At 39.4% G+C, this 57,671-nt stretch carries 52 protein-coding genes, 1 tRNA gene and 2 pseudogenes (2 of these 55 cut by a window edge); 39 read left to right on the top strand and 16 right to left on the bottom strand.

The window, feature by feature from the left end; all coding sequences use genetic code 11:
* A protein-coding gene (locus V4P57_RS08255; RefSeq protein ID WP_455466046.1) for a shikimate kinase crosses the window boundary here: on the bottom strand, positions 1-405 show its 5' portion. Its footprint begins 228 nt before the window's first position; 405 of the gene's 633 nt are visible here — the first part of the coding sequence; its start codon is at positions 403-405; its stop codon lies beyond the left edge, outside the window.
* 260 nt (positions 406-665) lie between these two features.
* On the opposite strand from V4P57_RS08255, the gene V4P57_RS08250 reads away from it, so the two are divergent.
* The 3 genes from V4P57_RS08250 (at position 666) to V4P57_RS08240 (ending at position 3,428) form a co-directional block, all read left to right on the top strand.
* On the top strand, positions 666-1,604 hold the full coding sequence (locus tag V4P57_RS08250; RefSeq protein ID WP_455466045.1) for a site-specific tyrosine recombinase XerD: 939 nt from the start codon (positions 666-668) through the stop codon (positions 1,602-1,604).
* A gap of 79 nt (positions 1,605-1,683) precedes the next feature.
* Positions 1,684-2,640, top strand: a complete 957-nt coding sequence (locus tag V4P57_RS08245) for an acetyl-CoA carboxylase carboxyltransferase subunit alpha (RefSeq protein WP_455466991.1) — start codon at positions 1,684-1,686, stop codon at positions 2,638-2,640.
* A 38-nt stretch (positions 2,641-2,678) separates the two neighbouring features.
* Positions 2,679-3,428 carry a L,D-transpeptidase family protein gene (locus V4P57_RS08240; protein ID WP_455466044.1) on the top strand — a complete coding sequence of 250 codons (750 nt, stop codon included), beginning with the start codon at positions 2,679-2,681 and terminating at the stop codon, positions 3,426-3,428.
* Positions 3,429-3,852: 424 nt separating this feature from the next.
* On the opposite strand, the gene V4P57_RS08235 is transcribed toward V4P57_RS08240, so the two are convergent.
* The 3 genes and pseudogenes from V4P57_RS08235 to V4P57_RS08225 form a co-directional block, all read right to left on the bottom strand.
* A complete protein-coding gene (locus V4P57_RS08235; protein ID WP_455466043.1) occupies positions 3,853-4,914 on the bottom strand; it encodes a CobW family GTP-binding protein in 1,062 nt (353 codons plus the stop codon).
* Between the two features lie 2 nt (positions 4,915-4,916).
* Positions 4,917-6,025, bottom strand: a pseudogene (locus V4P57_RS08230) (D-alanyl-D-alanine carboxypeptidase family protein).
* A 652-nt stretch (positions 6,026-6,677) separates the two neighbouring features.
* Entirely contained in the window at positions 6,678-7,472 is a 795-nt protein-coding gene (locus V4P57_RS08225) for a lysophospholipid acyltransferase family protein (protein ID WP_455466042.1), read from the bottom strand.
* 129 nt (positions 7,473-7,601) lie between these two features.
* Between V4P57_RS08225 and thiD the strand changes: the two genes are divergently transcribed.
* The 3 genes and pseudogenes from thiD to V4P57_RS08210 form a co-directional block, all read left to right on the top strand.
* Complete coding sequence (gene thiD, locus V4P57_RS08220; protein ID WP_455466040.1) at positions 7,602-8,465, top strand: bifunctional hydroxymethylpyrimidine kinase/phosphomethylpyrimidine kinase; 864 nt, start codon at positions 7,602-7,604, stop codon at positions 8,463-8,465.
* On the top strand, positions 8,462-8,587 hold the full coding sequence (locus tag V4P57_RS08215) for a hypothetical protein (RefSeq protein ID WP_455466039.1): 126 nt from the start codon (positions 8,462-8,464) through the stop codon (positions 8,585-8,587). Before thiD ends, V4P57_RS08215 begins: the two co-directional genes overlap by 4 nt.
* Positions 8,588-8,795: 208 nt before the next feature.
* Positions 8,796-8,908: pseudogene (locus tag V4P57_RS08210) on the top strand (DNA adenine methylase); the annotation flags it as partial.
* A 398-nt stretch (positions 8,909-9,306) separates the two neighbouring features.
* Here V4P57_RS08210 and V4P57_RS08205 read toward each other — a convergent pair.
* Positions 9,307-9,381: transfer RNA gene (locus V4P57_RS08205), tRNA-Gly, on the bottom strand.
* A 190-nt stretch (positions 9,382-9,571) separates the two neighbouring features.
* Between V4P57_RS08205 and V4P57_RS08200 the strand changes: the two genes are divergently transcribed.
* From V4P57_RS08200 to V4P57_RS08170, 7 genes are all read left to right on the top strand, one after another.
* Positions 9,572-10,552 (top strand): ABC transporter substrate-binding protein, encoded by a 981-nt coding sequence (locus tag V4P57_RS08200; protein WP_455466990.1) that lies wholly within the window; start codon positions 9,572-9,574, stop codon positions 10,550-10,552.
* A gap of 63 nt (positions 10,553-10,615) precedes the next feature.
* Complete coding sequence (locus tag V4P57_RS08195; RefSeq protein ID WP_455466038.1) at positions 10,616-11,512, top strand: ABC transporter permease; 897 nt, start codon at positions 10,616-10,618, stop codon at positions 11,510-11,512.
* Positions 11,505-12,299, top strand: a complete 795-nt coding sequence (locus V4P57_RS08190) for an ABC transporter ATP-binding protein (protein WP_455466037.1) — start codon at positions 11,505-11,507, stop codon at positions 12,297-12,299. The genes V4P57_RS08195 and V4P57_RS08190 overlap by 8 nt, the downstream gene beginning before the upstream one ends.
* Positions 12,300-12,303: 4 nt before the next feature.
* On the top strand, positions 12,304-13,347 hold the full coding sequence (holA, locus tag V4P57_RS08185; protein ID WP_455466036.1) for a DNA polymerase III subunit delta: 1,044 nt from the start codon (positions 12,304-12,306) through the stop codon (positions 13,345-13,347).
* Between the two features lie 739 nt (positions 13,348-14,086).
* On the top strand, positions 14,087-15,019 hold the full coding sequence (locus V4P57_RS08180) for a prephenate/arogenate dehydrogenase family protein (protein ID WP_455466035.1): 933 nt from the start codon (positions 14,087-14,089) through the stop codon (positions 15,017-15,019).
* 658 nt (positions 15,020-15,677) lie between these two features.
* Positions 15,678-16,532, top strand: a complete 855-nt coding sequence (locus V4P57_RS08175) for a YihY/virulence factor BrkB family protein (RefSeq protein WP_455466034.1) — start codon at positions 15,678-15,680, stop codon at positions 16,530-16,532.
* Between the two features lie 60 nt (positions 16,533-16,592).
* Positions 16,593-17,033: a YaiI/YqxD family protein gene (locus V4P57_RS08170; protein WP_455466033.1), complete on the top strand. Its 441-nt coding sequence runs from the start codon at positions 16,593-16,595 to the stop codon at positions 17,031-17,033.
* Between the two features lies 1 nt (position 17,034).
* Here the strand turns inward: V4P57_RS08170 and V4P57_RS08165 are convergent, their stop codons facing one another.
* On the bottom strand, positions 17,035-17,733 hold the full coding sequence (locus V4P57_RS08165; protein WP_455466032.1) for a TlpA disulfide reductase family protein: 699 nt from the start codon (positions 17,731-17,733) through the stop codon (positions 17,035-17,037).
* A 33-nt stretch (positions 17,734-17,766) separates the two neighbouring features.
* Between V4P57_RS08165 and argH the strand changes: the two genes are divergently transcribed.
* From argH to V4P57_RS08140, 5 genes are all read left to right on the top strand, one after another.
* Positions 17,767-19,167, top strand: coding sequence for an argininosuccinate lyase (gene argH / locus V4P57_RS08160; RefSeq protein ID WP_455466031.1), 1,401 nt, complete (start codon positions 17,767-17,769; stop codon positions 19,165-19,167).
* Positions 19,168-19,226: 59 nt separating this feature from the next.
* On the top strand, positions 19,227-19,406 hold the full coding sequence (locus tag V4P57_RS08155) for a hypothetical protein (RefSeq protein ID WP_455466030.1): 180 nt from the start codon (positions 19,227-19,229) through the stop codon (positions 19,404-19,406).
* A gap of 8 nt (positions 19,407-19,414) precedes the next feature.
* The gene (gene lysA / locus V4P57_RS08150) at positions 19,415-20,689 is read left to right on the top strand and encodes a diaminopimelate decarboxylase (protein ID WP_455466029.1); all 1,275 of its coding nucleotides are present in this window, start codon (positions 19,415-19,417) and stop codon (positions 20,687-20,689) included.
* Between the two features lie 415 nt (positions 20,690-21,104).
* Entirely contained in the window at positions 21,105-23,540 is a 2,436-nt protein-coding gene (locus V4P57_RS08145) for a TIGR02302 family protein (protein WP_455466989.1), read from the top strand.
* A gap of 211 nt (positions 23,541-23,751) precedes the next feature.
* On the top strand, positions 23,752-24,561 hold the full coding sequence (locus tag V4P57_RS08140) for a class I SAM-dependent methyltransferase (RefSeq protein WP_455466028.1): 810 nt from the start codon (positions 23,752-23,754) through the stop codon (positions 24,559-24,561).
* A 380-nt stretch (positions 24,562-24,941) separates the two neighbouring features.
* Here the strand turns inward: V4P57_RS08140 and V4P57_RS08135 are convergent, their stop codons facing one another.
* Both V4P57_RS08135 and V4P57_RS08130 read right to left on the bottom strand, forming a co-directional pair.
* Positions 24,942-25,625 (bottom strand): response regulator transcription factor, encoded by a 684-nt coding sequence (locus tag V4P57_RS08135; protein WP_455466027.1) that lies wholly within the window; start codon positions 25,623-25,625, stop codon positions 24,942-24,944.
* Positions 25,626-26,608: 983 nt separating this feature from the next.
* The gene (locus tag V4P57_RS08130) at positions 26,609-27,034 is read right to left on the bottom strand and encodes an EVE domain-containing protein (protein ID WP_455466026.1); all 426 of its coding nucleotides are present in this window, start codon (positions 27,032-27,034) and stop codon (positions 26,609-26,611) included.
* Between the two features lie 301 nt (positions 27,035-27,335).
* On the opposite strand from V4P57_RS08130, the gene V4P57_RS08125 reads away from it, so the two are divergent.
* Positions 27,336-27,458, top strand: coding sequence for a hypothetical protein (locus tag V4P57_RS08125; protein WP_455466025.1), 123 nt, complete (start codon positions 27,336-27,338; stop codon positions 27,456-27,458).
* A gap of 19 nt (positions 27,459-27,477) precedes the next feature.
* On the opposite strand, the gene tsaD is transcribed toward V4P57_RS08125, so the two are convergent.
* Positions 27,478-28,572, bottom strand: a complete 1,095-nt coding sequence (gene tsaD, locus V4P57_RS08120; RefSeq protein WP_455466024.1) for a tRNA (adenosine(37)-N6)-threonylcarbamoyltransferase complex transferase subunit TsaD — start codon at positions 28,570-28,572, stop codon at positions 27,478-27,480.
* A gap of 389 nt (positions 28,573-28,961) precedes the next feature.
* Between tsaD and V4P57_RS08115 the strand changes: the two genes are divergently transcribed.
* The 4 genes from V4P57_RS08115 to V4P57_RS08100 all read left to right on the top strand — a co-directional run bounded on the left by V4P57_RS08115 (position 28,962) and on the right by V4P57_RS08100 (position 33,777).
* Positions 28,962-30,149: a COG4223 family protein gene (locus V4P57_RS08115; RefSeq protein ID WP_455466023.1), complete on the top strand. Its 1,188-nt coding sequence runs from the start codon at positions 28,962-28,964 to the stop codon at positions 30,147-30,149.
* A gap of 11 nt (positions 30,150-30,160) precedes the next feature.
* The gene (locus V4P57_RS08110; RefSeq protein ID WP_455466022.1) at positions 30,161-31,732 is read left to right on the top strand and encodes a heme biosynthesis HemY N-terminal domain-containing protein; all 1,572 of its coding nucleotides are present in this window, start codon (positions 30,161-30,163) and stop codon (positions 31,730-31,732) included.
* 91 nt (positions 31,733-31,823) lie between these two features.
* Positions 31,824-32,570: a glutamine amidotransferase gene (locus V4P57_RS08105; RefSeq protein WP_455466021.1), complete on the top strand. Its 747-nt coding sequence runs from the start codon at positions 31,824-31,826 to the stop codon at positions 32,568-32,570.
* 220 nt (positions 32,571-32,790) lie between these two features.
* On the top strand, positions 32,791-33,777 hold the full coding sequence (locus tag V4P57_RS08100) for a DUF2125 domain-containing protein (protein ID WP_455466020.1): 987 nt from the start codon (positions 32,791-32,793) through the stop codon (positions 33,775-33,777).
* Positions 33,778-33,965: 188 nt separating this feature from the next.
* Here the strand turns inward: V4P57_RS08100 and V4P57_RS08095 are convergent, their stop codons facing one another.
* The gene (locus V4P57_RS08095; protein ID WP_455466019.1) at positions 33,966-38,645 is read right to left on the bottom strand and encodes an NAD-glutamate dehydrogenase; all 4,680 of its coding nucleotides are present in this window, start codon (positions 38,643-38,645) and stop codon (positions 33,966-33,968) included.
* Between the two features lie 844 nt (positions 38,646-39,489).
* On the opposite strand from V4P57_RS08095, the gene V4P57_RS08090 reads away from it, so the two are divergent.
* The 4 genes from V4P57_RS08090 (at position 39,490) to rpsP (ending at position 42,676) form a co-directional block, all read left to right on the top strand.
* Positions 39,490-40,146 (top strand): carbonic anhydrase, encoded by a 657-nt coding sequence (locus V4P57_RS08090; protein ID WP_455466017.1) that lies wholly within the window; start codon positions 39,490-39,492, stop codon positions 40,144-40,146.
* A 228-nt stretch (positions 40,147-40,374) separates the two neighbouring features.
* A complete protein-coding gene (gene ffh, locus V4P57_RS08085) occupies positions 40,375-41,943 on the top strand; it encodes a signal recognition particle protein (protein WP_455466016.1) in 1,569 nt (522 codons plus the stop codon).
* Positions 41,944-41,967: 24 nt separating this feature from the next.
* On the top strand, positions 41,968-42,297 hold the full coding sequence (locus V4P57_RS08080) for a chorismate mutase (RefSeq protein WP_455466015.1): 330 nt from the start codon (positions 41,968-41,970) through the stop codon (positions 42,295-42,297).
* Between the two features lie 16 nt (positions 42,298-42,313).
* Positions 42,314-42,676, top strand: a complete 363-nt coding sequence (rpsP, locus tag V4P57_RS08075; RefSeq protein ID WP_455466014.1) for a 30S ribosomal protein S16 — start codon at positions 42,314-42,316, stop codon at positions 42,674-42,676.
* Between the two features lie 129 nt (positions 42,677-42,805).
* Here the strand turns inward: rpsP and V4P57_RS08070 are convergent, their stop codons facing one another.
* A complete protein-coding gene (locus tag V4P57_RS08070; RefSeq protein WP_455466013.1) occupies positions 42,806-43,021 on the bottom strand; it encodes a DUF1674 domain-containing protein in 216 nt (71 codons plus the stop codon).
* An 83-nt stretch (positions 43,022-43,104) separates the two neighbouring features.
* On the opposite strand from V4P57_RS08070, the gene htpX reads away from it, so the two are divergent.
* The 9 genes from htpX (at position 43,105) to V4P57_RS08025 (ending at position 50,030) form a co-directional block, all read left to right on the top strand.
* Positions 43,105-44,154 (top strand): zinc metalloprotease HtpX, encoded by a 1,050-nt coding sequence (htpX, locus tag V4P57_RS08065; protein ID WP_455466012.1) that lies wholly within the window; start codon positions 43,105-43,107, stop codon positions 44,152-44,154.
* 35 nt (positions 44,155-44,189) lie between these two features.
* Positions 44,190-45,557 carry an RsmB/NOP family class I SAM-dependent RNA methyltransferase gene (locus V4P57_RS08060; RefSeq protein ID WP_455466011.1) on the top strand — a complete coding sequence of 456 codons (1,368 nt, stop codon included), beginning with the start codon at positions 44,190-44,192 and terminating at the stop codon, positions 45,555-45,557.
* 64 nt (positions 45,558-45,621) lie between these two features.
* On the top strand, positions 45,622-47,331 hold the full coding sequence (locus V4P57_RS08055; RefSeq protein ID WP_455466010.1) for a heparinase II/III family protein: 1,710 nt from the start codon (positions 45,622-45,624) through the stop codon (positions 47,329-47,331).
* Between the two features lie 146 nt (positions 47,332-47,477).
* Complete coding sequence (gene purH / locus V4P57_RS08050; RefSeq protein WP_455466009.1) at positions 47,478-49,094, top strand: bifunctional phosphoribosylaminoimidazolecarboxamide formyltransferase/IMP cyclohydrolase; 1,617 nt, start codon at positions 47,478-47,480, stop codon at positions 49,092-49,094.
* A complete protein-coding gene (locus tag V4P57_RS08045) occupies positions 49,072-49,221 on the top strand; it encodes a hypothetical protein (protein WP_455466008.1) in 150 nt (49 codons plus the stop codon). Before purH ends, V4P57_RS08045 begins: the two co-directional genes overlap by 23 nt.
* Positions 49,199-49,348, top strand: coding sequence for a hypothetical protein (locus V4P57_RS08040; RefSeq protein WP_455466007.1), 150 nt, complete (start codon positions 49,199-49,201; stop codon positions 49,346-49,348). The genes V4P57_RS08045 and V4P57_RS08040 overlap by 23 nt, the downstream gene beginning before the upstream one ends.
* Entirely contained in the window at positions 49,326-49,475 is a 150-nt protein-coding gene (locus tag V4P57_RS08035) for a hypothetical protein (RefSeq protein WP_455466007.1), read from the top strand. Before V4P57_RS08040 ends, V4P57_RS08035 begins: the two co-directional genes overlap by 23 nt.
* A gap of 50 nt (positions 49,476-49,525) precedes the next feature.
* Positions 49,526-49,729 carry a hypothetical protein gene (locus V4P57_RS08030; protein WP_455467009.1) on the top strand — a complete coding sequence of 68 codons (204 nt, stop codon included), beginning with the start codon at positions 49,526-49,528 and terminating at the stop codon, positions 49,727-49,729.
* 148 nt (positions 49,730-49,877) lie between these two features.
* The gene (locus tag V4P57_RS08025; protein ID WP_455466006.1) at positions 49,878-50,030 is read left to right on the top strand and encodes a DUF1127 domain-containing protein; all 153 of its coding nucleotides are present in this window, start codon (positions 49,878-49,880) and stop codon (positions 50,028-50,030) included.
* 288 nt (positions 50,031-50,318) lie between these two features.
* Here the strand turns inward: V4P57_RS08025 and V4P57_RS08020 are convergent, their stop codons facing one another.
* Positions 50,319-51,104 carry an SURF1 family protein gene (locus tag V4P57_RS08020; RefSeq protein ID WP_455466005.1) on the bottom strand — a complete coding sequence of 262 codons (786 nt, stop codon included), beginning with the start codon at positions 51,102-51,104 and terminating at the stop codon, positions 50,319-50,321.
* A gap of 276 nt (positions 51,105-51,380) precedes the next feature.
* On the opposite strand from V4P57_RS08020, the gene rpmB reads away from it, so the two are divergent.
* Complete coding sequence (rpmB, locus tag V4P57_RS08015; RefSeq protein ID WP_455466004.1) at positions 51,381-51,686, top strand: 50S ribosomal protein L28; 306 nt, start codon at positions 51,381-51,383, stop codon at positions 51,684-51,686.
* A gap of 114 nt (positions 51,687-51,800) precedes the next feature.
* Positions 51,801-52,487 carry a VUT family protein gene (locus tag V4P57_RS08010; RefSeq protein ID WP_455466003.1) on the top strand — a complete coding sequence of 229 codons (687 nt, stop codon included), beginning with the start codon at positions 51,801-51,803 and terminating at the stop codon, positions 52,485-52,487.
* Positions 52,488-52,895: 408 nt separating this feature from the next.
* Here the strand turns inward: V4P57_RS08010 and cobT are convergent, their stop codons facing one another.
* The 3 genes from cobT to V4P57_RS07995 form a co-directional block, all read right to left on the bottom strand.
* Positions 52,896-54,797 carry a cobaltochelatase subunit CobT gene (gene cobT, locus V4P57_RS08005; protein WP_455466002.1) on the bottom strand — a complete coding sequence of 634 codons (1,902 nt, stop codon included), beginning with the start codon at positions 54,795-54,797 and terminating at the stop codon, positions 52,896-52,898.
* A gap of 15 nt (positions 54,798-54,812) precedes the next feature.
* Complete coding sequence (gene cobS, locus V4P57_RS08000) at positions 54,813-55,799, bottom strand: cobaltochelatase subunit CobS (protein WP_455466001.1); 987 nt, start codon at positions 55,797-55,799, stop codon at positions 54,813-54,815.
* A gap of 192 nt (positions 55,800-55,991) precedes the next feature.
* Positions 55,992-56,612: a J domain-containing protein gene (locus tag V4P57_RS07995; RefSeq protein WP_455466988.1), complete on the bottom strand. Its 621-nt coding sequence runs from the start codon at positions 56,610-56,612 to the stop codon at positions 55,992-55,994.
* A 122-nt stretch (positions 56,613-56,734) separates the two neighbouring features.
* On the opposite strand from V4P57_RS07995, the gene V4P57_RS07990 reads away from it, so the two are divergent.
* Complete coding sequence (locus V4P57_RS07990) at positions 56,735-57,013, top strand: BolA family protein (RefSeq protein ID WP_455466000.1); 279 nt, start codon at positions 56,735-56,737, stop codon at positions 57,011-57,013.
* A gap of 22 nt (positions 57,014-57,035) precedes the next feature.
* Here the strand turns inward: V4P57_RS07990 and V4P57_RS07985 are convergent, their stop codons facing one another.
* Positions 57,036-57,671, bottom strand: the 3' portion of a protein-coding gene (locus tag V4P57_RS07985) for a tyrosine recombinase XerC (protein ID WP_455465999.1). It continues 333 nt past the right edge of the window; 636 of the gene's 969 nt are visible here — the last part of the coding sequence; the start codon falls outside the window, past its right edge — the gene reads right to left on this strand; its stop codon occupies positions 57,036-57,038.

Below are 57,671 nucleotides of genomic sequence, written 5' to 3'. Positions count from 1 at the left end.
CGAAACACGTTTCATGAGGATATCAAGGTCAACTTTTAGCCATATGGATATACCATTTTGATGAATGGATTTACGAATATTTTCGTTTATATAGGCACCACCACCTGTTGCTAAAACAAGAGGACTTTTTTTCATGAGGTTTAAAATAACACGTTGTTCAAGAGCGCGGAATTCTGATTCACCATAAATTTTAAAAAGTTCTATGATTGTCATTTGTGCAGCTTTTTCAATCTCTTGATCGGAATCATAAAAGGGTAAACGGAGCATGGTGGCGACGCGTTTTCCGATCACTGATTTGCCTGCTCCCATAAGACCTACAAGGACAAGTGCTCGTTTATCAAGAGCTGATAAGAGTTGCTTCTTTACTTGTATGATCGGAATTTGTTTAGATCGATTGATTTTCATAACTTTATTTCGGCATTTATCTGCCTTAAAGTCAATTCCTGTTAATCTTTGTAAGGTATGACAAGAGGTGAAGTACTTTGGGAATAGTTTATTATCTTATGCCAACATTGACCAGATTTTTGATGACTCTTTTTATTTTTCTTGCTGTTCTTTTCAGTATAGCGATCGCTCTCGTGGTTTGGGTTGAACCAGTAACTGTAGACATGTATATCGATGTTCCTTTAGATTCATCGAATCTTTCTTCGAAAGCGAATCAATAAATGAAAGATAGCGATGTGATAGATCATTTTCTTGAGATGATGAGTGCTGAAAGAGGAGCTTCTACACACACGCTTGCGGCTTATCAGCATGATTTGCAGTGGGCACAAGATGAATTGTCTTCACACTCTGTTTCGCTTTTTTCAGCACAAAAAGAAGATTTAATTGGTCTTTTGTCCCTTATGCATACTCTCGGTTTTACAGCGTCTTCACAAGCGCGTCGTTTATCGACTTTGCGTCAGTTTTATCAATTTCTTTACGCAGAGGGGTTGAGAGCAGATGACCCCTCTCATGATATTGATGCACCTCGTCAGGGGCGCCCTTTGCCCAAGATTATCAGTGAGGATGCGGTAACAAAATTGCTTGATTTGGCAGAGTTTGAAGTGAAACGAGCAAATTATGGGTCAAATAATCATTTTCGTGCATTGCGTCTTCAGTTGGTGATTGAAATGCTGTATGCAACAGGGGTGCGTATTAGTGAGTTGGTGAGTCTTCCAGTGCAGGCTGTACGGGGGAAGGGTTGCAGTATTTTGATTCGCGGTAAGGGCAAAAAAGAACGAATGGTGCTTTTATCAAAAAAAGCATGCCAAGTTCTTTCGCAGTGGTTAAATTTGCGTGATAAAGGAAAAGATGCAGAGAGTCTTTATCTTTTTCCTGCGCATTCGAAGACAGGGTATATTGCTCGACAAGTCATTGCACGGGAGTTGAAAAATCTCGCAAGTAGATCAGGAATAAAAAGTAGTAACTTTTCTCCCCATGTATTACGCCATGCTTTTGCTAGTCATCTTTTGCAAAATGGTGCCGATTTACGTACAGTTCAGCATTTGTTAGGTCATTCTGACATTTCTACCACTCAAATTTACACACATGTATTGGAAGAAAATCTTTATCGTTTAGTTAATGAGCATCATCCACTTGCCGATGAGCAGAAGGCTCAGTAAAGAAAAAGGAGATGTTTTTGAAAAATACTTTATAAAACAGTTTATAAGTGTATAAATGGCACCAAATAAGTTAGGTACAATGTATAATTATCTTGATTTTGAAAAACCAGTTGCTGATCTCGATGGAAAAATTCTTGAATTAAAGCAGATTTCTCAAGAAGAAGGCAGTCTTGATATGAGCGACGAGATTGCGCGTCTTGAAAAACGTTCTCAAACAGCATTGCGCGATATTTATAAAAAGTTATCGCCATGGCAGAAAACACAAGTGGCTCGACATCCTGATCGTCCCCATTTTATGGACTATGCTGCGCGTTTGCTCAATGATGTTACACCTTTGGCAGGAGATCGCAAGTTTGCTGAAGATGAAGCTATTCAAGCTGGATTTGCACGCTTTAAAGGAGAAGCAATTGCATACGTAGGTCAAGAAAAAGGCCACGATACGCAAACACGTTTGCGCTATAATTTTGGTTCTGCACGTCCAGAAGGGTATCGCAAAGCTGTACGTATTATGGAAATGGCTGATCGTTTCGGTTTGCCGCTCCTCACTTTTGTCGATACAGCAGGTGCTTATCCTGGTGTGAGTGCTGAAGAACGCGGTCAAGCAGAAGCAATTGCTCAATCAACAGCAGCAACTTTGCGCTTAAAAGTTCCTGTTGTTTCGGTTGTTATTGGAGAAGGCGGTTCAGGGGGAGCAATAGCAATCGCAGCGGCTAACAAAGTTTATATGTTAGAACATGCAATTTATTCTGTTATTTCCCCTGAAGGAGCAGCTTCTATTTTATGGCGTGATTCAACCCGTGCAAAGGATGCTGCGACAAATATGCGTATTACCGCTCAAGATTTGTACCGGTTAAAGATTATTGATGGCATTATTCCTGAGCCTTTAGGAGGAGCACATCGCGGTAAAGAGGCCGTGATTGATGCAACGGGTGATGTTATATCTGCTGCTTTAGAGTCTATGGCTGGCAAAGGTGGCGAAGTTCTTAAACAAGACCGTTGGGAAAAATATCTTCAAATTGGTAGATCTCTGGCATAAGTTATTCTTTGTAAGGGGATAAATTGGAGTTTTATTCGATGATATTAAACAGATTCCTCGCAGTGTGTGTTTTGTTTGTAATTGGAATATTGACCGCATGTGAGGGAAGGTTGCCAGCTTCTATTCGCGCTAAAGTTGAACAGCCGCTACCGAAAGAAATCCAAAATAGAATGGTTCTTTATGATATTGATCCATATGCGCCAATAATGATGCGATTTTTTAAGGAGGAAAATGTTGCTGAAATTTGGAAGCAGTCTCGTTCAGGGCCTTTTGTGCTTGTAGCTCGCTATGGCATTTGCAAATGGTCAGGGCAGCTTGGACCTAAATATAAAGAAGGAGATCTACAAACGCCGGAAGGTTTTTATACCATTACTGCAAACCAAATGAATCCTTACTCAAAATATTACCTTTCCTTTAATATAGGTTTTCCAAACCTTTATGATCAGGCGCATGGTCGTACAGGAAGCAATCTTATGGTGCATGGTTCTTGCTTTTCCGCTGGTTGTTATTCTATGAGTGATAAAAATATGGCACAGATTTATGCTTTTGCACGAGATGCTTTTAGAGGTGGGCAGAGAGAATTTCAGTTGCAGGCTTTTCCATTCCGTATGACTGATTCCAATATGGAGCGTCATCGCGCTGACCCTCATTATCAATTTTGGGTTATGCTTAAAGAAGGTTATGATTTCTTTGAGGAAAATCGTAAACCTCCAACGGTTGATGTTTATGAAAAACGTTACGTTTTCAATCATGGCGTTTATAGGGTTTCAGGTGCTCTAACGCCATGAATACCATTTTATCGTAAAATGGAGCTTCTTTAGACTTGTTTTTTGCCTTTTATCTGTGATGTTTTTAAATAAGGTGATATATGGTGTGTTTACGCATATTAAAAATATAGCATATCGTTTTTGTCGGATGTTTGTTTTTTGCATCAACAAAGTATAAAAATGTATAGCTGAATGAAATATTCAGGGGGCAATACTTGCTCAGTGAACCTGTGAAATGAATCATACAAATAATGAAAAAGTAGAATCTATTCAAGTAAAAATTAGCCTGACTAAAGATCGATGATGGATAAGAATTTTCGTCATTTATGGTGAGGAGGAGATTAAATGATAGGCTAGTGTTTATAGCGCAATGCAGTAAAGTCTGTTCGAAAAGCGCTGGTATTGTTCATAAAAGATTTTTCTTTCTTGAAAATTACAGGAAAAATTAGAATTTGATTCCTGGAATAATCAGGGGATTTTCCAATATGGCGGTTTTGTCTGCAGTATCTATTGCTGGCTTGTTTAAAAAAGCATTGAAGAGTTTTTGTATCGCTTCTTTTTCAACACCATCGGCAATGATAACAAAACGCGTTTGTATGATTCCTTTTGGCCATGCTGGAAGTCTTTTGGGGGGATGGAAAAATGTCTGCACACCGTGTAATATAAGAGGGCGGTTTGGATCATCACGCAATGCAATAATTGCTTTAATCCGTAATAACTTTGCACCATAAAGATTTTTTAGAAGATCTAAAAAAGCATCAAGGGTAGCATAATCCATAAGCTCTTCACAGTCTAGTGAAAAAGCGCGTATGGTCCAGTTGTGAGCATGATGATGGGGAGTAGAAGCGCTCCATTGTTTAAGTTGTGCATTTTCTTCTTTTCCATCCCAAAATGTTTTACCTATTAATGAATTTGCACAGCAATGGTCAGAGTGGACATCTATAATTTGCGCTGTAGGATTAATTGTTTTGAGTGTATTAGAGAGCGTGTTTGAAAGTGTTTTTGAGGCAGCCATGTCTGTTTTTGTGAGGATAATTTTATCAGCAAGTGCTAACTGTTTTTGTATTTCCGGATAGTGTTCAAGTATGGAAAGTGTGTTTAATGTATCAAATGTTGCAAGGACAGTGCTGATAGACAATGTTTGAGTTAGGAGTGGGTGGCTTAGAAGAGCTTGTAAAATAGGGGCTGGATCAGCCATCCCTGTTGTTTCAATGATAATGTGATTGAGTTGTTTGAGGTGTCCTGTCTGAATGCGATTAATTAAATCTGTTAATGTATCGATGAGATCACTGCGCAAATTGCAGCATAAGCAACCATTTGCGAGTTCGATAATCCCTTCTGTCGTTTTTTCAACCAGAAGGTGGTCAATACTTACTTCGCCGAATTCATTGATGATAACAGCACTATCAGCCAAGAGAGGATTGCGTAGCATATGGTTGAGCAAAGTTGTTTTGCCAGAGCCTAAAAATCCGGTAATAAGCGTGAGTGGAATGCGCTTTATTTTCATGCTTATCCCCGACCGTGATTTATTGCCTTTTTTACAGAGAGATTTGTTAGTTTTTTACGCGGAATGTAAAGTTTTTTAGCGGTTTTACTGTGATTTTAGGTTCCTTTGGTGCACTAATGAGCTGTACTTGTAAAGGAATTACAGAAGAAGGTGAAGCAGTGATAAAAGGTGAGGTGAGGATAACTTTTCCTTGATCATCATAAGAGTTCGCATGCATTTTTATGGCTTCAGGAGTACATATTTGTTGTTTCATATCGCTTACTTTTGTTCTCTTGGTACCATAGGGTTTTAGAGTTGCAAGTGTTAATTGAGACGTACCTTCATGTAAAAATCCTGTCTCAAGCAATTGTGCGGCTTTTTCTTCTCTTTCACTTACGTTGTTAGATCCTAAAACAACAGCAATAATTGTGCGTTTGTTGCGGGTTGCTGAGGCAACAAGATTGAAACCAGAGGCACAAATAAAGCCTGTTTTCATGCCGTCTATTCCATCAAAACGGCCAATGAGGTTGTTTGAATTGGGCTGGATTTTTCGTTTGTTACCAAAATCAATGGCTGGAATAGAAAAATAATGGGCATATTGAGGAAATTCACGACGAATCTGAATCGCTAAAAGAGCAATATCGCGTGCTGTGGAGTAATTGGATGGGTCTGGTAACCCACTTGCATTAGCAAAATGCGTTCCAAACATTCTTAAGCGTTGAGCTTCAGCATTCATTTTTTTTACAAAAGCTTCTTGTGAACCAGCAACTGCTTCACTCATGGCAATCGCTAAATCGTTAGTGGAAGTCACTAAAGTAATACTTAAGGCTGTATCAAGTGTAAGAACGGAACCTGCTCTATAACCTGATCGATGTGCAGGAGCTTTTGCTGCATATTCACTGATGGTGATGTGCTTGTTGGCTGAAATTTCCCCTCGGCTCATGGCACGGAAAATGACATAAGCAGTCATTAATTTTGTTAAGGAGGCTGGATACCAACGCTCAAAAGCTTGATTATGCTCTAAGATACGTTTAGTTGTGACATCAACAGATATAAAAGGTTGTGCCAAAGCAAGAGAGTTGGTCAAACTCAAAATAAAAAATGAAAATAGATGAGTGAAAAGTCGTGGCATTAAGTTTAAATCCAATTCCTTCTTATTAGTGATTTAGAACTGTTTTCATGTAGTACACAAAGCTTTTAAGTCTATTATATAGAGAGCAAATGGTTAATACTGTTGATACTGTCTTCGTTTTTCTTCTGAGATAAAATTAGTATTTGTCTTTACTTTTCCCCCTTGTGTTCAATTTTGCAGTTTGCAAAAATATCTGCAGCAACATTTTTTTTACAATGGATATTGCGCAACGCTTTCCCTTTTGTTTATCATGTTCTTCTTAAAGAACAATATGCCATTATGTTGCTTATCTATGCGTTTTCTTCGAAGAAATATTTTACTTCGTCTTAGTTCCATTTTTTAGCGCTGCTCGCAAATAGTACAACATAAAGTCTATGGGGCACGTCATTTCTTTGTGCTTATAAAAGTACAAGCTAGCATTGCGCTCTGTTTGCTAACTTCCAATATTTTGATTGCTTTTGCACTTGAGAGTGTACATAAGAGGTATATTCATTTTTTTCAAATGTTTTTTGTTTACATGCTGTTTTCTTTTGTAAGCTGTAAGCAAATTTTTATGCTTCATTCCTAAAATAGGAAAATAAATATCTCCTGTTCTATACTCTCAATTCAATATGAAAAGTAATAAACTATCACTATAAATCACAGTATTGATTCATAACGATTTAAGTTCTTGAAGCCTTTTAATAGCACAGGGTGGCATAGGTGGAGAGCTAGGATCTTGGGCTGCTAACAAAAGCAATTCATCACAGGCTTGTTCTGTTTTTTGGACGAGTTGGTCTAGGAAATCACGTTTGCTTAAACCAGACTCTATAGGGGGAAGAATGCGGACACGGATTGTTCCAGGGTAGCGGCGAAAATTGTTGCGTGGCCAATATAAACCAGCATTGTGCGCAATAGGAACAACTTGAAGTCCCAATTCACTGTAGAGAGCAACAATCCCTGATTTATAATCTGGTTCTTTACCTGGCTGTCGGCGTGTCCCTTCGGGAAAGATCAAAATTTGACGCCCTTGTTTCGCTTTTTCTTTAGATTTTTGTATGATGGTTTTTAAGGCTTTAATGGGCGTCGTTCGGTTAATTGGGATAATTTGTGTTTTTGCCATGTACCAGCCAAAGAATGGAATCCATGTCAGTTCACGTTTTAGAATGAGAGCGGGATCATCAAAATAGGGGATAAGGCCGAAGGTCTCCCATGCAGATTGATGCTTTGGAGCAATGATATAGGCTCCTTTAGGGAGATTTTCTAATCCTTCAATTTTATAGTTTGTGCCTGCAATGTATTTTTGCAAAAGGAGTGTGATGCGCGCCCATGTTTTGGGGACAATCCACGCTTTTTTGCGTGGCATTAAAAAATAGATGGGAGCATAAAGAATCATTTGTATAAAAGTAGTTATATAAAAAGCAAACGTAAAAAGAAGAGAACGAAAGATGAGCACTACATTTTCCATTTTATATCTACAAGAAAACTGCATATATAACGTATTTTATGTGAGAAAACATCTCTCTTTATGCTTTTTCAAACATCTATTTTTTGAGAATTTAGTTTTCGACATTTAAAAACATAAGGAAAGAGGCTGATGAAATTACAGGTTGAACAAGGTAATCTTTTTATTCCACGGATTTTATCTATTGCCGGAACTGATCCTTCTGGTGGCGCTGGAATGCAAGCGGATCTGAAAGTTTTTTCAGCTATGAAAGCCTATGGCATGAGTGTGGTTACAGCTGTTGTTGCACAAAATACACAAGGCGTACGTGCTTTTCAGGCGTTGGACGCTTCTTTTGTTGCTGATCAAATTGATTCTGTTTTTGAAGATATTCATGTTGATGCCGTTAAAATTGGTATGGTGGCAAATGCTCAGATTGCGCAGATTATAGCAGAGCGTCTTGCTTATCATAAAGCGCGTGTCATTGTTTTTGATCCCGTTATGGTTGCAAAAAGTGGCGATGTCCTTTTAAAGCCTGACACGATTGAAATTATGCGTAATGTTCTTGTGCCGATGTCAACTTTGATCACGCCAAATTTGCCTGAAGCAGCTATGTTGTTGGGATGTGAAGTGCAGTGGTCGTTAAATGCTATGTATCAATATGGTCCACAGCTTTTGGCTCTAGGTTGTAATGCAGTTCTGTTGAAGGGTGGACATTTGAGCACTCTTGCCAGAAAAAGTACAGTGAATCATGATTATTCTAGTCCGGATCTTTACTGTGATTGTGAAGGTTTTGTTATGCTTGAAGCCTCTCGTTTTGCAACTACTCATGATCACGGTACAGGTTGTACTATTTCAGCTGCGATTGCAGCTTTGTTGCCTACGCAGCCTTTGGTTTGTGCAGTTAAACAAGCAAAAGATTATTTGAATGGAGCTTTATCTGCTTCAAGTGCTTTGCAAGTAGGGAAAGGTCGAGGACCACTTCACCATTTTTATGAGTTATGGAAGAATGTATGAAGCAATTGATTATCAAAAAAGAATCTTCACTTTGCGATTTGTTTTGCAGCTATATTCCGTTTGACGAAAATGGAACATCAAAGGTGCACCTTGCACCTTTGATCTGTCGTGATGCCTCCTGAAATCAAAATGCAATGTTTGCATTTTGGGTGGGAGAGAAGAATAGGGACAGCTTGATCCAATTGCATGAGTACAGCAATGGGGTAATGTTTATCCAATTCCTAAAAGAGCAATAGTGCAAACATTGCACAATTGCATACTGAAGAGCAATTCGGTCAACTTGACCCAATTGCTTAAACATTTGTCTCTTTAGTAATGTGCTTATGATACAGAAAAATTATCAGTCAATTTGACTAAAAGAGGTCACTACATCTTATAAATGCTGCTTCTCAAATAATCCGACTTGGGCTCAAGAACTCATCATTTCAAATTGTGATTTTTAGAAGAAAAGAAAAAAGACTCATGAAATGCTCTTTAAATACCCTTTGAAAGGCCTTTGAAGACCCTTTGAGAACCCTTTGAAAAAATGAAAATTCTTTGAAAAAGAGGTATTTTTTACAAAATACGATACAAATTATACAAAATTTTATGGTGCTCATGCACTCATGATCTTACAAATTGTAGGTATCAAATCATGTGATTGTGGCAAGAAGAACTGATCATATCAAATCGTGATTTTTAACAGAAAATAAAGACTCATAAAAAGGGTCTTTAAATGACCTTTTAGAACCCCTTAAAAAACCCTGTGAAAAAAAATAAATTGGTACAAAACCTGGTGTCAAAATATACAAAACCTGCTGGCAATCCACAACAGTGGCAAGCTACACAAGCTAGACCCACATGGAGCGGGCGATGGGATTCGAACCCACGACCCCAACCTTGGCAAGGTTGTGCTCTACCCCTGAGCTACACCCGCTCACCGATTCGAAACGTATCTTGCTTCGGATGCTGCTTGTATGGCGTAGGCTTCTGAGAATTGCAACAAAAAAATAACATTTCAACGTGAATTATTTTTCAATATTAAAAAATGGAAATAAAGATTGATTTTGAAGGTGCTTTTCAATAAATTGTTGTGCGCGATTATTGCAAATTTAGGTGGAGCAACAATGTTTAGAATGATGGGGTTTAAAGTAATAGGTGTGTGTTTTGCTATTGTAGCTACTTTTACCATGAATAGCTTTGCAAAAACAACAGAAAAAGTTAAGGTGGCAATTACACAAATCATGTTGCATCCTGCTGCAGATCAAGTCCGCAAAGGGGTGGAGGATGCGCTGGCGAAAAGCGGTTATAAAGAGAGTGAAAATTTAGAACTCACTTTTTTATCAGCGCAGGGTAATATTTCTACAGCAACACAGATTGCACGTAAATTTGTTGGTGATAAGCCTGATGTGATTGTTGCAATTAGCACGCCTTCAGCACAAACAGTGCTTGCAGCGACAAAAACAATTCCTATTGTTTTTGCTGCAATTTCTGATCCTATCAGAGCAAAAATAGTTTCTTCTCTTACCAAACCTGGTAGCAATGTGACAGGAACTTCTGATCGTATAGATATTGCACAAAGTCTTAGACTTTTAAAGGAAGTGAAACCAAATTTAAAAAAACTTGGTTATCTTTATAATGCCTCTGAAGCCAATTCTGTTTCAACATTGAAAATATTAAAAGATGTAGCAAACGAAGTTGGAATTGAAGTCATTCCTTCATCGGCACCTAAGCCTTCTGATGTTCAGGCGGCAACGCGGGCTTTAATTGGTAAAGTGGATGTCATTTTTGTTCCCGCTGATAATACGGTTCTTTCTGTTTTAGAGGGAGCAGCAAAAGTTACACAGGAAGTAAATATTCCTTTATTTACTGTCGATTCTAATTCTATGGGAAGAGGTCCTTTTATGACGCAGGGCGTAAATTTCTATGATGTAGGGGTTGAAGCTGGGAAATTGGTTGTGCGTATTCTAAAAGGTGAAAAACCTGGCGATATTGATGTTGTACAGGCGGCAAATAATGATGTCCGTATTGATATGACAGCAGCTAAAAAAGCTGGTATTGTTATTCCGCAGACAGTTATTGAACGCGCGACAAAGATTATTCAATAAGCTTCCATAAACATGATGTTGATATGGTAAAAGTACTTAAGTTTTCATGGGGGTGTTCTTTGGATGAATATATTTGCGTTTTCTGGTGCTGTAGAATTAGGTCTTATTTACGCGTTTGTTGCAATTGGAGTTTATCTCTCCTTTCGCGTTTTAGATTTTCCTGATTTAACTGTTGATGGTTCGTTTCTTCTTGGATCATGTGTTTGTGGTGTTTTTATTCTTTTAGGTTTCAATGCATGGGCGGCTATGGCATCCGCTTTTTGCGCAGGTATGATGGCTGGTTTAGTAACGGCTTTGCTGAATTTGCATTTTGGTATTTTAAATCTTTTGGCTTCAATTTTAACAATGTCAGTGCTTTATACAATTAATCTTCGTATTATGGGGATTATGGGGGGATCTAATATTAATTTAGCACTTGCTGATACTGCTTTAACCCCTTTTTATGATATATTCGGCTTGCCTGATATTTTTGTGCGTCCTATTTTTGTTGGTTTTGTATTACTGGTTGTAGCATTTTTGATTTGGCGCTTTTTAGAAAGTGAGATGGGGCTTGCTATGCGCGCAATGGGAGCAAATCCGCGTATGGCTACAGCACAAGGGGTTCATACGTCGGCGTTAATTTATTTTGGCATGGGGCTTTCAAATGCGTGTGTTGCACTTGGAGGTTCTCTTTATATTCAAACCGCGATTGCTACTGATATTACCGGTGGAGCTGGTACGATTGTTTTCGGTTTGGCTGCTGTTATTATTGGTGAAACATTATTTCGTACACGCAATATCTTTTGGATTATTGTCAGCTGTATTGTTGGATCTGTTCTTTACCGTGTGGCAGTGCAGTTCGCATTTGAGGCACAAGGGATTGGTATTGATACATCAACGGATCTTCAGTTGATCACCGCGCTTTTAGTGATTTTAACCCTTGCTGTGTCACGCTATTGGGGGAGGCGTAAACATGATTGAATTCTCTCATGTTGGAGTTACTTTTAAACCACAAACGCCTTTGGAAAAACAGGCCTTAATTGATATTAATCTTAAAATTGATCGGGGTAGTTTTGTTACGATTATTGGTTCAAATGGTGCTGGTAAGTCAACTTTGCTTAGTGTTTTGGCGGGTGCGATTTTTCCTATGACAGGAAAAGTGGTGATTAATGGGCAAAATGTTTCTAGGCAATCGGTAAGTGAACGCGCTGGAAAAGTTGCCTGTGTTTTTCAAGATTCGTTAGTGGGAAGTTGTGGTTCTTTAACAATTGAAGAAAATTTGGCTCTTGCAGCTCTTCGGGGGAGTCGACGTGGTTTGCGTGCTGCTTTAAATTATGAAAAGCGGCAATTTTTTCGTGAGGAAATTGCCAAATTAGGCATTGGTCTTGAGGCGTATATTCACAATCCTATGGACAGTTTATCAGGAGGACAACGTCAAGCGGTTTGTCTTGTTATGGCTACTTTAGCACATGCGGATGTTTTATTGCTTGATGAGCATACTTCAGCATTAGATCCAGGAATGGCTGATTTTATCATGCAATTGACAGAAAAAATTGTTGAAGAGAAAAAATTAACAACTATTATGGTGACGCATTCTATGCGTCAAGCTCTTGATCATGGAGACCGCACACTGATGTTGCATGGGGGGAAAGTGATTTTTGATGTGTGTCAAGAAGAACGTAAAGGGTTGGATGTAAGTGATCTAATAGGTATGTTCCAAAAGGTTCGTGGTGAAGTTCTTGATGATGATGAACTCTTAATGGATTAATGTTTTGGCTCAGAAAAAAGCGCATGAAGTTGATCATTTTTTAACGCACTTTTCGCGTGCTTTTCCTATTGTTCTCATTTATGGGCCTGATCGTGGTCTTGTTTGCGAGCGTGTACAGCGTTTTATTAAGTGCACGAAGATAGATGTAGAAGATCCTTTTTCCACTGTTCGTATTGATGCGGCTGAGATTGATAAAGATCCTGCACGATTGGGGGATGAAGCGCGAACTTTGTCGCTTTTTGGTGGTGATCGTTTGATATGGGTGTCTAACGGCGCCAATCAAAAAAACTTCCTTACAGCTTTGAAGCTTTTAATTAAAGAACCACCAGAAAAAAGCTTTATTCTCATTGAGGCAGGAGATTTGAAAAAAGGAACAGGGTTGCGCAATATTATTGAGCCGGCATTGATAGCGATGGCTTTACCCTGTTTTGCGGACGATATCCGTGCTCTTGATACATTAATTGATGAAGTCTTAGGCCATTTTAAAATGACTCTTTCTTTGGATGCGCGCAAGTGGTTGCTCCACCATTTGGGAGGAGATCATCTTGTTTCACGTAGTGAATTGGAAAAACTCTGTCTTTACGCCTTGGAGAAAACACATATTGCTCTTGAAGACGTGAAAGCTGTGGTAAGTGATGTGAGTGCACTTTCTCAAGATGAGGTGATTGACGCTATTTTACTGGGAGATGTGCGAAGCTTTGAAGCGCATTTTAACCGATATACAAGTATGCCAAGTGCACTTTTTTTTATTTTGAGTACTGCACAAAGGCATTTTCAGCAATTACAGCTTTTGCGTTATCAAGTAGATGTTGAAGGTAAAAGCGCTTTTACAGTGATTTCTCAAGCACAGCCGCCAATTTTTTTTCAGCGGAAAAAAAACGTTGAACGTGCCTTGAGTTATTGGGGAGGAAAACAAATTTCTTATGCGATGGAACGAATCCAGCATGCTGTTTTAGACAGCCGTAAAAATCCGCTTTTGAGCGAGGCTATCATTCGTCAGACCTTGTTAGGGCTGGCAATTTTTGCACGACGTCGAATGGCGGCTTAAAATATTAAGTTGTACTTGTGTAGGCTTATTTGAAGATCTTAAAAGTTTTATGAAATAAATTTTCCTCCTATGATTGTTTGTTTTTCGTGTTCCGCGCATTTGATAAAAGACTAACATCATTTTTATCAATCACTCTGTATAATAAAAAGAATTTTAAAGGTGTTATTATTATCAAACTTTCTTTTTTGATGGAGCGAGTTTGCATCATATTTGCTTGATTTATGATATCGGGTGAGTGAAGGAATTTTATAGAATTACAGCATCTTTTCTTTACATTTTTTAGCAGAATTTTAAATATTTGAAAAAGCTATGTTGATTGTTTCCGCTTTAGTTTTATGCGATGTAGCCCAAGAACTTTGAAAAATATTGATATTTTCTTATTCTTTGAGGAGCTTATTGGGGAATAAAACTTGTGATATTTTATGCAGAGTGCTTATCATTATTGATCAAAAATTTATGAAGCATTTCGTGTTTTGTGCGGCGGTGAATGTTTGTAAGCAATGAATTGACAAATTTTAGAGCTTAAAGTTACGTTTTTTCTTACAAATAGGGGCATTTTCCAAATAAAAATGATCTGTGGACAGTCAGCGCAGATGATTAATGGATGGCGCATGATTTAATGATTCATTTTCTTTTGTCTGTTGTGGTTTTTTAAATGTTTGATACACAACTCTTGAACAAATATACTAGCACATTTTGTGCTTTGTTGTCGTTTTAAAAGAGTTTTTAAAGGTGAAAGATGCTCCATATTCAGTTTGAAAAAATAGCACTCATTGGGATCGGTCTTATTGGCTCTTCTTTAGCAAGAGTGATTAAAAAGAAAAATCTCGCGGCTCAAATTTCTATTGCAACGCGTCGGAAAGAAACATTGAAAAGGGCGCGTGAATTGGAACTTGGGGATTTTTATACAACGAATAATGCAGAAGCTGTTGAAGGAGCGGATTTAGTTATTGTTTCTGTTCCTGTTGGAGCGAGTGCGGAGATAGCAAAAACTATTCGTGACCATTTAAAACCGGGGGCGATTGTGAGTGATGTTGGATCTACAAAAGCGTTGGTGATTGCAGAAATGGCACCTTTATTACCAAAAACGGTTCATTTTATTCCAGGACATCCAATTGCTGGAACGGAATATTCTGGGCCAGATGCTGGTTTTGCTGATTTGTTTATAAATCGTTGGTGCATTTTAACACCTTTTGCTGAAAGTGATACTGTGGCTATAGCGCAATTGACAGCATTTTGGGAAGCTTGTGGCGCGCGTGTCGAAAAGATGGATCCTAAGCACCATGATCTTGTTTTGGCTATTGTTTCGCATTTGCCCCATTTGATTGCTTATAATACTGTTGGGACGGCCAGCGATTTAGAAAAGGTGACGAATTCGGAAGTGATTGCTTATTCCGCTTCAGGTTTTCGTGACTTTACCCGTTTGGCATCTTCTGATCCTATTATGTGGCGAGATATTTGTTTGCATAATAAGGATGCCATCTTAGAAATGTTGAGCCGTTTTAGTGAAGGGCTTGCTTCTTTAGAACAAGCAATTCGTGTGGGGGATGGTGATACACTGTTTAATTTTTTTATGCGTACGCGTGCTGTGCGCCGCAATATTATTGCTGCGGGACAAGAAATTGATGCCCCTGATTTTGGGCGTCATAGTGTTTCTAAAGAGGGTATGTAAAAACAAGGTTTTTTGTTAAACTTCGCTGGCTGTTTTAGAAATCCATAAGAAATTTTCTCTCTTTTTATTTTAAGTCGTGGATTGCTATGAAGAAGATAGGCAGTTGTCCGGATATAGATGACTACGGTTTAAAAGTTTTAATGGGTACAAGATTATCATTTGTAGCTCTATATGGTATATAACGTACAAAAGAGCTCGTATCTCTTATAGGAGAGACTAAAAAAATAAGCAGTTGTAGATATTTGTGTAATGCATTGCTTTCTTGTTTTCATGTAAGGGTTGTTTCTGGGTAGTCTTGTGTGGTGCATTTGTGCTTAGATTGCTCGCCGGTCGTGGTTGGCGTAATCTGAGATCAAAAAAATCATTTGGTGTATATCTAAGCTTGCAATAAAAATTGTAGGTCGCCTTGTGTCAGTTTATGTAGGCGCGTGTATCCTATTTTATCAACAATATCGACGGTTAATAGGTAAAGATCTTCATCGTCTTTGGCTCTTGATGAGCACAATTTGTTGATTCATTCTTTTCAATCTTGGTACAGAGTTGGGCTTGACCGTGTTGATCATTACCCTTTATATAAAAATATTTGCTTTTAGAGTCTTGATGGTTTTTATAAAGCTTCGATAAACTAAGGAAGAGTGTTACCAGAAAGTATTAAGATTTGTTGAGAAATATCTTTTGGTATAGCTATCGTATTCTTGTTGATGCAGTAAGCCATTATTGGCGCGATAATGGAAGTGCTTTTGCGAGTCATGTCGCGCTGTCAGGACTTTTAGCGTTTTTCCCTTTTTTTATTTTTGGGACATCTCTTGCTAGTTTTGTTGGTGCTTTTACGTATACGCCGCAAAAAATTAAAGCGCTTGTGCAGTTATTGCCAGATGTCATTGCAGAGCCTTTATCTAAGGAAATTATCAACGTTTTAACCATTCAGCGAGGGGGAGTGTTGACCATTTCTGTCATTGGAGCAGCCTATTTTGCCTCTAATGGAATAGAAGCTTTGCGTACGGCCTTAAATAACGCTTATCGTGTTGTTGATCGGCGTAGTTTATTGTTTTGTCGTTTTCAAAGTTTGTTTTTTGTGGTCATTGGAGCTATTGGTCTTGTTGTAATCAGCTTTTTGCTGGTTTTGACACCTTTGCTAATAAAAATTACACAACATCATTCTTTTTTCATTACCGAATATATTGCTATCATTCGCCTATGGCGCTACATAATCGCAGCAGTTGTTTTATTTGTAAGTCTTTTAGTTGTTCATAAATGGCTACCAGCAGAGCGACGAAAATTTGCAGATATTTTACCAGGAATTGTGGTGACAATGTCGGTGTGGTTTATGGCTTCCATTGCTTTTGCGCAATATTTAACAATGTTTGATTATATTTCTACCTATGCGGGGTTAGCATCTATTATGGTTGCCATTATTTTTCTTTACATCTTAAGCGCAATTTTTATTTTGGGAGGCGAAATAAACGCAGCGATAATGTTTTATCGCAATCATTTGCAACATTCAGATGAATGAGAGAATGTGTTGTTGAAGCAAAATTAAGGTGCGAATATATAAACAAAACTTGCTATCACTTTGTTGGTTGATGCGCGTTCTGTAAAGCCTGAAATTTATCGTGTTATGAGTCGTTATCAACTTAAAACATTTGTCATGGCAAACCATTTTTTGTTTCTCTCAGATGAAGAGCTTCTTGAAAGAGTGATTGTTGCTGAAAATTTTGATTGTGTAGATAATTGGATTGTAGAGCATGTGCATGAGGCTAGTATCGTTATTACCAGTGATATCCCTTTAGCAGCACGGGTTGTGCGTGCGGGTGGGGTTTGTCTTTCGCCAACGGGGCGTATTTTTGATGCAAGTTCAGTCGGTCACGTTTTAGCGATGTGCAATTTGATGGAAGATTTGCGAGGACAGGGCAAAGTAACAGCTGACCCTCGCCCTTTTTGCCGCGAAGATTGTTTTGCTTTTTTATCAGCACTGGATTTAGATATACAATGTTTAAAAAGATGCGGTTATTAAGTTATTGTGCTTCTTTTATGACAGTTTTTATAAAAGCTTTGGCATCATCATTGGCCCATGGTGCTGCACCATTGAATGAAGCAATGAGATGACCATTTTTATCAATCAGAAATGTGATGGGCAGTCCTAAAGCGATCCCTTGTTTTCTGAGGCTGTTGAAAATATTCATTGTTTCATCGCGGTAGTAAAATAAGTTATCAGCATGAGCATCATGTAAAAATTGCTGAATTTTTTCAGGAGAAGCAGTTTTATCAATATTTATAGCCATGACATCGAAGTTTTTTCCACCCATTTCACGTTTTAATTGCGCCAGTTCTGGCATTTCTGCACGGCATGGTTTGCACCACATGGCCCACAGATTTATAAGCATTGGTTTTCCAGTAAATTCAGCGAGTTTACGGTCTTTTTCTTGAATATCTTTAAAAGAAAGTTGCTTCATGTCATAGGGAATATCAGCGAATCGCATATGGGTAAAAAAGCCTTTTGCTGCTTTTCGGATTGCCATCATTTTTTCCACTTGTGTTTTGTCGGTATTTGTTTCTCGTGCGTTTGCTGCTGAAATGAAATTGAAAAAGAAAGACTCTCTCTTGTTGTTATGGTTTATTGTTGCGTATAAACTCAAGGCAATGATAAAAGATGTGAAGAAGAATAAGCTCTTTTTATTGCTATTTTTTCGGCTGATAAAGATTTGAAGAAACATAATTTTTGTCCTTTTAATAGGTGTTTTTAGGGTATGGCAGATGAGAAACTAAAGAACCAAATGTGGGGTGGCCGGTTTACCGCAGGATCTGCTGCAATCATGGAAGAAATTAATACCTCAATTGATTTTGATCAGAAACTTTATCGGCAAGATATTGAAGGTTCGCTTTCTCATGTGGCAATGTTAGCGCAAACAAAGATCATTTCACAATCGGATTATGAAAAAATTGTTTATGGTTTAAAGCTTATTCGTAAAGAAATTGAAGAGGGCACATTTATTTTTTCACGAAAGCTTGAAGATATTCATATGAATATTGAAGCGCGGTTGAGAGAATTGATTGGTTCTGTAGCAGGACGTTTGCATACGGCTCGTTCACGCAATGATCAAGTTGCTGTTGATTTTCGTTTGTGGGTGCGTGAAGCAACGCAGAAAATAGCGCAGGCTTTAAAAGAATTGATAGAGCAATTGCTTATTCGAGCAGAACAACACTTTGATACCTTTATGCCAGGCTTTACGCATTTGCAATCGGCACAACCCGTAACATTTGGCCATCATATGATGGCCTATGTTGAAATGTTTGGTCGAGATTTATCCCGGATGCGTGATGCGATTGAGCGTATGAATGAATCACCTTTAGGTGCTGCAGCTTTAGCTGGTACAAGCTTTCCAATTGATCGTTTTATGACGGCAAAAGCACTAGGTTTTCGTGAGCCGACACGCAATTCGATTGATAGTGTTTCGGATCGTGATTTTGCGTTGGAATTTTTGAGCGCAGGTGCTCTTTGTGCAGTGCATCTTTCGCGTTTAGCGGAAGAAATTGTTCTTTGGTCAAGTGCACAATTTCACTTTATTCGTTTATCGGATGCTTTTTCAACTGGTTCATCTATTATGCCACAAAAGAGAAATCCTGATGCTGCGGAACTTGTGCGTGCTAAAGTAGGACGACTGAATGGCGCATTGATGGGTTTGTTAACGGTGATGAAAGGATTGCCCCTTGCCTATTCTAAGGATATGCAAGAAGACAAGGAATATGTGTTTGATGGAGCTTTGAGTTTAGAATTATCGCTGGCAGCAATGACAGGGATTATTAGTGATTTGCAAGTCAATAAAGAAGCTATGAAACAAGCCGCTGATTCTGGCTATGCAACCGCGACCGATTTTGCCGATTGGCTTGTGCGTGAATTAGGGCTTCCTTTTCGTGAAGCACACCATATTACAGGGCGTGCTGTGGCATTAGCAGAAAAAAAACGATGCGGTTTGAATGAGTTATCATTGGTTGAGCTTCAAACGATATGTCCAGATATCAATGCAGCACTTTTTGATGTTTTGACGGTTGAAAAATCAGTCAAAAGCCGCAAAAGTTTTGGGGGAACTGCGCCTTCAGAAGTGCTCCACCAAATTGCTTATTGGAAAAAACGTCTTATAACCGCCTGAGTGATTTTATTTTAAACGCAAGAATAAAGAAGAGATATTAGTAGGAAAGAAAAGGGCGTATGAAGATCATTTTAAAGAGTTTAACAATTGTCCTTTTGGGGAGCGTTATTATGGTTGGATGTGGGCGTAAGGGGACATTAGAATTGTCTCCTCCGGCATTGGTGAATTCTTCACAAGGAACATTTGTTCCTCAAGGTAAAACAGATGAACCTTTTATTCTTGATCGGTTAATACAATAGGGATTTTTATGCGTTTTTTTTCTTATCATCAGGGTGTGCTCCACGCTGAAAGTCTTTCGCTTTTGGAACTTGTGCAGGAAATTGGAACACCTTTTTACTGTTATTCAGCTAGCGCAATCCTTGCACGTTTTAAAGACTATCAAAATGCATTTCAAGAGATGCCAAGTTTGATTGCTTATGCGGTTAAAGCGAATTCTAACCAAGCGGTGTTACAACTTTTAGCAAACAATGGTGCGGGAGCTGATGTGGTCTCAGAAGGGGAATTACGGCGCGTACTTGCTGTTGGTATTCCTGCGCAGCGTATTATTTATTCTGGTGTTGGTAAAACAGTGAGAGAAATAGATTTTGCTCTTGCAAAGGATATTTATTGTTTTAACGTTGAATCAGAGCCAGAACTTGAACAATTATCGGCACGGGCTGTTGCGCTTTCAAAAACAGCTCGTATTTCTTTGCGCATTAATCCTGATGTTGATGCTAAGACTCACAAGAAAATTACAACAGGAAAATCCGAGAATAAATTTGGTATTCCGCTATCGTTGGCGGGTGATGCCTATAAAAAAGCAGCCCAATTGCCCGGTCTTCATGTGTGTGGTGTTGATCTCCATATTGGTAGTCAAATTTGTGATTTAAAGCCGTTTGAAGATGCATTTATTATTGCTGCAGATTTTGTGCGTCAATTATGGAATAACGGTTATGCGATAACCCATGTTGATATTGGAGGCGGGCTCGGTATTTCTTACGGTCATGAGCAATATCCAGTACCCTCTCCTTTTGAGTATGCAGCGTTGGTAAAGAAACATATTGCGCCTTTAGGGATCAATATTATCTTAGAGCCTGGGCGTAGTATTGTTGGTGAAGCTGGTGTTTTGATGACATCGGTTGTGTATTTAAAACATGCGGGAGGGCGGAATTTTGTTATTGTTGATGCGGCAATGAATGATTTTATGCGTCCGACGCTTTATGATGCGTGGCAAAATGTGATACCAGTGAAAAAAACATCAGGAGATGCCCTGATGATTAGTGCTGATATTGTTGGTCCTGTTTGTGAGACTGGTGATTATTTAGGTTTGGAACGCTCTTTACCGGTGTTGAAAACAGGTGATGCTTTGGCAATAACAGGAGCGGGAGCCTATGGTGCGGTAATGGCAAGCACCTATAATAGCCGGCTTTTGGTGCCAGAAGTTCTTGTTCAGGATACACGTTTTGCGATTATTCGTCCACGTCTTGATTATGCGCAATTGATAGACTGCGATCATATTCCAGATTGGATTAAGCCTGAATAGAATTGAGCATTGTTAAATATTTTTGGTCTTATTTTTACTAAACTATGATGAAACAATTTATTTTCTGGAAATTGTTTTTTGTAGAACTTCCTTATACTGTTATAGAATACTTTATTTCAATATGCTGATAGAAGGTATATTTATGCATATTAAAAATACAATGTCATTTCTACCTGATTTCAGTTTTCTTTTGTATCAACCAAGTGTAAAAGTATAAAGTCAAATGGGATATTCAGGGTAGAACTTACCCATAAGGACTATGAGGTGAATCACATAGCTGATCAGCAAGTGGAGCTTATCTCAAGAAAAACCAATCTGATTACAGATTGGTGGTGGTTAAGAATCTTAATCCTTTAGGGTGAAGAGAAAATCAGGGTCTCAATTCACCGTTGTAAAAGGGGACAAGTGCTTGTCTATAATAAATGAAAACATCAAAAGTTTTGCAAGAATAAAGCTTTTGTGTGTGCGCATTTTTATGTGGTTTATCCTCTCATTTGAGCGGATATGGCTACGGTTATTGCCGTTTTTTTTGATTCTCAGTCTCTTTTGTTCCCTTAGTTGGTTGGGTATTTTTGGAATTCTAGGTTATTGGCCACATTTGCTCTTACTTGGGCTTATGCTTTTTTCTGCTGCGGGGAGTTTATTTTTTCTTATTTATTTTCGGTTTCCCACAACTAGAGAAGTTAATCAACGCCTTGAAAGAGTAAACGGCCTTAAAAATCAACCTTTAAGCGTACAAACAGATCGTTTATGTATCGAAAATGACGAAGATTTTAGTGCACTTGTTTGGCGTGAACATCAACGTCGCATGGCAAAACAATTATACCATTTAAAAACCGGATTTGCCTATCCTAATAGTGCAGCTTACGATCCTTTGGCTCTGAGAACTTTATGTGTTCTCCTTTTTGTGTGTGCTTTTGGTTTTTCTTTTGGCTCGCTAGGGGGGCGTTTGACAGATGCGTTCGATTTACGTCCTATGATCGATGAGACATCGATGCGGATTGATGCTTGGGTAACACCCCCTGCTTATACCGGTGTTGCACCTCTTTATTTAACAAAAGGTGAGAAAACACGGCTTGCAGTTCCTGAAGGGAGTGATGTGGTTGTACGTGTTGTAAATGGTGCCGGCATTACAGTAAAAGCGAACTCTGAAGAGGATGCACAAGAAATTTCGTTTGCCAAGAAAAGCGAAAAGGTGGCTCTAAATGATCCAATCGTTCATTTTGAAACACGCTTAGAATGTTCAATAGATTTAGTAGTGTCATCGCGTCATAAGAAACAGCAATGGCATTTGCAAATGATTAAAGATCGACACCCAACAATTCGTTGGCTGGAAAAACCAGGGCGGATTTTGACTGGTTCATTAGAGCTACAGTATGAGCTGGATGATGATTATGGAGTGACAAAGGCTTTTGTTGAAATAGAACCTTTTTTAAATCAGCCTAAAGCTGCTGCTTCTCTTTATAAGGCACCTGAAATAATGCTTCTTATACCACGGGGTGGAAGGGGCAAAATGCGGACGGTACAAGATGTATCAGCTCATCCATGGGCTGGTTCGGACGTCAAAATTACTTTGGTGGCAGAAGATGGTGCGGGGCAGAAAGGGCGGAGTAAAACTTTTGTTATGACACTACCACAGCGCGTCTTTTCGAATCCTGTTGCGCGTGCAGTGAGTGAGTTGCGTCGTATGTTGGCCCTTAATTCTTTAGCGCGAGAGCGTGTGCTTGATATGCTTTCTGCTTTGCTTGTGCGTCCAAAAGAGGGGCTACAGAATTTTACACATTTTCTTGTTCTCCAGAGTGCATGGACAAGGCTTTCTATGGCAGAAACGGAAGATGATTTGCGCGCAGTTGTCGATTATTTATGGCAGATTGCTTTAGGAATTGAAGGTAATCAGCTTGAGTCCGTCGAGAAAAATCTAAAACAAGCACAGGCTGCTTTGCGTGATGCACTTCGTTACGGCGCTCCAGCTGCAGAAATTGAGCGGCTTATGGCAGATTTACGTCAAGCTATGGATGATTATATTCATGCTTTAGCTGAAAGTGCACAAGATAAGAGCAATCCACATAAGAGTAATCTTAGCCGTCCTAATCTTTCAGAAGATACATTGCAGAAAAAACTGAATTTAATTGAGGAAATGGCTAAGATGGGCTCCTCTTTAGCAGCGGAACAGCTGTTGGCTGAACTTGAGCAAACTCTTGATCATTTGCAAGTTCAAAAAGGCAGTCATGGTGGGGAGCAGGATCAGAGCCAATCCGCACAAATGAAAGAAAAAATGGATAATCTTGGAGACTTGATACGCCGTCAGCAAGAAATTCTCAATGAAACACACCAATTAGAAAAACAACAAAAACGTGGAGAAAATGTACCAGAAAAACAAAGAAAATCTTTAAAAAAACGTCAGGCCGATTTGCAGTCTGAATTGTCAATATTAGAAAAGGAATTATCAGCACAAGGGTTTGGATCGAGTGACGCATTCAAAAAAGCAGAAGAGAAAATGAATTCTGCAGAAGATGCTCTTGATCAGGGAAATCATCAAACATCCATACAAAATCAGTCAGATGCTTTAGAATCTTTGAGGCAAGGCGCACAAAATGTTTTAGAAAAAATGCGCGAAATGCTTAAAGAAACTGGTGGCCGTCAAAATGCTGTTCGTAGTCCTGAAGATCCACTAGGGCGTTCACTTTCTTCAAAAACAGATCAAGAAGGGCAAGAAGGTGCAGCAATACCGCAAGAAAGTGATCAAATGCGTGCGCGACAGATTTTAGACGAAATTCGCAAACGCCTTGGTAAGGAGCATATTCCAGAAGTAGAAAAAAACTATCTTGAAAGGTTGCTTCGTTTTAATTAATCATTTCTTCTTTTAACGGATGTCAAAAAGAGCGCATTGGAAATTTTTTAGAGTGTGAAGTTCAAAAATAAAGGGCGTGATTAAAACGCTTGTCGTGAAGTAATCATAAAAAATGTTCTGTACAGTTTTTTGTTATTTGGAATTCAAAATATGAAATATTAAAGTTTTTGCCATTGCGGAGAAAAGGCAGAAGTCCATATAAGTGGGATATATGAAGCCTGTTAGGTTTGAAGTTTTTTCTACACGGTATGTTGAGTTGGATATAGTCACATTAAGAGATTTTTACGATTCTGCACTTGGACTGCGTGTGCAGGGGACGTTGTGTGAGCAATTAAATTTATGGTGGCCAGATCTTGCTGATAAACGAGTTATGGGTTTAGGGTATGCAGTTCCTTACCTTTCTGCGTTGTGTATGCGTGCACAACAGTGTTTTGCTTTTATGCCAGCTGCTCAGGGTGCTTTACCTTGGCCCTGTGCTGATAAGGTTGCTACAGCACTTGTTTTTGAAGAAGATCTACCGCTTCCTGATGCTTCTATGGATTGTATTTTATTGGTACATGCACTTGAATATACAGAAAATGCATTCGAAACGCTGAATGAAATATGGCGTGTTTTGGCTCCTAATGGCAGCTTGATTGTTATTGTTCCTCATCGCCCTGGCTTTTGGGCACGCAATGCTTGCACTCCCTTTGGTTATGGTGAACCTTATAGTCGGCAACAAATTGCTCGTTTGTTTGAAAAAACAAATTTTATTTCTGGACCAGCGCAAGAAATTGTACATTATATGCCTTCTTCAGGATATGCTTCTCGGTTATTCTCATTTTTTTATGAGCCATTTTGGCGCTATCTTTTGCCTTATTTTGGTGGACTTTTAATGTGTCAGGCGCAGAAATGTATTTATCAAGGTTTGCCTGTACAGCGCCGTCAATCACGGCGTATTTTTATTCCTGCATTATCTCCTCAAGCCTATGAGAATTCTTCCCACCTTGTTTTTGAGCCTATCTCACGACAATGTTCGTGAAGGATATAACGCAAAATCCATTTTGCGTTATCATTTTCACTTATGCAAGGTACAAGCAGGTACTCTCATCCTCTTTGCTAGATTAATGTCGCAATTGTTCTTACATTGAGATAGTTCATGAGAAGTATATCGAGCCTAGTCTCAAATGGTTTTTATCGATATGCTAATCCCATTTGTGATACGCAAAAAAAGAGTTTTGGTTTATTCATCATAAGGCGAATTTGCAATGAGAAACCCTATTTTATTTGGGACTCTCATTCAAGTTGTGAAACGATAAGTTACATTTATAAATCGATATATTATATCTGTTTATCTTATTATATTTCAGAAAAAATTAAGAGCATCAAAATCGTTTTTGAAGCGGTAACTTTGGATAAAATTTAAAAATTAAGGCGATATCCATTTTGATCGGTAACAAGAATTTGTGCGTTGGAAGGATCCTTTTCGATTTTTTGCCGCAAACGATAGATATGAGTTTCTAAGGTATGAGTGACAACATTTGCGTTGTAACCCCAAATTTGTTCTAACAGTGTTTCACGGCTTACGGTTTTATTATTTGTAGAATAAAGGTACTTAAGAATTGCTGCCTCTTTTTCTGTGAGGTGCATTTTGTTGTCGTGTTGATCAATGAGAAGTCTTTGTTTAGGTTGAAAAGTATAGGGACCAATTAAAAAAAACGCGTCTTCATTTTGTTCGTATTGGCGCAATTGGGCGCGGATTCGCGCTAACAATACAGCAAAACGAAAGGGTTTTTTGACATAATCATTGGCACCTGTTTCAAGATCTAAAATGGTATCGCAATTTGTATCATGATTTGTGATCATGATAATGGGAGCACGAAATCCTTGGGTGCGTAATTTTTTAACAGCTTGAAGGCCATCAAGATCAGGGAGTTCAATACCAAAAATGGCTAGATCAACGTTTTTCTCTTTGGCCATTGCGATTCCTGCTTCAGCTGTTTTCGCTAGGAAAACTTTAAACTCTTTATGCATTTGCAATTGTTCTACCAAAATGGGACGCAGGTCATCATCGTTTTCAACGATTAAAAGCGTGTATCTGGTCATTTTTTTTCCTTATAAGGTATGTTGATGTCCTGACTAACTGAAAGTAGTTTCACGAAAATGGAGTTTCATGCAAGGAGAATTAAAAAAAGAAATCCCATAAAAAATAAACTTTTGTTGCTTTTATGGTTGTATGCTGACAAGTGGGTAATTGTACGCAAGTTTTTTATGCACAGGGTAGAATCGTTTCTTGTGATCTAAGGCATTTCAGTATTTTTGCTTTTAATCATGAAAGTTATAGTGCGATGCTTTTGGCATATATGCATTTTGGGGAGGATTTCATGGTAATCTCTATTATTTCTTCATTTTGTTTTGCCTTTTCACTGTATTTGAGTGCACAATGGTTGGTGTGATGCGTGTGGTGGTGCTAATTATAATCGTTTAGTACGCCTTCCTTACTTCCGTAGTTCTGAAAAGATACATCGTGAAGATAGTCTTTATGCTATCGTTTTGGTGTTGGACTAAGATAGTACAGAATGAAAAAGGGCAAGAGGGAGTGCCATTTTTATGTATTTAATGCGAGAATATAATCTGGCAGAAGGATGCATCGCGCTCCCTCGTCAGTAGATATGGAGCGTCTCTTGCCACACATTAACCGACGGACAAAAATTATTGTTTTAAGGTGAAAGTAGTTCTCTCTTAAAAAACAATTCTCGTTTCCTCTAATTCCATTTCATGACGGTGTTCGCGAAGAGTGTAATGGAAAATTTATTGAGTACAATCATCTTTACTTATACAATGTATAAGCTGGTGTCATCATTCTATTTGCTGGTTTTTAACGCTGCCTACACTGTTCTTGCATTGAGATAGTTCATGAAAAATATAGTGAGATCTTTGATCTAAATGGTCATTTACGTATCAATTCTACTTGTAGCGGAAAGCAAGCGATAGTTATTGATTGATCATAAGATGGGTTGGGAACAAGAGACCTTATTCTATTGGGAGGTTATCATTCAAGTTGCAAAACCATAAATTATCATTGTAAATCAATTTATTGTTTTAAGATTGCCCATCAAACAGACTTCTTTCCATTCATCTTCTGTCACAGGTTGTACTGATAAGCGAGAGGCATTGACTAGCACCATATTTTTCAGTTTTGGATTTGCTTTAATCTGTTTTAATGAAACAGGTGTTGGCATATCACAGAGTGCACGGATATCTACACATTCCCAACGTGGATCAAAGGTGGTAGAATCAGGATGTGCTTCAGCACAGATCTCTACAATGCCTACGATTTCTAATCCTGTATTTGAATGATAAAAAAAACCTTTATCACCATATTTCATGGCGCGCATATTGTTACGAGCTTGATAATTGCGTACACCATCCCATTGTTCACCATCAACACCTTTTTGCTTTTGCATGTCCCATGACCATTTATGGGGTTCAGATTTAAAAAGCCAATAAGCCATATGCTCTCCTTTTTATAAACATCTATATAACACCATAAAGCATGATTTTTAAAATGGGGTAAAGAGTACGCATTACCAATTTGGTTCCTTTTTAAGGAGAATCAAATTGTGGCAGAAAAATAAGCTATATTTTTTCGTATGATGTATAGAGATACTGTGCTTTTTACTCCCTTGCAGGAGAAAAAATGTGCGCGTGGAGCGAAAAATAGACTTAAAGTTAATCAGCTCAGCATATGGAAGTTTAGTTATTTTTTTGGGTTTAGTCTAGAAGGGCTAGTCAATATGATTGCATTGAGTTGAAATGATTGCGTTGCGTTTAAAAAATGAAACGGGAAAATTGGTTCCTAAAAGCTTAAATACTATAATGATCATGGTAACAGGTGAAACATTAATGATGATGGTTTATATTGTGCTTCGTGAATGATATAAACACCAATCTATTTCTATGCTTTTGTCCCACGACGTCCTGTTCCGATTAAAGGAATGGCTTTTTCATCTAATGGCCAGCGCGAACGAGGAGCAATGTCAAGAGAACTTGTTTCTCCTCGAGCAAGCCGCTCAGCTCCAGCAAAAGCAATCATTGCAGCATTGTCTGTGCACAAAGAAAGAGGGGGAGCTATAAATTCAAAACCGTGTTGATGAGCAAGTTCTTGCAACGTAGATCGAATGGCTTGGTTAGCAGCTACTCCGCCTGCGACAACTAAAGCAGGTGGACGACATCCTTGATAATGTGAGAGAGGATATTGGTGGATAAAGTGTTGTAGAGCTAAGTTAACACGATCACAAACTGTGTCGGTAACGGCTGCTTGAAAGCTTGCCGCAATGTCAGAGACATCGCTTTCTGTAAGAGGTGCCATGGCTGTTGCGGCTTGTCGAACGGCAGTTTTGAGACCGGAAAAAGAAAAATCTAACCGTTTTTCACCTTTTAAAGGTCGTGGAAGAGGAATACGATTTTTATCACCCAATAAAGCTGCTTTTTCAAGAGCTGGGCCGCCAGGATAAGGAAGGCCTAAGAGTTTTGCTGTTTTATCAAAAGCTTCTCCCAAGGCATCATCAATAGTGGTTCCTAAACGTTGGTAATTGCCTATGCCATGAACAAGGATTGTTTGTGTATGACCACCTGATACCAAAAGCAATAAATAAGGAAAATGGATATTATGCGTTAGAACGGCTGTTAAAGCATGCCCTTCCAGATGATTTACGGCAATAAAAGGTTTTCCAGTGGCAAGAGAAAGTGCTTTTGCAGTCATAACGCCTACTAAAAGCCCTCCTATCAAACCAGGACCACTTGTGGCTGCAATGGCATCAATGTCTTTCAGTTGTGTGTTTGCTTTTGTCAGTGCTTTTAAAATTAAATCATCAAGAATTTCAACATGGGCACGGGCAGCAATTTCAGGAACAACACCGCCGTAAGGCGCATGATGGTCAATTTGGCTCCAAACAATATTGGAAAGAATTCTACTGTTTCTTTCATTGTTGTGTTCAATAACAGCAGCGGCAGTTTCATCGCAACTTGTTTCTATTCCTAACAGGCGCATTTTAGACAAAACCTTATGTTTAAGCTTCTTTCATGGGTGGGTACCACAGACAGGCAAAGAAGCAAAGAACTTCTCTTAAAATTGATCTCTCGGTGAGAAAAATAATTTTAGCTTTTTCTTTGCTCTAATTGCTTTGTTGATCAGAAATTAAGGTATATTTTTCAGCATAAAATGATAGTGTGTTTTTAAAAATGTTGTTTATAAAAGTATATCTCTGTAGGTGTCTCTATAGGGATTAATAGGGATAGATTGTAGAGAGTTTTGACGAAGAAATACTCTTGATAGAAAGAGTGTAAAATGAAATATGTTTTTTGAGAAATGCTTAATTTTTAAAGCTTTTTTCATTTTGTTATTATATTCTTTAAAAAAGTACGAAAAAAGTGGCTAAGATGGCAGATTCTTCAAAACCTAAAATTAAATCGCATTACACTCGTGTTAGTCGTAAGAAATCCGTGATTGAACATGAAGGTGTGAGCCATGATTCAGAGCAAAAAGTACAAAACTCTGTAGAATTGAACGCGATAGAAAAACAGAGTGAGCAAAATACGCAGAATAAGCGTCCGTCTGGTGTATCTTGGTTTTTTTTGCCAATCTCAGGAATTATTGGTGGTCTCATTGTTTTGGGTTTTGCGATGGCGCTACAGTGGGCGGGTCTTCTTCCTTCTTTTTCGGTGGATAATCGTGTTGGTGGAGAAAAAGCTTTACAGATTGCGGAAATGGCAAAAAGTCAAAGTGAAGAAACAATGCGGCAATTGGGGCGTGTACTTCAAGAAATTGATGCACTGAAAGCAGAGTTTTCTTCTTTTTCATCACAAAAACTTGGCACCTTTCAAGGTGAGGAAATTTCACAAGAAGAAAGTAGAAAAGCCGTTGCAGCTTTAGAAGAAAAAGTAAGTGGTCTTGAAGAGTATGTGTTAAACTTAGTAAGCGTATCAAAAGATATAAAAACAGCTTTGTCTGTTGGAGAGAGTAATGCAAATAATCTTACTGCTTTAAAGCAACAGTTAGAGAATATGCAGGAAGAAATTGTTGCTAAAAATAATGAGAAAGAAAAAATAAATACTGCATTGTTTATTGCAATCAGTTCGCTAAAAAATGCCATAGATCGTGGCGGATCTTATATAAATGAATTGAGAATATTACAGCAATTATCGCCTTCGATTGAGGGACTTGATCTGTTACAAAAAACAGCTACAACAGGTTTTCCACGTTCGGCTCAACTTTCAGCTGATTTTGCGCGTGTTGCGGATGCTATCGTTAGTACGCAAAATAGTGTTGCGTCAGATGCCAGTTTTTTTGAAAAAATTTGGGCATGGATAAAAGGTTTGGTTGTATCACGGCCGATCGGAAATGTTGAAGGAACAACGCTGGGAGCAATTGTGGCGCGGATGGAAATTGCTATTCAAACGGGTGATTACGATAAGGCTTTGAGTGAATGGCAAACATTGCCTCAAAATGCAAAAGATGTTTCGGAAGACTTTGTTCATCAGCTTGAAAGATACATTGCTGTTCATCAGCTGCTCCAAAAGTTGTTGCTGTCTGCGCAACAAGGATCTGTTAAAGCAACAAAGATGTAAATAGGCTCAAGATGATACGTGTTTTGATTTATACTTTTGTTGTATGTGTGTTTGGTCTAATTTTTGGATGGGTTGCTAATCACAATGATGTTTTTGTCATAACGTTTTTGCAGTTTCGGTTTTCCGTTTCATTGTTGACACTCTTAAGCGCGCTCATTTTGTTTCTTGGAGTTTTAGTGCTTCTGTGGTGGCTTTTGTCTATCCTTTTTTCCATCCCTAGGGCTTTCTCCAATTATTTTCATAAACGCAATAAAAAGCGGGGTTATGAAGCTCTTTCAAAAGGCATTCTTGCTGTTTTTGCTGGTGATGGTGTTGCCGCGCAAAAAATGGTGGCACGTGTTGTAAAATATCTTCCAAGTTATCAGGAGCCATTGGTTAGACTTTTACAAGCTCAAACTTTGTCTTTGCAAAATGATACTGTTCGCGCCATTGATCTTTATGAGAAGATGAGAAAGGAAGAACCGACAAAATTGGCTGGACTTTATGGCTTGTTTCGTGAAGCTATGAAAACAAATGCTTATGAAGCAGCGCAACAATATGCAGAAGAAGCATTAGCTTTGTCACCAGCACTTTTGTGGGCTAATCAAGCAGTGCTTGATCAGTTGAGTGCTGAGGGTAAATGGGATAAAGCACTTGATATTTTTGAGCGGGCACAAAAAGCTCTGCCTCGTTCTAATCGTTCGACTGTCGAGCGTAATCACATACAGGCTTTGCTGTTAAGTGGACAGGCACTTAATCTGTTTAACACACATCCTTCCGATGCGCGTGCAGCTATTTTGAAAGCACATAAATTAGCACATGATTTTGTGCCTATAACGGTTATTGCTGCTGATATTCTTTATAAACTAAATGAAACACGCAAAGCTGATAAAATGATTATTGCTGCTTGGCAGAAAGATCCCCATCCTGATTTGGGAGCACTTTATCTTGAAAGAGAAGAGGGAGCCGTTGGGCGGTTAAAAAAAGCTAAAACACTGGCTTCTTATAATAAAGACACATTTGAATCGGCGTTCCTAATTGCTAAAGCTGCGCTAGATGCTGGTGAAAGGAAGTTAGCAAGAGAACAGGCACAAAAAGCACTCCGGTATCATCCACGGGAAAGTGTTTATTTGTTGCTAGCAGATATTGAAGAAGCAGAAGGAAATAATCAAGGGGCGGTGCGGCAATGGCTTTCTTTGGCATTGCGTGCTGAACGTGATCCCGTATGGATGTGTGATGGGGCCATCTTTTCTTCTTGGTCAGTGGTTTCTCCAATAAGTGGACGTTTGGGATGTTTCGAATGGAAAGCGCCTCCCAGTATGCCTCCTCTCACATTAGAGGTTGACAGTATTGCACTGAAAAAAGAGGATAAAGAAGATAAAAAAGGTATCGTAGAAAAAACTGCTTTTGTTGAAGATAAGTTGCTTGAAGAGGTATCATCTTTAGGAGATGGCTTTTTGCATCATGTTCAAATAGAGGAACAAGATATAAAGAAAAAAGATGCTGAGCTACTAAGCCAAACACACTTAAATGTTGATGATCCAGGGATTAAAACAGAAGAGGATGATGCGTCTTTATCGAAAAAGAAATTTCGGTTATTTTAAAAAGAAGAACTATAGTGAAGAGTGTTGATCGAAATTATTCTTGTTTTTAAAAAATTAGATTTAGCTTGATTGTAGGGATGATTGGTTACAAATGTTTTTAATACAAAGCTGTCGTGGTAAAAAGCAAAAAAACAGCAAACCAAGAATAGCAGTCGTTGTTCATCGCCGATCTACATATACTGGTCGTTTGGGAAAATTTTTGCAACAAAATGGTTTTGTTCTTGATATTTATCGTCCTATTTTGGGGCAGAAGCTTCCCCATACATTAAAGCATTATGCTGGCGTTGTTATTTTAGGGGGGCCGATGAGTGTGAATGACAATGAAGCCTATATCGGTGAAGAAATTAATTGGATTTCTCTGTCATTGGAAGAGAATAAGCCTTTTTTAGGCATTTGTCTTGGAGCACAAATGTTAGCGCGAAATCTAGGGGGGCGTGTTGGTACAAGAAGCGATGGGATTGTTGAAGTTGGCTGGTACCCTTTGGAAGCAACTTCGCAAGGCAAGGAATTGATGAATTGGCCAGAAATGGTCTACCATTTTCATGATGAAGGGATTTATGACTTACCTAAAGAGGCTATGCTTTTGGCAACAGGTCATACATATCCTACACAAGCTTTTCGTTATGGAGACAATGCATGGGGTTTGCAATTTCATGCCGAATTCACACGTGCTATGATGCGACGTTTGATGATTCGTTCAGCACACAAATTGACTGAAAAAGGTGCTCAGCCAGCTTCTGCACATTTGAAAGGTCGTTTAATTTATGATCAGGCTTTAAGTCAATGGTTTGAAAATGCATTACGACAGATTTTTTGTGTGCCCGTCATACACGCGTGAGAGTCAAGAATTTTAATCATCATCATGAAATAAGGAAAGTTTTCATTTTGTCTATATTTGCTCAATTGACATCCCTGTGGAAAAACCTCTCTGTGCGCTATCTTATTTGGGGGTTATTTTTTCTTGTTATGATACTCGTTTATAGTTCACTCTGGTTTTTTTTTCACGTAAAGTAGAGGACCGTGTTTCTGATTTATTCGTAAAGGCATCTGCCCGTGATATGACAGTTGTATGCGAGCATCTTAGCAAGAATGGTTATCCGTTACGTATCGGTGTTGCTTGTGATCAATTCCAGTTTACTTGGCCATTGCACGGACTTTCTTTGTCAACGGGGCATTTAACAATTAGTGCACCAATTTATGCACCCCATTTTGTAGAATTTAATATTCGTTCTCCTGCATCAATTGTTTTTTCTGAAAAAACACCTATCATGTCGCACTGGCGTAATCTGGTGATTGAAACAGAACTCTATTGGAAAACTGGTAAGACATTTAAACTGATAGCTGAAGGGCTTGAGGTTTCCACTGTTGCTTCATCCCTTGAAGACCAGAAGTTTCTGGAAAAATTTGAATCACAAACGAAAAACAAAGAAGCAATACAAGAAAATGTTGAAAATCAAGCATCTTTGAAAGATGCTCTGGGTGTAATTGTACCTTCGTTAGATCAAGAGAACGTGCCCCAAAAAATAACGGCAGAGTTTTTGCGACTTGATCTTAAACACGAAAAAAATCACTTATCAGGACATCTTACTTTCGATGATTTTGATTCTTCCATGTTTTTTGCACCTTACTTTATTGATATTCCAAAAATTGATGGCAATTTAAAGTGGATTTTCAATGATGTGTCTCATTTGTTTGAAAATGGAAAAAGCAATTGGAGAAAGCGTTTGTATGGGAAAAGTGGTGTTTTAAAGCGTGGTGAATTGATTTTTCATACAGGTGGCGTATTGCGTGTCAGTGGACCTTTTTCCTTTGATGATGAAGGGTATTTGACAGCAAAATTTGATCTTGTCTTTGTGAAGTATATGGAGCTTCTTACCACTATGCAACGCTTGTTTCCTGAGCAGGCTAATAATCTGCAAGCTTTATTTTTTGTTTTGGGTGCTATGCCTAAAAGTCTAGATGGCTACCCCACTCTGCCATTGCGGGTTACCAATGGATGGGCAAAATTAGGTTTTTTAAAACTTGGCCGTCTCGCACCGCTTTAAGTCTAAGATGTATTTTGGAGTTGTGCAATCAACTCTTCTGGAAAGGTAGTGAGATTTTTTTGTTTTAGGCACTATGCTTAAAAATACAGATGGCTTCACCGCTCTTCCTTCGCTGATTACTCATGGGTAGGAAAAACGGAGTTTTTTACTTAGCCATTTTGCACTGCTTTAAATCTGAAAGGTCTGTTTTAAAGTTGTGCAATCATACCTGCTGCGAAGGTAAAGCGAGAAATATTGAGATCATTTTCAATGAGAGCACCAATGCGGCTTGTTACATTATGAATTTGATCTTCTTTTGTTTTACTCCAAGTTGCAAAGGGATCCTCTTTTGCTCCGTAGTTTTTCAGGATTTTCAGAACAATTTTGCGTAAACTTTCAGCAATATTTTCTTTAGCTTGGCTTAAGGCCATACTATCATAATAATCAAGTACAGGAATTGTTCGGCTTGCTTCATTAATGCGATTTATACGAATGATTTGCGCGAGTGAGAAATAGATCTCTGCGGTTTTAATAAGGTCGCTGTTGCTTTGTTTTGCAATTAAAGAAATGTCACAAATTATTGGAGCAGCCTCTAAGAGAGCTAATTGTTTTGCTAAAATTTTTGGTGCGCCTTCTTCGCTATAATGTATTGTTTTTTCTTTAATTTTTTGATTGATATCGTTATCATTGGAATATGACAGCAGTTCTTCGATAACAGTACGGGCTTGCTTTATTGTTTTCACAAGTTCTTCTAATGGAATCGAGAGATCCATATTACGCAAACCCCAATTTGTTGTTTCAAAAAGCATTGGCATAATGGCTGCGTAAAATTTGTTTTGGACAAGACCTGGTATTTTATTATCAAGATTATCAATTTGATCAGACAATTGAGGTATTTCAAAACCATCACACAATGCGATGAAAACACGAATGATATTTTCAACCTTTTGTTCAGTCGCATCTTGTAGTCGACTAACAAAAGTAGGACCCCCACGATTCACAATATCATTGGCAATGAGGGTTGCAATGATATTACGACGCAATTGGTGGTTAATGATGTCTTTCCCAAAGCTTGTCTGAATTTGAGTTGGAAAATAGTGCAACAAAATTTCATCAAAATAACGCTCATCAATAATAGTGCTATGGGCAATTTCTTCTTTTAGGGTTAATTTAGCATATGCTAAAATAACAGCGAGTTCTGGACGTATGAGTCCTTGGCCTTTTGTTATTCTTTGCCGCAAAATTTGTTCATCAGGGAGAATTTCAACTCTGCGATCTAGAAGTTTCTTCTGTTCCAAATCATGCATAAAGCGGATTTGATAAGGCAAATCCGCAATACTTTGGCTTTCAGCCAATGAAAGAGCAAGGGTTTGTAAATAATTGTTGCGCAAAACTAAACGCTCAACTTGTGGAGTCATTTCTTTCAAGAGTTTATTGCGTGCTTCACGGGTCAGTGTTTTTACACGAAGAGCTGATGCTAGAACAATTTTGATATTGACCTCAACATCAGAACAATTCACTCCTGCGGAGTTATCAATAGCGTCCGTATTACAGCGCCCACCGTTTAAGACATATTCAATCCGACCACGTTGCGTAACACCAAGATTAGCTCCTTCACCAATAACTTTTGCACGAACTTTTTCACCAGTAATGCGAAGTGCATCATTAGCACGGTCTCCTACTTGAGCATCGGTTTCTTTGGTGGAACGGATATAAGTTCCAATGCCGCCAAACCATAAAAGATCAACAGGTGCTTTGAGAAGTGCAGAGATAATTTCAAAGGGTGTTCCTGTTTGTTTTTCAAAACCAATGGCTTGTGCCGCTTCAGGTGAAAGCGTAATGGTTTTCATTGTACGTGAGAAGATACCACCACCCTTTGATAATTTTGTTTGGTCGTAATCCTGCCAACTTGAACGAGGGAGTTGAAAGAGGCGCATACGTTCTGCATAGCTTTCAGCTATGTTTGGGTTTGGGTCGATAAAGATATCACGGTGGTCAAAGGCGGCAATAAGTTTTGTTTGTTTGGAAAGAAGCATTCCATTACCAAAGACGTCACCAGACATATCACCAACACCGATACAGGTGAAAGGGGTTGTTTGAATATCGTGATTGAAAGATTCTCGAAAGTGTCTTTTGACTGCTTCCCATGCACCTTTGGCGGTAATTCCAATGGCTTTGTGGTCATAGCCTGCTGATCCTCCAGAGGCAAAAGCATCATCAAGCCAAAAGTGGTTTTCTTGGCTGATGCTGTTTGCTGTATCAGAAAAGGTTGCTGTGCCTTTGTCTGCTGCAACAACAAAATAAGGGTCAGGGTCATCATGGCAGATGATGTTATGCGGAGCACTTATTTTATCGTTGATCAGATTATCAGTAATGGAAAGTAAAGCTGTGATAAAGTCAATATAGGCTTGTCGTGCGGCTTCTATGATTACGGCACGGTCATTGGTTTGGGGAAGGCGATGAGGATAAAATCCACCTTTTGCGCCGACAGGGACGATAACCGCGTTTTTAACCTGTTGGGCCTTAACTAAGCTAAGCACTTCAGTGCGATAATCCAATGCGCGGTCAGACCAACGGATTCCACCACGTGCAATAGGACCAAAGCGCAAATGAACCCCTTCAACTTCTGGTCCATAAACAAAAATTTCTCGATAAGGGCGCGGTTCGGGTAAACCTTCAATTTGGCGTGGATCTAACTTGGTTGCTAAAATACGTCGCGGGCTACCATTGATTAGAGGAGTAAAGGCATTGGTTCGTAAACTCGCATCAATAAGATTACGATAACGCCGTAAGATGAGATCATCATCTAAACTTGATACTTTCTGCAATTTTTCTTCAATGCGTCTTTGAATGATCTGTTGATTTTTTCTCCGTTCTTTTTCTGTATGGCTTTGATGAAATTTCAAATGAAACAAAGCATAAAGATCTTGGGTAATATCAGGATAGGCGTTTAAAGTTTGGGCAACGCGTTCTTGTGAATATGGAATTCCAGTTTGTTGGAGATAGCGTCCATAGTGGCGTAAAATAACAATTTCACGCCAATTAAGTTCAGCTGTTTGAGTTAAGGCATTAAAGGCATCATTATCAGCATCTTGGGACCAAATTGCTTCAAATGTTTCGGCATGCTTTTGACCATTTTTGTCGAAATCAATACAGAGTTGGAAGGCACTTTCTAGTTGCATGTCATGAAGATATACAGAGTGTCCGTTGCCATCTGGTAATTCAAGAGTTTGCTCAGCAATGACCCGAAATCCCATATTTTCAAGCAGTGGTACGCGCTTGGAAAGGGCTAGTGCTTCATGATGGTGAAAGAGACGGAGAGAAATGTTTCGTTTTTCTTTGTTGTGTGTGTGATAAAAAGTAACGAAAAGAGTTTTTTTATCATTAAGACTTAGAATATGGCCTGCATCTTCAATTGCATCTTTCGCTGAGAATAAGTCGCGATAGCTATTGGGAAATTGGCCAGCCAAACGCATTTGTTGGTCTGTTGCTTTGCAGTTAAGAGCTATGGTTTGGATACTGTCTTCCCAACTTTGTACTATGGAACGAACATTTTGTTCCAACGTGGTGCGCTCAACAACAGGAGCGCCATCACTCCCTTTGCGATGGATGATATAATGAACGCGGATGAGTGTGCTTTCTAAAAATAACGGATAGGACTCAAAAAAATCACCTTTGTAGAGTTCGACAAAATGCTCACCAATTTTTTCGCGGATATTGCTGCTATATTGGTCACGAGGTACATAAACAAGGATAGAAACAAAGCGTCCAAAAGAATCAATATGAGCGAGTACCCGTAGACGTGGACGTTCATCTAATTGCATGATAAGTTTGGCATTTTCTGTCAATGTATCAACGTCAGAGCGAAACATTTCATCTCTAGGGTATGTTTCTAAAACACTGACGAGTGCTTTTCCAGAATAGTCAGCGCGATTGTATCCAAGACGTTGAATAATGGTTTTGGCTTTTTCTTTTAAGAATGGGATTTGTGAGATAGAGCGCGTATAAGCTGAGGAAGTAAACAATCCTACAATGCGTAATTCTCCACACAGCTTGCCTTCTTTATCAAAGATTTTAAGACCAATATAATCGAGCCAAACAGGACGATGAATTTTTGAACGGCTATTGGCTTTCGTCACAATCAGTAGGTTATCGCTTTCCATAAAGGATAAAATTTCTTGGGGAGGTTCTTTCACGCGTGCATCGCCAATAATGCGAATAGAGGCATCGGTGAGAATACCCAATTCAATGTCGCTGGTTGTAAAGGCTTTGGTAGGCTCTTGGTTTTTGGTGAAGTTATAAGTGCGCATGCCAAGGAAGATGAAATTATTATCCATCAACCAGTTAAAAAATTCAACAGCTTTTTCGCCTTCTTGTTTGTAGTGTGCGGGAAGATTTGTTTGATAGGCGTGGATATGCTTTTCGATTTCTTTAAGCATAGGTTTCCAGTCTTGTACAGCAACATTGACCTGTTCAAGGACTAAGGCGATTTCACCTTTGAGCTTTTTTATTTGTTGTTCGTTTAATGGTTCGATGTGAATTTGCATCAAGCTAATGCGTTGTCCGGAGGAACAATCAAGGATGGGATGCGCAATCAAATAAATATGATTTTTGTGCTGGTTAAAGATATTTAAAATAGAATCAAGAAGGAAAGGCTTGTTATCGTTGACAAGCGTGATAACGGTTATAGGTTTGTTGTTGCGGGTCAAATTTTGTTCAAAACAGATGGTACTTTTTCCCGCTTGATGGAGATTGAAGGCGTTAACAGCGGTGGTTGCTGCTTTTTGGAGTTCCGTGTTCTCGTAACAGGCGATATCTTCTTTATCGGTATGAGCAAAAAGGATTTGTTCTATATTGCTTTTTATTTCTGATGCTTTTTGTTTTAACACAATAACCTTCCCTTTTTTGCTCTTAGGGGTCTTTTCTTCAGTGAAGCAGACCACTCTATCATTTCTCGCAGTGTAACATCTTCTTGCTAACGAGAATAGCCTCTTTATTTGGTTATGATAAAACTGTTTCTTCTGTTTTACAGTAATTATTTACCATTCTAAGGAGATATTTTATGTCGATGAAAGGACATTTAAAGTCGTTAAAAAAGATAAAACTTGGTATTCAATAAGAACTATCGGGTCAGGAAATGATTAAACTTATTTCACAAAAATTAACCGTCCATATTAGTGGACGGTTACAATTAGAAAAAAATAAAACACACCCCATGGACATGGGGTTAACAGGATAAACATTGAGGCAACAATGTCTAAAAACAGAGAACTGCAAAAATCAAAAAAGCGTATTAAATATGCAATACTCACATCTTAACACATCACTTGGTATAGAAACAATGCCTGAATTTATATCTAGTAACCCTGTTAATGCTAAGAATGTACGGAGAATTAGCAGGGAATTGAAAAAACGGCAAGAGAAAAAATGATTTAATCAAAAAAAGAGAATTTTGCGATAAAAACACATAAATATAATGAAACTATTCCGAATAAAGCATTTCATTTTAAAGCATATCCACAAACAAAAAAACAACTTATTCATTATAATAAATATCTAAATAAATTAAAAATAAATATCATAAAAGATAATGAAGCAGGGAAGGTCTTTTTATCTAAAAAATTCTTTAAGATAAAAAATGAAGTTGTCTCGGATATGTTAAAAAGATACTTTTTAATATTTTTGTGTTAGTAGCTTATTCTTAAAAGTATACAAATGGAAAGTAAATAAGGAATGACGCATTTGCCAGAAAGACTTTTAAACGGTTACCGGTCTTTTATAAAACATTACTTTTCATATAGAACAGCACATTATAAAAAATTGGCCCTTGAAGGGCAAAAACCTGAAATTTTAATAATCGCTTGTTGTGATTCGCGGGCAGTGCCAGAAACAATTTTTAATGCTAAACCAGGCGAAATTTTTGTATTGCGCAATGTGGCAAATTTGGTTCCTCCTTTTTCTCCTGATAGACAATATCATGCTACATCAGCAGCTCTTGAATACGCAGTACAATTGCTTGAGGTTAAGCATATTGTCGTTTTAGGTCATGCGTATTGTGGAGGAGTGAATACCGCCCTTAAGGAGACGTGTAGGTCTTTAACATCAGATGATTTTATTGGTCAATGGATAAATCTTTTGGTACCAGCAGCAAAAAAAATAGTTAGCAATAAAGCGTTGACTGTCCAGGAGCAGCAAACCACATTAGAGCAACTTTCTATTTGTCATTCGCTGAAAAATTTAGAGACATTTCCCTGGATAAAGGTGCGCAAAGATCAGGGTATTTTGACGCTGCACGGGGCTTGGTTTGATATTTCAAGTGGTGAATTGTGGACTATCGAACAGGAAACAGGTCATTTTATACGTGTTGAGGTTGGGAGTTTTGAGGCGTAAAATTTGCTATATTTTTTCTTCGTGTGAAAGGTTTTGTATGATAAATCTTGACAAAGGGGGGGTTTTATTGTTTGAAAGGGAAAGCTTTCAGTGACAAAATTAACTTGGAGCCACCGACTGAGGCCCCGTTTTAAGGGTATAAAGAGATCTCAGAGGTCAACATCCGACGGCGCGATGCGTTCTCGGATGCCATTTTGGTTTGTTTATTATGCAGCAATGAGGTAGATGATGTTTGAATCCTTACAAGAACGGCTTGGCTCCATACTGTCTCATTTGACAGGGCGTGGTGCTTTGTCGGATCAGGATGTGGTAGAGGCGCTACGCGAAATTCGTCGTGCTTTGTTAGAGGCCGATGTTGCACTTGATGTCGCGCGTTCTTTTACCGATAGGGTTCGTGAAAAAGCTGTTGGGGCCGCAATTGTTAAATCAATTAAACCTGGACAGATGGTTGTTAAGATTGTTCATGACGAACTGGTTCATGTTCTTGGTGATGAAGGTGCTCTAAGTGATTTAAACGCACCAGCGCCCGTTGTTATGATGATGATTGGTTTGCAGGGTTCTGGAAAAACAACCACAACAGCAAAGCTTGCAAAACGGTTCACTGACAAACATAATAAAAAAGTTCTCATGGCGTCACTAGATACACGCCGTCCTGCTGCACAGGAACAACTACGCCAATTAGGAGAACAGGCACAACTTGCGAGTTTACCTATTATTGCCGGCCAGTCTCCCGTTGATATCGCAACACGTGCGGTACAAGCAGCCAAACTAGGTGGTTATGATGTGCTGATTCTTGATACGGCAGGACGTAACCATATCGATGAAGCTTTAATGCTTGAGTTGGCTGAGATTAAAGCTTGTTCCTTTCCTCATGAAGTTATGCTGGTTGCTGATAGTCTTACCGGTCAAGATGCTGTTCATCTCGCCCGTTCTTTTGATGAGCGTGTGGGAATTACAGGAATTATTTTAACGCGGATGGATAGTGATGGGCGCGGTGGTGCTGCTCTCTCAATGCGAGCCGTTACGGGAAAGCCGATTAAAGCAATCGGGACCGGTGAAAAAATAGATGCTTTAGAAGAGTTTCATCCCAGTCGTATTGCTGATCGTATTCTCGGAATGGGCGATATTGTTTCTTTGGTGGAAAAAGCTGCTGAAACAATGGATCATGAAAAAGCAGCTGCTTTTGCAAAAAAAATGCAAGCTGGAAAATTTGATCTCAATGACTTGGCAGAACAATTGCAGAAAATGAAAAAACTTGGGGGAATGAGTGGTTTAATGGGAATGCTACCGGGTTTTAGTAAGGTAAAAGATCAAATTGCTGCCGCGGGACTTGATGACCGTTTGTTTAATCGTCAATTGGCTATTATTTCGTCAATGACGCCTCTTGAGCGTGCTAATCCTGAAATTTTGAAACATAGCCGTAAACAACGGATTGCTAAGGGCTCTGGTACGAGTGCTGCTGATATTAATAAGCTCTTGAAAATGCATCGCCAAATGGCTGATATGGTGAAAGCAATGGGAGGTAAAGGAAAAGGCGGTTTGATGGGAAAAATGTTGGGAGGACTTGGCGCCAAAATGGGGTTTGGTGGTATGGGAGAAGTTGGCGGAGATTCTGCAACACTTCCCGATTTATCAGGGTTTGATCCAAAGCAGCTCTCAACACTTCAAAAGCAGATTGAGAGTGGTAATGGAGGGAAGGTCTTACCTGGTCTCCCAAGCCGTGGGCTTACATTTCCTGGTCTTTCCAATGGCATTGCCGATAGGGGAAATTTTCCTCAGCGTCCCCAAAAAAAATAAGGTACAAAGAGGAAAGGAAGTGTGATGCAGGAAAAAATATTGGATGAATTAGCGCGTTTACGGACGTCCATTGATAATTTTGATGCAATCTTGATTCATGTTTTGGCAGAACGTTTTCGTTGTACGGATTCTGTTGGACGCTTAAAGGCACGTTATGATTTGCCTACAGTAGATCCTGTGCGTGAGCAACATCAGGTGACACGTTTGCGGCAATTGGCTATAGAAAGTTATCTTGATCCCGATTTTGCAGAAAGATTTTTAAAATTTATCATTAAAGAAGTTGTACATAACCATGAAGTTATTGCTAAAGAGCAAAAAACGAAACAAGTAATTTTGAACGAAAGCCAGAGTTGATTATAGGAGATAAAATATGGCGTTAAAAATTCGTTTGTCCCGTGGAGGTTCAAAAAAGCGGCCTTATTATCATATTGTTGTTGCGGATGTTCGTAGTCCGCGCGATGGTCGGTTTCTTGAACGTGTTGGTGCGTGGGATCCAATGTTGCCTAAAGATGGACTGCGTGTAAAACTTGATGAAGAACGTATACAGTATTGGCTTGGTCAAGGAGCACAGCCAACAGATCGTGTTTTACGGTTTTTGGATGCTGCTGGCTTAAAAAAGCGCCCAGTTCGCAATAATCCACAAAAAGGTGAGCCTGGCAAAAAAGCGCAAGAGCGCATAGCTGCTGCAAAACAAGCTGCTGAAGAAGCAGCTGCTTCAGCAGCAGAGGCATGATTATTCTGAAAACACAATTAAGCGTATTTTGAGGTTTTTATAGAAAATACAGCCACTTTCCATTTTTATCGATAAAAATGAATCCTCTTGAAAAGATGGTTGGTTTTTAAAAGAATTGACGTGAGACTTTCAAAAGTCAATGGCGCGGCCTTTAATTTCCCAATCTCCATAGCGTGACGGGTCTTTGCCGCCGCGTCCTCCATTTTCTAAAGGTTTGTCTTCATTTTTTTCATGTTTACGCCTTTCTTCAGCTTCATGGAGGGCGCGTTGTGCTGCGGGAGAGAGGGATTGCAGTTTATCAACCGTTGCTTTTTGTTTGCTTATTTTCTCGTCTTTTTTATTCATTTTATACTTATCCCATTGAAGAAACAGAAAGAAAACCCCATCATATAGTATTGATTGATTTTTATCATGGAGTTTTTTGAGTAATGAACATAATGCGTACGGCTATGCTTTTGGCTTTTATGACCGCTATTTTTATGGGAGTTGGTTTTCTGATTGGAGGGGGCAGTGGTATGATCATTGCGCTTTTGATAGCAAGCGGTTTAAATTTTTTTTCTTATTGGAATTCGGATAAAATTGTTTTACGCATGTACGGTGCGCGTGAAGTTGATCACAATTCATCACCCGTTTATTATCAGATTGTAAGCGATTTAGCTCGAAAAGCTTCTCTTCCTCAACCAAAAGTTTACGTTATTGAGAGTGCACAGCCAAATGCTTTTGCTACGGGACGTAATCCTCAGAATGCAGCTGTTGCTGCAAGTACCGGATTGTTAGAGCAGTTGAGTGCAGAGGAAATTGCAGGCGTTATGGCACATGAGTTAGCACATATTGAGCATCGTGATACTTTAACAATGACTCTGACAGCAACAATTGCCGGAGCGATTTCGATGCTTGGCAATTTTGCTTTTTTTATGGGGGGGCAGCGTAATTCTTCACAACATTCTCATGGCGCTGGGGCAATTGGGAGTATCATTGCTGTGCTTGTAGCACCTTTTGCAGCGATGCTGGTGCAAATGGCTATTAGTCGTACGCGTGAGTATGCTGCTGATCGGCGGGGAGCTGAAATATGTGGTAATCCTTTATGTTTGGCTTCAGCTTTGCGTAAAATTGCAGGCGGTGGACGCGTGCAATACAATGAAGAAGCAGAGCATAATCCAGCGACAGCACATATGTTTATTATCAATCCGTTGAGTGGTGAGGGAGCTGATAGCCTTTTTTCTACGCATCCAGCGACCGCAAATCGTATCGCCGCTCTTTGTCGCCAAGCAGAAGAAATGAATGAATTAAGGGGCAAAAGCATGGGGTGGAGTGAAGAAGACAGTTTTCATGGAAAAAGCAGGGGCTTAGATTATGGAGATATAAACCGTAGTGCTCAATCTAGTGTATCAGGTAATCAGGAAAATAGTGCTTTTCAGCGCGCTACAAAACGCCCTTCTTGGCTTCGTTATGAAGGTTCAAAAAAATCTCAATCGTAGAGCTCTTAAGGGAATAAAGACATAAAGGTGTTGTATTGAAACGCATGAAAGCGGGGCGTATGTCCGAAAAGCATGTTCCGGGATTAGGTGTTCGGCAGGTGTGTGTTCGTCTTTTAGGAGCGGTTCTTGATAGACAGGTGTCTCTGTCTGGTTTGACCGATAATGAGTATGGGCATACACAGTATTTAGAGCTTTCTCATCGGGATCGTTTGTTGTGTAGAGCCATTTTGGGAGCAGCATTACGCCATCGGGGGCAGATTTCAGCTGCTTTATCGCACTTTTTATCACGACCGTTGCCTTCACAAGCATTTTCACTTCAGCATCTTTTGCATGTCAGTGTGGCACAAATTCTTTATCTTGATATTCCCGATCATGCTGCGATCGATTTAGCAGTGCGTGTGGCTAAAATTGATCCCCGTCTTCGCCGATTTTCAGGGGTAGTGAATGCTCTTTTACGCAATGTTGCACGTGAGGCGGGTGTGTTACGTCAGCAAGCGCCTGTCATTGAAGGGGTTCCAGCGTGGTTTGGACAGCTGTTGGTGTCAACTTATGGAGCAGAAAATGCTGATCAGATTTTGGCAATTCAAAGTGTTGAGCCCCCTCTCGATTTAACTGTGAAATCTGATAGTGTTGGATGGGCTAAACGTCTTGGAGGTGTTGTTTTGCCCAATGATTCCGTTCGGCTGAGCAATTTAGATTGTGCTGTTTCTGATTTACCAGGGTATGCAGACGGGGCTTGGTGGGTTCAAGATTTTGCAGCGGCATTGCCTGCTTGTTTACTTGGGAGTATTCGGGGTAAACGGGTTGCTGATCTTTGCGCGAGCCCTGGGGGGAAAACGGCGCAACTTGCTTTGCAAGGAGCTGATGTGACAGCCGTTGATATGTCCGCTAATCGGTTAAAACGTTTAAAAGAAAATATGAAGCGGCTTCATTTTTCAGTCAATACGTGGCAGGGGGATGTGAGAAATTTTCATCCCGCTCAGCTTTTTGATGCTGTTCTTCTTGATGCTCCTTGTTCTTCTACAGGAACGATACGTCGTCATCCAGATGTCTTATGGACGAAATCGATGGACGATGTCGTCAAACTTGCTGCGTTGCAATATGATTTGCTTTTGGCGGCAATTGCTTTGGTTAAAAAAGATGGGCGCATTGTTTTTTCTAATTGTTCGTTGGCAAGAGAAGAAGGTGAAGATCTTGTTGAAAAAATTTTATCGGCGCGTGGTGACATTGTTTTAGAGCCTATTTGTAAAGAGGAGATGGGAGAACTGGCGCATTTGCTTTCTTCTGCGGGGATTTTGCGCACAACGCCTGCTGATTTTTGTCATAAAAATTTTAATGCTGAGAAAAAAATGTTGTTAGGAATGGATGGTTTTTTTGCAGCGCGTTTCCGAAAAGTGGCTTAATTAACGGTTCATTTACTAAAATGGCTGAAATTGTACACGATTCGGTACGTGCGGAGATGAGATTGTGGCAGTTGCGGTAAAAGGTTCTCAGGTAAAGGCGTCGGACTTCGTGTATATGATACACCAATTTATGCGGCGTTTATCAGTTGGCCCCCTGTTTCGTTGGCGATTTTCGGGGTTTCGTCCTCATAAAATTTTAGCGCACCCCATCGATTTGCACTTAGCTGATCCGATGATGGCGCATGAATTTTACTACGGTCGTTTTGCTTTTGCTGGCCATATTGTTCATTCTGGTGCTGTTTCACCTTTTTCGTTAGTTTCACCAACGCCAGAATGGGAAGCAGCCTTGCATGATTTTCATTGGTTGCGACATATGACGGTAGCGAAGAGTGATTTAGCTGTAGCACATGCACGTTCTCTCTTAGAAGATTGGCTTGATCATGGTGGTAAGAAAGTAAAAGGGCTGCCTTGGAGTGGGCCGGTTGTAGCACGGCGTTTGATTTCGTGGATTTGTCATTCGAAAATTTTGTTGGAGGGGGCAAGTGAGCGGTTTGAAAAGCGTTTTTTGCGTGCGCTTGGTTTTCAATTTCGTTATTTACGCATAGTGATTTGCGGCATGGAACACGATGATCAGCGTTTACACGCAGCAGTGGCGTTGACATTTGCATCTCTCGCTTTGCCTGTTTCTGCGGCAATGAAGAAAAAGGCGCAAACCACTCTTGCAGAGGAGCTTTCGCGTCAGATTTTGGTCGATGGTGGACATATTTCGCGTAGTCCTCTCATTTTGCTCAATTTATTATCAGATTTACTGTCGTTACGTCATCTTTTTATGCATAGCAATGAAACAGCGCCGCGTATTCTTATTGATTCTGTTGAACGTATGTTGCCTGCTTTGCGATTTTTCATCCATGAAGATCAAACATTGGCTCATTTTAATGGGGTTGGGCCTCTTGTTTCTGAACGTTTATCGGCAGTCTTAGATCGTGATGAAACGGTGGGGCATCCTTTTAGTTATGCACGTTATTCAGGGTTTCAGCGTTTACAAGCCAATCGAACGACAGTTCTTGCAGATACAGGCTCTTTTCCACCACGTTTTGCTGCGGAGCATGCTTGTTCGGGATGTTTATCTTTTGAAATGTCTTCTCAAGGGAGCCGCTTTATTATAAATACGGGTGTTAATTCTTATGGGAGTGCGGAGTATCGACATTTCGGACGTGTCACTGCAGCACATTCAACAGCGACGGTTAATGATTGTTCGGTAGGTGTTTTTCGTAAAAAAAATAGCCGTGGGGCTCCCTTTTTACTTGAGGGAGCAACGGATGTTAAAGTGCAGCGTATAGAGGATTCAGAGAAGACTGGTTTTATTGCCAGCCATAATGGTTATGTGCGACCTTTTAATCTTGTTCACGAACGCGGTCTTATTTTAGCAGCAAATGGTGCAATGATTGAAGGTTTTGATCGTTTTTTTATGCCAAACAAAGGTCAATCAAAGAGATATAAGGCAGGGCAAAATGAACAGAATAATGTTGCTGTTCGGTTTCATCTTCATCCGCAAGTTGAAGTTAATTATGATGGCGATGGTGTGCGTTTAGCCGCTAGAGATGGTCAAGAATGGTATTTTATATCACCTGATGCTGATATTTTTCTTGAAGATTCAATTGATTTTACTGGATTAAAAGGTCCGCAACGCACACAACAGATTGTTTTGTATTTTCGCCCTGCATTTCAAGAAAAGGTTCGTTGGCGCTTTATGCGTCATCAATTGGAGCAATGATGCACTCTTTCATGATATTGATAAAGTGAGAGTTATTCTTTGTGTGTTAAAAGAAAAGCATTCTACCCTTTCGGTATATTTTGATAAAAGCGTGTGATATAAACACATAAGTGTATTTTTCTCGGTTTATTTTTAGGGTTCCTGTTATGGGTGTTGTTGCAAAAAATTTTCCCATACCTGATCTTCATCGGGTTCGTCGTGTTCTTCTTTCTGTGTCTGATAAAACAGGTTTGGTTGCGTTCGCACAAGCGCTTCACGCTTACGGTGTTGAATTGATTTCAACAGGGGGAACAGCGAAAGCCTTAATGGCGGCTGGGTTAGTGGTAAAAGATGTTGCTGAAGTTACTGGGTTTTCGGAAATAATGGATGGGCGTGTCAAAACACTTCATCCTTTAATTCACGGTGCTCTCTTAGGCGTAAGACAGGATCCTAGCCATAGGGATGCTATGGAAAAGTATTCTATCCATGGAATTGATCTTCTGGTGGTAAATCTTTATCCTTTTGAAGAGACTTCTCAATCTGGTGCCGATGGACAAACCATTCTTGAAAATATTGATATTGGTGGACCGGCAATGATTCGTGCGGCGGCAAAGAATCATGCTTATACCGGTGTTGTAACAGTAGTGAGTGACTATGATTTGGTTCTCGCTGAATTAAAGCAGCATGATGGGTGTTTGAGCTTATCCATGCGACACCAACTAGCAATGCGGGCTTTTGCACACACTGCTGCTTATGATACGGCGATAGCGACATGGTTCGCAAAGGATTTAAAGATTGAAACACCATCTTGGCAGAGCTTTTCTGGTCATCTTGCAAGCGTTATGCGCTATGGGGAAAATCCGCATCAACAGGCGGCATTTTATCGCAATAATGAGAAACGTTTTGGTGTTGCAACAGCCAAACTTTTGCAAGGTAAGGCACTTTCTTATAACAATATGAATGATACAGATGCAGCATTTGAACTTGTGGCAGAATTTGATCCCAAAAGAACTGCTGCTGTTGCTCTTATTAAACATGCCAATCCTTGTGGTGTCGCAGAAGGGCAGAGTTTAAAAGAGGCTTATTTGAAGGCTCTTCTATGTGATAATGTGTCGGCATTTGGTGGGATTATTGCTTTAAATAAACCCCTTGATGAAGAATGTGCGGAAGAAATTATCAAAATTTTCACGGAAGTGATTATTGCTCCTGATGCAACAATGGCTGCACGAGAAATCATTGCGAGGAAAAAAAATCTTCGTTTGTTGATAACAGGTGGTTTACCTGATCCACGTTGTGGAGAGCTTATTTCCAAAACACTTGCGGGCGGAATTTTAGTCCAGTCGCGTGATAATATGGTGGTTGACGATCTCAAACTGCAAGTGGTGACAAAGCGGGCACCAAGCCAAGATGAAATGCGTGATCTTAAATTTGCTTTTCGGGTCGTTAAACATGTCAAATCAAATGCTATTGTTTATGCAAAAAATAGTGCAACAGTTGGAATTGGCGCCGGCCAAATGAGCCGGATTGATTCAGCTAAAATTGCTGCGCGTAAAGCTAAAGAAAGTGCACAGAGAGCAGGTTTAACAGAATCTCTCACAAAAGGGTCGGTGGTAGCATCGGATGCATTTTTTCCTTTTGCAGATGGCCTATTGGCAGCTGCCGAAGCGGGTGCAACGGCGGTTATTCAGCCGGGCGGATCCATGCGTGATGAAGAGGTCATTGCTGCAGCAGATGCGCATGGCTTGGCAATGGTTTTTACAGGTGTGCGACATTTTCGCCATTAATGGTTTTGACTGGGTTTCTCTTTCGAATCAGCCGGGCGGATCCATGCGTGATGAAGAGGTCATTGCTGCAGCAGATGCGCATGGCTTGGCAATGGTTTTTACAGGTGTGCGGCATTTTCGCTATTAATGGTTTTGGATGGGTTTCTCTTTCGAATCAGCTGGGCGGATCCATGCGTGATGAAGAGGTCATTGCTGCAGCAGATGCGCATGGCTTGGCAATGGTTTTTACAGGTGTGCGGCATTTTCGCTATTAATGGTTTTGGATGGGTTTCTCTTTCGAATCAGCTGGGCGGATCCATGCGTGATGAAGAGGTCATTGCTGCAGCAGATGCGCATGGCTTGGCAATGGTTTTTACAGGTGTGCGGCATTTTCGCTATTAATGGTTTTGGATGGGTTTCTCTTTCGAATCAGCTGGGCGGATCCATGCGTGATGAAGAGGTCATTGCTGCAGCAGATGCGCATGGCTTGGCAATGGTTTTTACAGGTGTGCGGCATTTTTGCTATTAATGGTTTTGGATGGGTTTCTCTTTCGAATCAGCCGGGCGGATCCATGCGTGATGAAGAGGTCATTGCTGCAGCAGATGCGCATGGCTTGGCAATGGTTTTTACAGGTGTGCGGCATTTTTGCCATTAATGGTTTTGACTGGGTTTCTCTTTCGAATAAGAGAAGCTTTTCATGTTATAGTCGCATATCTGTTATGAAATTATAGCACGACTCTTTTTTGTAATTTGCTCTATCTTGCCTCCTATTAAGAGTCAAATAAGGTTTGGGGGTGAAAAATATGAATATTCTACGTTCTTATAGTAATTGGCGCCGTTATCGGCGGACAGTTAATGCGTTGAGTCATCTTTCAACGTATGAATTGAATGACCTTGGCATTTATCGTGGTAATATTAATTCAATTGCTCGGCATTATTCGCATAAGTCTGTTTAAAGTTTATTTGTGATGGTATTTGAGAGTGTACTTTGTGCGAGAGGGGGGCTGTGATTGGGCGTTTTTTCTTTTCATTTTTTGTACATTAAAGAGAGAACGTGTAAGAAGGGTATTTGCGTGTGTGCGATGGTTGATGCTGCGTGCTGTTTTTTGAGAAAGCAAATGGTGGAGTATGGAATTCTCAACATAACAGGATGAGGATGTGTTCTGTTGAGGGGCATCTGCTTTTTAAAGCAAGGTCGTTTAACAGCCATATTTCACATGGGAGTGTTTTGTTTTTTGTCTTTTTTAGCGCTTTTTTTGTAATAGGAAAAGAGAACCGCCTAGAACACCAGCAGCTAAAATGAACCACGTGATTGCATAGACAAGATGGTTGTTTTGAAAATGAACAACCGTTAAGCCAGCAATGGGTAGATCTTTTTGTGTGGCGGTTTTTTTCCCAGCGTCAATGAAATAAGGGGCAACAGTCGAGAGACCAAGTTTTTGTGCCATAGTGGGAAGATCGCGTGTATACCATAGATCGTTATCAGGGTTGTTTTTACGTGGAAAAAAGCCATTTTTTTCGCTCATGCGTAATAAACCTATTATCGTGGTTTGCTCTGTGTGTTGCGTAGAATGTTGATGTGTTGAGGTATCCGAGTGTGATTGCTCTGCGTTTTGAAAGTTATGGCGTGCATCCATGGGGATAAAACCGCGATTTATAAAGGTCAGTGCATTATCGGCTGTTTGTAAAGGGGTTAAAACCCAGTAGCCGGTGGTCTCTTGAGCGACAGCTGTGACAAAAATGTTTTTGTTTGTCAAAAATTTTCCTGTAATGATGACAGGTCGATACTCATCTTTCTCAAAAGTAACGTGCTCCCATTGATTTTTTGGGGGGGCTTTGATGGGGGGTAAATGAATACGTTGATGAGCGCTGGTGATAAGATTTGTTTTCCAGTTTAATCGTTGTATTTGCCAAACACCTAGTGCACTGAAGAGAAGAAAAAAACACACACATAAAGTACCGAACAGAAGTGAAGAAAAACGGATATGTTTTTGTTGAGGATCTATCATGGAAGAATCTGTTTTGCTCATTATAATGCTTCCTTTGCAGTAAGAGTGTATACACTTCTAACATGGTTAAGCGTTAAAAAGAATATTTTGTGCGTCTTTTATGGGAAAGCATGCAAAAATTAGCTTACAAGAGATGCAAAAGGCTTTACAAAAGACTTGACCTTTTGTTATCGACACCCTATTAAAAACACAACTTCTCAATGGGCTCGTTTAAAGGGGTTTTTTGCGCTATTTGCATTTATTCTGTTTTTCGGGTGTTGAGATTTAAGAGTTTCTTAGAGTTTAAAGGTGAAGTTCATGTCTCGTGCTTGCGAATTGACAGGAAAAGCGGTTCTTTATGGCAATAATGTTAGCCATGCGAATAATAAAACCCGTCGTCGTTTTTTACCAAATCTGTGCAATGTGACATTGATTTCGGAAGTGTTGCAGCAAAGTTATCGCTTGCGCGTTTCGGCAAGTGCTTTGCGTACTGTTGAGCATCGTGGTGGGCTTGATAGCTTTTTGGTCAAAGCTGATGATAAAGAATTATCGCAACGTGCGCGTTTGTTAAAACGCCAAATTATTAAGAAAAAAGCCGAAGATAAGGCTGAAAAAGCAGCGTAGTTGTTTTTAGTTTCAAAGTTGTATCGTATCTTTCTTACTCTAAGGGGGTACGTTTTCGCTTTTTACTGTTTGATTGCTGTATTTTATTGGTTCCATACCCCAAAGTTAAGAAACATGTCTTCAGTACAGGATCTTTTATTTGCACAGCAGGAGAGAAGGTATATTGCTTTTTCTATCTTTGCAATGTGCTTTGCTGTGACTACTTCTAATATTTTGGTTCAGTATCCTGTCTATTGGTTTGGTTTAAATGAATTCTTAACCTATGGTGCTTTTACCTATCCGTTTGCTTTCTTGATTAATGATTTGACCAACCGTTTTTATGGTCCAGCTGCAGCGCGACGTGTGGTTTATGTTGGTTTTGTTGCTGGTGTTTTTGTTTCTTGGATATTAGCTACTCCGCGGCTGGCAGTTGCTTCTAGTTTAGCATTTTTATTTGGGCAACTTCTCGATATTGTTGTTTTTACTCCTTTGCGGCGTAAAACATGGTGGAAAGCACCTTTAGCAGCTGCATTGGTCGGTTCAGCTTTGGATACAATTTTATTTTTTGCTCTTGCGTTTTCTAGCTCTTTTGCCTTTATCGATCAGATAACAGGTTATATCGATGGTTCACTCCCGGGAACTACTCCTTTGAGAGAGGTTGAGATTCCAATTTGGCTCTTACTTGCTAGTGGTGATTTTTTAGTAAAAATTGTTATGAGTCTGTTTATGTTAATTCCTTATGGAACAATCCTTAGAGCTGTAAAAATCTCTCTTTACAAAAATCATTTAAAAGATAATTCATCTTTTGTGAGTGACGAATAATATTTATTTATCCTCCTATTATTCTTTAAGGTGGGAGGGGCTCGTCTTGTCTTTTGTTCGATCATTTTAGTAGTATATATAGTATGGATGTTATTTATAATAACAAATTGATTTATAATGATAATTTATCATTATTCAACTTGAATAAAAGTTCCGAATACAATCAGATTCTCTGATTTAAAATCACCTCATAATAGATCAATAAAGATTATTCATTTGTATGGTAGAAGTAGAGATGTGGGAGCAAAAATCATTTAAGAAAAAATTAAGAATGTTTCTCACGAACCGTTTAAATGTGAAAGTTTTTGATAATATTGAGAGCTGACAAACATAATGATAGTGCCGGTTTGTATAGATGCGTATTTCAATATCACAAAATGTTATCGTGTGGCTGATTTAAAAAGTTTTTTAAAATCTTTTCTGAGTATAAGCTTTTCTATTGCTAAAAAGCATTTCTAATTGTTTTGTTATAGCACCGGCAAGTTCTTCGGCGCTCATAATTGTGACAGCGCGTTGATAATAGCGTGTGACATCATGTCCAATACCAATAGCAATGAGTTCTACAGGAGAATGTGTTTGGATTTCTTGAATCACTGCGCGTAAATGTTTTTCCAGATAATTGCTGGAATTAACCGATAGTGTTGAATCATCTACAGGGGCTCCATCAGAAATGACCATGAGAATGCGGCGTTGTTCACGCTGTGATAAAAGGCGTTGATGTGCCCAAATTAATGCTTCACCATCGATATTTTCTTTCAGTAATCCTTCTTGCATCATTAAACCTAAATTGCGTCGTGCTCGACGCCATGGGGTATCAGCACTTTTATAGATGATGTGACACAAATCATTGAGACGTCCCGGATTATGAGGTTTGTTTTGGGTAAGCCACTGTTCGCGCGATTTTCCCCCTTTCCAAGTTTTTGTAGTAAAGCCTAAAATTTCAACTTTGACACCACAACGCTCAAGAGTTTGTGCTAAAATATCTGCACAACTTGCCGCAACAGTAATTGGTCGTCCGCGCATTGATCCTGAATTATCAATGAGGAGCGAAACAACCGTATCACGAAATTGCGTATTGCTTTCCATTTTAAAAGAAAGTGGTTGCATTGGGTCGATGATAAGGCGGGGAAGTCGCGCTGTATCGAGATATCCTTCCTCAAGGTCAAAATGCCAACTGCGATTTTGTTGTGCCATAAGGCGGCGCTGTAAGCGATTGGCTAAACGCCCAACAATGTTTTGAAGATGATTGATTTGCTTGTCAAGGCAATGGCGCAAGTGATCTAATTCGCTTTCAGAACAAAAATCCGTCGCTTCCAGAACTTCATCAAACTGTCGGGTGAAAACTTTATAATTACCAAGTTTTTCCATTTGTTCTGAAACAGTGAAAAGGTATTTGGATTGACTCGATTTTTCTCGCCAAGAACTTCTGTCTTGTTCGTCTTCGGCTTTATCACTGTTATTTGATTGTGTCGCTTGCGTTTTTCCTTCGTTTTGCGCATCACTTTCTTGTTCTGTTGTTGTTTGTTCTTCACTTTGTGTTTTTTTTTCGTTGTTGTTTTCTTCTTCTGATTGATTTTGAGGATCACACTCGTTTTTTAATTTTTTATTGTTTTCACTGTCAGAAGTTTCTTCCAGTTTAACTGCCATTTTTAATGCAACAAGCATTCGACGAACAATCCGTGCAAAAGCATGTTGGTTGTAAATATAGTGTGTTAGTTCGTTCAATTCTGTTGCGGCTTTTTTTTCGATTTCTTGACGCCATAACTCTAAGACGGCTCCAGATTCTTTTGGGGGAGGGCGTTTAGTTATTTTTTCACGCAATAAAAGCGCAATTGCTTCTTGAATGGGGGCTTCACTTTGAGTGCTAATCTTTTTGTAATGGGCTCTTTGATATTTATCGGCGAGCATTTCATCAAGATTTTGAGCAATTCCTTCCATGGCTAAAGTGCCGATTGCTTCAACACGTGTTTGCTCAAGAGCATCAAAGACAGCACGTGCTTCTGATTCTAAGGGAGCGAATTGTGTGTGAATGCGGTTATCATGCCATGCTGTGCGCAGAGCCATGGAATCGCCTAATCCGCGAGTAATCGTTATATCTTTATTTGTTGCATGTTGTGGCAGTTCCGGTAAACGTGCACAATTTTCGCTCAAAGATGGTCTGTTATGGCTAAAGGAAACTTCAAGCTTGGGTGTACCAGCAATGGCGCGAATACAGGTGGAAAGTGCTTTTTTAAAAGCTATAGTATCAAGAGTTGTGTGCAAAGAATCATTTGTTAAATTTTTGCTGTTATCGCCAGTATCGGTAGTCATGATTGACATGTTCCTTTAAGGCAAAACACCATGAATGAGTGATTCGGGAAGTTCTTCTCCAAAGGCACGTTGATAAAATTCTGCGACAGTGGCACGTTCGAGTTCATCACATTTATTGAGAAAGGTCAGTCGAAAGGCAAAGCCAACATTTTGAAAAATTGTCGTATTTTCTGCCCAAGTGATGACTGTACGCGGGCTCATGACTGTTGAAATATCTCCATTAATAAAAGATTGGCGTACCATATCAGCAACATGAACCATTTGTGAAATTATCTTCTTCCCCTCTATCGTCTGAAAAGATTTGACCTTCGAACAAACAATATCAACTTCTTTATCATGAGGCAAATAATTGAGTATCGTTACAATAGACCAACGGTCCATTTGGGCTTGATTGATTTGTTGTGTGCCATGATAAAGTCCTGTTGTATCACCAAGACCTATCGTATTTGCGGTTGCAAAAAGACGGAAGGCTGAATGAGGAGTGATGACACGGCTTTGGTCAAGCAAGCTTAGTTTTCCAGAAGCTTCAAGGACGCGTTGGATGACAAACATAACATCGGGACGGCCTGCATCATATTCATCGAAAACAAGAGCAACATTGTTCTGATAAGCCCATGGCAAAATGCCCTCTTTAAATTCAGTGATTTGTAAGCCTTCTTTTAAAACGATGGAATCTTTTCCTACAAGATCAATACGGCTGACATGACTGTCGAGATTAATTCGTATACAAGGCCAGTTAAGACGTGCAGCAACTTGTTCAATATGTGTCGATTTACCAGTGCCGTGATAACCAGAAATCATAACACGGCGGTTAAATGCAAAACCTGCTAAAATCGCTAAAGTTGTTTGCTGATCAAAAAGATAATCGGGGTCTATATCGGGGACGTGAAGACTTTTTGCGCTAAAAGCAGGGACTTTCATATCCGTATCAATATTGAAAAGATCGCAAGCACAAAGTGTGATATCGGGCACATTTTCGACTGTAAGCTTTGTTTTTGTCATTGTTTTTTTGGAAGTGAAAGGACGTTATTTATTTTCGTTCATTTGAAAACGATACAAGAGTTAAAACACTTATGCAATGCCTTATAATGAAAGTATTGGATATCCAAGAAGTCTTTTACCAGATGTTCTATAATATATTGCGAAAACAATGATACTTTGTATGAGAATTGTTTTGTATAGGTATGCGCTCCCCTAGCACAAACCAGATTTCTTGAGCAAATTATAAGCGTGCAAAACATCGCGAAAGCGCTCTTCTGAAGAACGGTTGCCGCCATTGGAATCAGGATGGTGTTTTTTTACCAGCTCTTTATATTTTGTTTTGATATCTTCAGCAGAAGCGTTTGCTGGTAACCCCAATGTCTCAAAAGCTTTGGCTTCTAAGGGCTTTAATTTTCGTGAGAAATTATTGGTTGAATGACGTTGGGTAAATAATGTGAATGGATCACGCATACGGTTTTGGTAGGCAGCTGTTCCAGAGCGAATTTGTGCATAATTAGCAGCTGTTTTTTTTGATGTGCCATTGCTAAAATCGGTAGGCCATGTTGGACGATGCCCTGTGAGGGCATCCTTTTGAAACTTTGCAATATCTTTATCGCTAAGACCAGAGAAGTAATTAAAATTTTTATTATAAGCACGCACGTGATCGATACAAAAATATAGATATTGACCTTCGTGATTTCGACCCGCTGGTGCTTTATGGGTGCCTGATTTTTCACAACCTTCCCATTGACATTGCTGTTCTTGTGATTCAGTTTGCTCTTTTTTATTGGAGCTGATTCGAATTGAGTCAAATAATTTAGATGTTGTTACCATGTCTTTAGGTTTATGCAAAATTAATCGGTTTGACAAGAATTGACTTTTGGAAAATTTGTTTTCACGCTCATTTGGTAATGAAATAAGGTGCATTGCACTGTTCATTTTGTGAGGGAATAAAAATGTCTACTACAATTCAAACAACGATTAAAATGAAGCTCCAAGATGCTTTTCATCCGCAGAAACTTGAGGTGATTAACGAGAGCCACCTTCATGCAGGGCATCATCATGAAGAGCATGCTTTTGACGGTAAAGGGGAAACGCATTTTCGAGTAAAAATTCTCTCTTCTTCTTTTTCAGGCATGACACGCGTGGAGATACATAGGGCAATTTATCAAGTTTTACAGAAAGAATTAGCAACATGTGTTCATGCCTTGGCGCTTGAGATTGCATCTGTTTAATTGCTCTTTTTATTTAAATTTTTCAAGAACGGGGGTGCGCTTTTTGATAAATTTCCAATAAGCGGTCTGTATCAACGTGAGTATAGGCTTGGGTAGTGGAGAGGCAGGCATGGCCAAGAAGCTCTTGAATGGTACGTAAATCTCCCCCACGTGATAAAAGATGAGTCGCAAAAGAATGGCGCAGTGTATGAGGCGTGGAGGTTTCTGGTAAACCAAGATTCGCGCGTAAATTTCGGACAGCTCGTTGGATAATGGCGGGTTGCAAGGGACCACCGCGAGCGCCGCGGAACATTGGTTGGTTATCCACTAAGGGATACGGGCAGCATTTGAGGTAATCGTGTACTGTTTCGTAAACAATTTTTATGAGGGGCACGAGACGTACTTTTTGACCTTTTCCAGTGACAAACAAACTTGTTTTTTCAGGGGCAGAAAACTGTTCTGGTGTGAGTGCTAGAGCTTCTGATATACGCATGCCACAGCCATAGAGAAGCATTAAAACAGCGGCGTTACGGGCAGTAATCCATGGTTTATTTTCCTGCTGATTTTCTTGTTTTACTATATGAAGTGCGGATTTTATAGCCAAAGGTTTTGGGAGCAATTTTGGCTGTTTTGGAGTCCGGACAAGCTTAGCAGCGGGGACATTGACGATGCCTTCTCG

Source organism: Bartonella sp. B39 (assembly GCF_053795145.1).
The sequence above is the reverse complement of the archived record's forward strand: the minus strand, read 5'-3'. Positions and strand labels throughout refer to the sequence as shown.

Coding starts and splice junctions, on each gene's coding strand:
- cobT (WP_455466002.1), bottom strand. CDS start 54,797: ATGACTACCGATACTGGCGATAACAGCAAAAATTTAACAAATGATTCT.
- V4P57_RS08240 (WP_455466044.1), top strand. CDS start 2,679: ATGATATTAAACAGATTCCTCGCAGTGTGTGTTTTGTTTGTAATTGGA.
- V4P57_RS08025 (WP_455466006.1), top strand. CDS start 49,878: ATGAATATTCTACGTTCTTATAGTAATTGGCGCCGTTATCGGCGGACA.
- V4P57_RS08165 (WP_455466032.1), bottom strand. CDS start 17,733: ATGTTTCTTCAAATCTTTATCAGCCGAAAAAATAGCAATAAAAAGAGC.
- V4P57_RS08080 (WP_455466015.1), top strand. CDS start 41,968: ATGCAGGAAAAAATATTGGATGAATTAGCGCGTTTACGGACGTCCATT.
- rpsP (WP_455466014.1), top strand. CDS start 42,314: ATGGCGTTAAAAATTCGTTTGTCCCGTGGAGGTTCAAAAAAGCGGCCT.
- thiD (WP_455466040.1), top strand. CDS start 7,602: ATGAAATTACAGGTTGAACAAGGTAATCTTTTTATTCCACGGATTTTA.
- V4P57_RS08125 (WP_455466025.1), top strand. CDS start 27,336: ATGATTGCGTTGCGTTTAAAAAATGAAACGGGAAAATTGGTTCCTAAA.
- V4P57_RS08130 (WP_455466026.1), bottom strand. CDS start 27,034: ATGGCTTATTGGCTTTTTAAATCTGAACCCCATAAATGGTCATGGGAC.
- htpX (WP_455466012.1), top strand. CDS start 43,105: ATGAACATAATGCGTACGGCTATGCTTTTGGCTTTTATGACCGCTATT.
- lysA (WP_455466029.1), top strand. CDS start 19,415: ATGCGTTTTTTTTCTTATCATCAGGGTGTGCTCCACGCTGAAAGTCTT.
- V4P57_RS08180 (WP_455466035.1), top strand. CDS start 14,087: ATGCTCCATATTCAGTTTGAAAAAATAGCACTCATTGGGATCGGTCTT.
- purH (WP_455466009.1), top strand. CDS start 47,478: ATGGGTGTTGTTGCAAAAAATTTTCCCATACCTGATCTTCATCGGGTT.
- V4P57_RS08020 (WP_455466005.1), bottom strand. CDS start 51,104: ATGAGCAAAACAGATTCTTCCATGATAGATCCTCAACAAAAACATATC.
- V4P57_RS08115 (WP_455466023.1), top strand. CDS start 28,962: ATGGCAGATTCTTCAAAACCTAAAATTAAATCGCATTACACTCGTGTT.
- V4P57_RS08250 (WP_455466045.1), top strand. CDS start 666: ATGAAAGATAGCGATGTGATAGATCATTTTCTTGAGATGATGAGTGCT.
- V4P57_RS08245 (WP_455466991.1), top strand. CDS start 1,684: ATGTATAATTATCTTGATTTTGAAAAACCAGTTGCTGATCTCGATGGA.
- V4P57_RS08105 (WP_455466021.1), top strand. CDS start 31,824: ATGTTTTTAATACAAAGCTGTCGTGGTAAAAAGCAAAAAAACAGCAAA.
- V4P57_RS08215 (WP_455466039.1), top strand. CDS start 8,462: ATGAAGCAATTGATTATCAAAAAAGAATCTTCACTTTGCGATTTGTTT.
- argH (WP_455466031.1), top strand. CDS start 17,767: ATGGCAGATGAGAAACTAAAGAACCAAATGTGGGGTGGCCGGTTTACC.
- V4P57_RS08070 (WP_455466013.1), bottom strand. CDS start 43,021: ATGAATAAAAAAGACGAGAAAATAAGCAAACAAAAAGCAACGGTTGAT.
- V4P57_RS08225 (WP_455466042.1), bottom strand. CDS start 7,472: ATGGAAAATGTAGTGCTCATCTTTCGTTCTCTTCTTTTTACGTTTGCT.
- V4P57_RS07995 (WP_455466988.1), bottom strand. CDS start 56,612: ATGGTAACAACATCTAAATTATTTGACTCAATTCGAATCAGCTCCAAT.
- V4P57_RS08090 (WP_455466017.1), top strand. CDS start 39,490: ATGACGCATTTGCCAGAAAGACTTTTAAACGGTTACCGGTCTTTTATA.
- rpmB (WP_455466004.1), top strand. CDS start 51,381: ATGTCTCGTGCTTGCGAATTGACAGGAAAAGCGGTTCTTTATGGCAAT.
- ffh (WP_455466016.1), top strand. CDS start 40,375: ATGTTTGAATCCTTACAAGAACGGCTTGGCTCCATACTGTCTCATTTG.
- V4P57_RS08190 (WP_455466037.1), top strand. CDS start 11,505: ATGATTGAATTCTCTCATGTTGGAGTTACTTTTAAACCACAAACGCCT.
- V4P57_RS08135 (WP_455466027.1), bottom strand. CDS start 25,625: ATGACCAGATACACGCTTTTAATCGTTGAAAACGATGATGACCTGCGT.
- V4P57_RS08200 (WP_455466990.1), top strand. CDS start 9,572: ATGTTTAGAATGATGGGGTTTAAAGTAATAGGTGTGTGTTTTGCTATT.
- V4P57_RS08110 (WP_455466022.1), top strand. CDS start 30,161: ATGATACGTGTTTTGATTTATACTTTTGTTGTATGTGTGTTTGGTCTA.
- V4P57_RS08010 (WP_455466003.1), top strand. CDS start 51,801: ATGTCTTCAGTACAGGATCTTTTATTTGCACAGCAGGAGAGAAGGTAT.
- V4P57_RS07990 (WP_455466000.1), top strand. CDS start 56,735: ATGTCTACTACAATTCAAACAACGATTAAAATGAAGCTCCAAGATGCT.
- V4P57_RS08030 (WP_455467009.1), top strand. CDS start 49,526: ATGAAGAGGTCATTGCTGCAGCAGATGCGCATGGCTTGGCAATGGTTT.
- tsaD (WP_455466024.1), bottom strand. CDS start 28,572: ATGCGCCTGTTAGGAATAGAAACAAGTTGCGATGAAACTGCCGCTGCT.
- V4P57_RS08100 (WP_455466020.1), top strand. CDS start 32,791: ATGACAGTTGTATGCGAGCATCTTAGCAAGAATGGTTATCCGTTACGT.
- V4P57_RS08140 (WP_455466028.1), top strand. CDS start 23,752: ATGAAGCCTGTTAGGTTTGAAGTTTTTTCTACACGGTATGTTGAGTTG.
- V4P57_RS08195 (WP_455466038.1), top strand. CDS start 10,616: ATGAATATATTTGCGTTTTCTGGTGCTGTAGAATTAGGTCTTATTTAC.
- cobS (WP_455466001.1), bottom strand. CDS start 55,799: ATGACAAAAACAAAGCTTACAGTCGAAAATGTGCCCGATATCACACTT.
- V4P57_RS08155 (WP_455466030.1), top strand. CDS start 19,227: ATGAAGATCATTTTAAAGAGTTTAACAATTGTCCTTTTGGGGAGCGTT.
- V4P57_RS08235 (WP_455466043.1), bottom strand. CDS start 4,914: ATGAAAATAAAGCGCATTCCACTCACGCTTATTACCGGATTTTTAGGC.